56 protein-coding genes, 3 tRNA genes, 1 CRISPR repeat array and 1 riboswitch (2 of these 61 only partly in view) are annotated in these 57671 nt (G+C 38.8%); of the genes, 27 read left to right on the top strand and 32 right to left on the bottom strand.

Translation table 11 applies throughout. The features are described 5' to 3' along the window. The 5 genes in view from trpD to trpA are tightly spaced (at most 12 nt apart) and all read left to right on the top strand, a layout consistent with a single transcriptional unit that may run on beyond the window. On the top strand, positions 1-64 hold the final stretch of the coding sequence (trpD, locus tag MOO44_RS01425) for an anthranilate phosphoribosyltransferase (RefSeq protein ID WP_260115816.1). Its footprint begins 938 nt before the window's first position; the window shows 64 of its 1002 coding nt (coding positions 939-1002); the start codon falls outside the window, past its left edge; it ends in the stop codon at positions 62-64. Positions 65-76: 12 nt separating this feature from the next. Then, complete coding sequence (trpC, locus tag MOO44_RS01420; RefSeq protein WP_260115815.1) at positions 77-859, top strand: indole-3-glycerol phosphate synthase TrpC; 783 nt, start codon at positions 77-79, stop codon at positions 857-859. Continuing rightward, positions 860-1444: a phosphoribosylanthranilate isomerase gene (locus tag MOO44_RS01415; RefSeq protein ID WP_260115814.1), complete on the top strand. Its 585-nt coding sequence runs from the start codon at positions 860-862 to the stop codon at positions 1442-1444. Positions 1445-1456: 12 nt separating this feature from the next. Beyond that, positions 1457-2647 (top strand): tryptophan synthase subunit beta, encoded by a 1191-nt coding sequence (gene trpB, locus MOO44_RS01410; RefSeq protein ID WP_260115813.1) that lies wholly within the window; start codon positions 1457-1459, stop codon positions 2645-2647. Next, on the top strand, positions 2640-3422 hold the full coding sequence (gene trpA / locus MOO44_RS01405) for a tryptophan synthase subunit alpha (RefSeq protein ID WP_260115812.1): 783 nt from the start codon (positions 2640-2642) through the stop codon (positions 3420-3422). Before trpB ends, trpA begins: the two co-directional genes overlap by 8 nt. Positions 3423-3570: 148 nt before the next feature. Here trpA and MOO44_RS01400 read toward each other — a convergent pair whose 3' ends face one another. Further along, entirely contained in the window at positions 3571-4710 is a 1140-nt protein-coding gene (locus MOO44_RS01400; RefSeq protein ID WP_260115811.1) for a family 20 glycosylhydrolase, read from the bottom strand. 219 nt (positions 4711-4929) lie between these two features. Here MOO44_RS01400 and MOO44_RS01395 point away from each other — a divergent pair, with 219 nt between their 5' ends. From MOO44_RS01395 to MOO44_RS01380, 4 genes are all read left to right on the top strand, one after another. Beyond that, positions 4930-6345, top strand: coding sequence for an amino acid permease (locus MOO44_RS01395; protein WP_260115810.1), 1416 nt, complete (start codon positions 4930-4932; stop codon positions 6343-6345). A gap of 508 nt (positions 6346-6853) precedes the next feature. Next, complete coding sequence (locus tag MOO44_RS01390) at positions 6854-7681, top strand: 2-keto-4-pentenoate hydratase (protein ID WP_260115809.1); 828 nt, start codon at positions 6854-6856, stop codon at positions 7679-7681. 449 nt (positions 7682-8130) lie between these two features. Next, positions 8131-9294: an aminotransferase class I/II-fold pyridoxal phosphate-dependent enzyme gene (locus tag MOO44_RS01385; protein WP_260115808.1), complete on the top strand. Its 1164-nt coding sequence runs from the start codon at positions 8131-8133 to the stop codon at positions 9292-9294. Positions 9295-9312: 18 nt separating this feature from the next. Beyond that, a complete protein-coding gene (locus MOO44_RS01380) occupies positions 9313-10269 on the top strand; it encodes a ketopantoate reductase family protein (RefSeq protein ID WP_260115807.1) in 957 nt (318 codons plus the stop codon). A 44-nt stretch (positions 10270-10313) separates the two neighbouring features. Here the strand turns inward: MOO44_RS01380 and thiD (MOO44_RS01375) are convergent, their stop codons facing one another. Continuing rightward, entirely contained in the window at positions 10314-11123 is an 810-nt protein-coding gene (gene thiD / locus MOO44_RS01375; RefSeq protein WP_423802893.1) for a bifunctional hydroxymethylpyrimidine kinase/phosphomethylpyrimidine kinase, read from the bottom strand. A 92-nt stretch (positions 11124-11215) separates the two neighbouring features. On the opposite strand from thiD (MOO44_RS01375), the gene MOO44_RS01370 reads away from it, so the two are divergent. Beyond that, complete coding sequence (locus MOO44_RS01370) at positions 11216-12304, top strand: Ldh family oxidoreductase (RefSeq protein WP_260115805.1); 1089 nt, start codon at positions 11216-11218, stop codon at positions 12302-12304. Positions 12305-12357: 53 nt separating this feature from the next. Here MOO44_RS01370 and MOO44_RS01365 read toward each other — a convergent pair whose 3' ends face one another. Then, entirely contained in the window at positions 12358-13449 is a 1092-nt protein-coding gene (locus MOO44_RS01365; RefSeq protein ID WP_423802900.1) for a PTS sugar transporter subunit IIC, read from the bottom strand. A gap of 215 nt (positions 13450-13664) precedes the next feature. On the opposite strand from MOO44_RS01365, the gene MOO44_RS01360 reads away from it, so the two are divergent. The 3 genes from MOO44_RS01360 to MOO44_RS01350 all read left to right on the top strand — a co-directional run bounded on the left by MOO44_RS01360 (position 13665) and on the right by MOO44_RS01350 (position 16349). Continuing rightward, complete coding sequence (locus MOO44_RS01360; protein ID WP_260115804.1) at positions 13665-14621, top strand: NAD(P)-dependent oxidoreductase; 957 nt, start codon at positions 13665-13667, stop codon at positions 14619-14621. An 83-nt stretch (positions 14622-14704) separates the two neighbouring features. Further along, positions 14705-15466: a sulfite exporter TauE/SafE family protein gene (locus tag MOO44_RS01355; protein WP_260115803.1), complete on the top strand. Its 762-nt coding sequence runs from the start codon at positions 14705-14707 to the stop codon at positions 15464-15466. A gap of 121 nt (positions 15467-15587) precedes the next feature. After that, positions 15588-16349: a sulfite exporter TauE/SafE family protein gene (locus MOO44_RS01350; RefSeq protein WP_260115802.1), complete on the top strand. Its 762-nt coding sequence runs from the start codon at positions 15588-15590 to the stop codon at positions 16347-16349. Positions 16350-16401: 52 nt separating this feature from the next. Here MOO44_RS01350 and thiM read toward each other — a convergent pair whose 3' ends face one another. Genes thiM through tenA form a run of 4 tightly spaced genes read right to left on the bottom strand, consistent with a single transcriptional unit; the run spans position 16402 to position 19331 of the window. Further along, positions 16402-17184, bottom strand: coding sequence for a hydroxyethylthiazole kinase (thiM, locus tag MOO44_RS01345; protein WP_260115801.1), 783 nt, complete (start codon positions 17182-17184; stop codon positions 16402-16404). Continuing rightward, positions 17184-17828 carry a thiamine phosphate synthase gene (gene thiE / locus MOO44_RS01340; RefSeq protein WP_260115800.1) on the bottom strand — a complete coding sequence of 215 codons (645 nt, stop codon included), beginning with the start codon at positions 17826-17828 and terminating at the stop codon, positions 17184-17186. Before thiE ends, thiM begins: the two co-directional genes overlap by 1 nt. Continuing rightward, positions 17815-18627 (bottom strand): bifunctional hydroxymethylpyrimidine kinase/phosphomethylpyrimidine kinase, encoded by an 813-nt coding sequence (gene thiD, locus MOO44_RS01335; protein WP_260115799.1) that lies wholly within the window; start codon positions 18625-18627, stop codon positions 17815-17817. Before thiD (MOO44_RS01335) ends, thiE begins: the two co-directional genes overlap by 14 nt. Next, positions 18624-19331: a thiaminase II gene (gene tenA / locus MOO44_RS01330; RefSeq protein WP_260115798.1), complete on the bottom strand. Its 708-nt coding sequence runs from the start codon at positions 19329-19331 to the stop codon at positions 18624-18626. Before tenA ends, thiD (MOO44_RS01335) begins: the two co-directional genes overlap by 4 nt. Before the next feature lie 90 nt (positions 19332-19421). Further along, positions 19422-19513: riboswitch (TPP riboswitch) on the bottom strand. A 146-nt stretch (positions 19514-19659) separates the two neighbouring features. On the opposite strand from tenA, the gene MOO44_RS01325 reads away from it, so the two are divergent. Then, entirely contained in the window at positions 19660-20469 is an 810-nt protein-coding gene (locus MOO44_RS01325) for a carbon-nitrogen hydrolase family protein (RefSeq protein ID WP_260115797.1), read from the top strand. A 47-nt stretch (positions 20470-20516) separates the two neighbouring features. Here MOO44_RS01325 and MOO44_RS01320 read toward each other — a convergent pair whose 3' ends face one another. The 5 genes from MOO44_RS01320 to MOO44_RS01300 form a co-directional block, all read right to left on the bottom strand. After that, on the bottom strand, positions 20517-20702 hold the full coding sequence (locus tag MOO44_RS01320; RefSeq protein ID WP_260115796.1) for a hypothetical protein: 186 nt from the start codon (positions 20700-20702) through the stop codon (positions 20517-20519). A gap of 311 nt (positions 20703-21013) precedes the next feature. Further along, positions 21014-21880 carry an ROK family protein gene (locus MOO44_RS01315; protein ID WP_260115795.1) on the bottom strand — a complete coding sequence of 289 codons (867 nt, stop codon included), beginning with the start codon at positions 21878-21880 and terminating at the stop codon, positions 21014-21016. Between the two features lie 5 nt (positions 21881-21885). After that, a complete protein-coding gene (gene aroB / locus MOO44_RS01310) occupies positions 21886-22947 on the bottom strand; it encodes a 3-dehydroquinate synthase (protein WP_260115794.1) in 1062 nt (353 codons plus the stop codon). A gap of 2 nt (positions 22948-22949) precedes the next feature. Then, the gene (gene aroF / locus MOO44_RS01305) at positions 22950-23936 is read right to left on the bottom strand and encodes a 3-deoxy-7-phosphoheptulonate synthase (protein WP_260115793.1); all 987 of its coding nucleotides are present in this window, start codon (positions 23934-23936) and stop codon (positions 22950-22952) included. Positions 23937-24348: 412 nt separating this feature from the next. Then, entirely contained in the window at positions 24349-24603 is a 255-nt protein-coding gene (locus MOO44_RS01300) for a hypothetical protein (protein ID WP_260115792.1), read from the bottom strand. Between the two features lie 153 nt (positions 24604-24756). On the opposite strand from MOO44_RS01300, the gene MOO44_RS01295 reads away from it, so the two are divergent. Both MOO44_RS01295 and MOO44_RS01290 read left to right on the top strand, forming a co-directional pair. Then, on the top strand, positions 24757-25797 hold the full coding sequence (locus MOO44_RS01295) for a PTS sugar transporter subunit IIC (RefSeq protein ID WP_260115791.1): 1041 nt from the start codon (positions 24757-24759) through the stop codon (positions 25795-25797). 614 nt (positions 25798-26411) lie between these two features. Then, on the top strand, positions 26412-27026 hold the full coding sequence (locus MOO44_RS01290) for a helix-turn-helix domain-containing protein (protein WP_260115790.1): 615 nt from the start codon (positions 26412-26414) through the stop codon (positions 27024-27026). A gap of 211 nt (positions 27027-27237) precedes the next feature. Here the strand turns inward: MOO44_RS01290 and MOO44_RS08710 are convergent, their stop codons facing one another. Continuing rightward, positions 27238-27336, bottom strand: a complete 99-nt coding sequence (locus MOO44_RS08710) for a hypothetical protein (protein WP_423802899.1) — start codon at positions 27334-27336, stop codon at positions 27238-27240. Positions 27337-27648: 312 nt separating this feature from the next. Beyond that, positions 27649-27732: a hypothetical protein gene (locus tag MOO44_RS08705; RefSeq protein WP_423802898.1), complete on the bottom strand. Its 84-nt coding sequence runs from the start codon at positions 27730-27732 to the stop codon at positions 27649-27651. A gap of 612 nt (positions 27733-28344) precedes the next feature. On the opposite strand from MOO44_RS08705, the gene MOO44_RS01285 reads away from it, so the two are divergent. After that, positions 28345-28971, top strand: a complete 627-nt coding sequence (locus MOO44_RS01285) for an LbetaH domain-containing protein (protein WP_260115789.1) — start codon at positions 28345-28347, stop codon at positions 28969-28971. 112 nt (positions 28972-29083) lie between these two features. Then, a complete protein-coding gene (locus tag MOO44_RS01280) occupies positions 29084-30595 on the top strand; it encodes an MFS transporter (RefSeq protein ID WP_260115788.1) in 1512 nt (503 codons plus the stop codon). Positions 30596-30629: 34 nt separating this feature from the next. Here the strand turns inward: MOO44_RS01280 and MOO44_RS01275 are convergent, their stop codons facing one another. The 5 genes from MOO44_RS01275 to MOO44_RS01255 all read right to left on the bottom strand — a co-directional run bounded on the left by MOO44_RS01275 (position 30630) and on the right by MOO44_RS01255 (position 33339). Then, positions 30630-30794, bottom strand: coding sequence for a hypothetical protein (locus MOO44_RS01275; protein WP_260115787.1), 165 nt, complete (start codon positions 30792-30794; stop codon positions 30630-30632). A gap of 1 nt (position 30795) precedes the next feature. Beyond that, positions 30796-31296, bottom strand: coding sequence for a GNAT family N-acetyltransferase (locus tag MOO44_RS01270; protein WP_260115786.1), 501 nt, complete (start codon positions 31294-31296; stop codon positions 30796-30798). A 96-nt stretch (positions 31297-31392) separates the two neighbouring features. Then, the gene (locus tag MOO44_RS01265) at positions 31393-32400 is read right to left on the bottom strand and encodes a DUF4097 domain-containing protein (RefSeq protein ID WP_260115785.1); all 1008 of its coding nucleotides are present in this window, start codon (positions 32398-32400) and stop codon (positions 31393-31395) included. Next, positions 32397-33035 (bottom strand): DUF1700 domain-containing protein, encoded by a 639-nt coding sequence (locus MOO44_RS01260; RefSeq protein ID WP_260115784.1) that lies wholly within the window; start codon positions 33033-33035, stop codon positions 32397-32399. The genes MOO44_RS01265 and MOO44_RS01260 overlap by 4 nt, the downstream gene beginning before the upstream one ends. Continuing rightward, the gene (locus MOO44_RS01255; protein WP_260115783.1) at positions 33022-33339 is read right to left on the bottom strand and encodes a PadR family transcriptional regulator; all 318 of its coding nucleotides are present in this window, start codon (positions 33337-33339) and stop codon (positions 33022-33024) included. The genes MOO44_RS01260 and MOO44_RS01255 overlap by 14 nt, the downstream gene beginning before the upstream one ends. Before the next feature lie 162 nt (positions 33340-33501). Between MOO44_RS01255 and MOO44_RS01250 the strand changes: the two genes are divergently transcribed. After that, positions 33502-34863, top strand: coding sequence for a glutamate--cysteine ligase (locus MOO44_RS01250; RefSeq protein ID WP_260115782.1), 1362 nt, complete (start codon positions 33502-33504; stop codon positions 34861-34863). A 99-nt stretch (positions 34864-34962) separates the two neighbouring features. After that, a complete protein-coding gene (locus MOO44_RS01245; RefSeq protein ID WP_260115781.1) occupies positions 34963-35535 on the top strand; it encodes a hypothetical protein in 573 nt (190 codons plus the stop codon). A gap of 72 nt (positions 35536-35607) precedes the next feature. Here MOO44_RS01245 and MOO44_RS01240 read toward each other — a convergent pair whose 3' ends face one another. From MOO44_RS01240 to MOO44_RS01220, 5 genes are all read right to left on the bottom strand, one after another. Continuing rightward, positions 35608-36336, bottom strand: coding sequence for a hypothetical protein (locus MOO44_RS01240; RefSeq protein WP_260115780.1), 729 nt, complete (start codon positions 36334-36336; stop codon positions 35608-35610). Positions 36337-36419: 83 nt separating this feature from the next. Further along, positions 36420-36491, bottom strand: a tRNA-Gln gene (locus tag MOO44_RS01235). A 70-nt stretch (positions 36492-36561) separates the two neighbouring features. Further along, a tRNA-His gene (locus tag MOO44_RS01230) sits at positions 36562-36634 on the bottom strand. Between the two features lie 51 nt (positions 36635-36685). Further along, positions 36686-36768, bottom strand: a tRNA-Tyr gene (locus MOO44_RS01225). A gap of 134 nt (positions 36769-36902) precedes the next feature. Further along, positions 36903-38450, bottom strand: a complete 1548-nt coding sequence (locus tag MOO44_RS01220) for a pectate lyase-like adhesive domain-containing protein (protein WP_260115779.1) — start codon at positions 38448-38450, stop codon at positions 36903-36905. Between the two features lie 165 nt (positions 38451-38615). Here MOO44_RS01220 and MOO44_RS01215 point away from each other — a divergent pair, with 165 nt between their 5' ends. Then, positions 38616-39128: a hypothetical protein gene (locus tag MOO44_RS01215; RefSeq protein ID WP_260115778.1), complete on the top strand. Its 513-nt coding sequence runs from the start codon at positions 38616-38618 to the stop codon at positions 39126-39128. 133 nt (positions 39129-39261) lie between these two features. Beyond that, a CRISPR array of direct repeats spans positions 39262-40227; the repeat unit is 36 nt; unit sequence GCATTTCACCTTATTGATTTAACATACTTCGGAAAC. 31 nt (positions 40228-40258) lie between these two features. Here the strand turns inward: MOO44_RS01215 and csn2 are convergent. The 7 genes from csn2 to MOO44_RS01180 form a co-directional block, all read right to left on the bottom strand. Then, entirely contained in the window at positions 40259-40924 is a 666-nt protein-coding gene (gene csn2, locus MOO44_RS01210) for a type II-A CRISPR-associated protein Csn2 (protein WP_260115777.1), read from the bottom strand. After that, complete coding sequence (gene cas2 / locus MOO44_RS01205; protein ID WP_260115776.1) at positions 40921-41226, bottom strand: CRISPR-associated endonuclease Cas2; 306 nt, start codon at positions 41224-41226, stop codon at positions 40921-40923. The genes csn2 and cas2 overlap by 4 nt, the downstream gene beginning before the upstream one ends. Further along, on the bottom strand, positions 41204-42115 hold the full coding sequence (gene cas1 / locus MOO44_RS01200; protein ID WP_260115775.1) for a type II CRISPR-associated endonuclease Cas1: 912 nt from the start codon (positions 42113-42115) through the stop codon (positions 41204-41206). Before cas1 ends, cas2 begins: the two co-directional genes overlap by 23 nt. A gap of 222 nt (positions 42116-42337) precedes the next feature. Then, on the bottom strand, positions 42338-46399 hold the full coding sequence (gene cas9 / locus MOO44_RS01195) for a type II CRISPR RNA-guided endonuclease Cas9 (RefSeq protein WP_260115774.1): 4062 nt from the start codon (positions 46397-46399) through the stop codon (positions 42338-42340). Positions 46400-46634: 235 nt separating this feature from the next. Further along, positions 46635-47546, bottom strand: a complete 912-nt coding sequence (locus MOO44_RS01190) for a YdcF family protein (RefSeq protein WP_260115773.1) — start codon at positions 47544-47546, stop codon at positions 46635-46637. Positions 47547-48308: 762 nt separating this feature from the next. Continuing rightward, positions 48309-49286, bottom strand: coding sequence for a glycosyltransferase (locus MOO44_RS01185; protein ID WP_260115772.1), 978 nt, complete (start codon positions 49284-49286; stop codon positions 48309-48311). A gap of 19 nt (positions 49287-49305) precedes the next feature. Further along, the gene (locus tag MOO44_RS01180; RefSeq protein ID WP_260115771.1) at positions 49306-51588 is read right to left on the bottom strand and encodes a glycosyltransferase family 39 protein; all 2283 of its coding nucleotides are present in this window, start codon (positions 51586-51588) and stop codon (positions 49306-49308) included. Between the two features lie 133 nt (positions 51589-51721). Between MOO44_RS01180 and MOO44_RS01175 the strand changes: the two genes are divergently transcribed. From MOO44_RS01175 to MOO44_RS01160, 4 genes are all read left to right on the top strand, one after another. Then, positions 51722-52414, top strand: coding sequence for a response regulator transcription factor (locus tag MOO44_RS01175; protein WP_260115770.1), 693 nt, complete (start codon positions 51722-51724; stop codon positions 52412-52414). After that, positions 52411-53739, top strand: coding sequence for a sensor histidine kinase (locus tag MOO44_RS01170; protein WP_341482916.1), 1329 nt, complete (start codon positions 52411-52413; stop codon positions 53737-53739). The genes MOO44_RS01175 and MOO44_RS01170 overlap by 4 nt, the downstream gene beginning before the upstream one ends. Positions 53740-53924: 185 nt before the next feature. Further along, the gene (locus MOO44_RS01165) at positions 53925-54539 is read left to right on the top strand and encodes a cadmium resistance transporter (protein WP_260115769.1); all 615 of its coding nucleotides are present in this window, start codon (positions 53925-53927) and stop codon (positions 54537-54539) included. 200 nt (positions 54540-54739) lie between these two features. Next, positions 54740-55681 (top strand): phosphoglycerate dehydrogenase, encoded by a 942-nt coding sequence (locus MOO44_RS01160; RefSeq protein WP_260115768.1) that lies wholly within the window; start codon positions 54740-54742, stop codon positions 55679-55681. A 123-nt stretch (positions 55682-55804) separates the two neighbouring features. On the opposite strand, the gene MOO44_RS01155 is transcribed toward MOO44_RS01160, so the two are convergent. Further along, positions 55805-56005: a CsbD family protein gene (locus MOO44_RS01155; RefSeq protein WP_260115767.1), complete on the bottom strand. Its 201-nt coding sequence runs from the start codon at positions 56003-56005 to the stop codon at positions 55805-55807. Between the two features lie 227 nt (positions 56006-56232). Between MOO44_RS01155 and MOO44_RS01150 the strand changes: the two genes are divergently transcribed. After that, positions 56233-57174, top strand: a complete 942-nt coding sequence (locus MOO44_RS01150; RefSeq protein ID WP_260115766.1) for a phosphoglycerate dehydrogenase — start codon at positions 56233-56235, stop codon at positions 57172-57174. Between the two features lie 185 nt (positions 57175-57359). After that, positions 57360-57671, top strand: partial view of a PhzF family phenazine biosynthesis protein gene (locus MOO44_RS01145; protein ID WP_260115765.1) — the 5' end (the start) only. The gene runs 477 nt beyond the window's last position; only the first 312 of its 789 coding nucleotides appear in the window; the start codon lies at positions 57360-57362; its stop codon lies off the right edge, out of view.

The following is a 57671-nucleotide window of genomic DNA, read 5'->3' as shown; positions in this document are numbered from 1 at the left end:
AGCGGCAGAAGCAATTGATAACGGCAAACCCAAACAACTGTTGGCTGAATTATTGGAATATTAAGGAGGAAGCGGAATGATTTTAGATGACTTAGTAAGTGCAACTAGCGACCGAATTAACCTTGAAATGCAGCAAACTCCGTTGGCAACGGTTAAGCAAGCAGCGTTGAAGCAACCAAAGACCAATGCACAGGATATCTATGATCGATTCTTGAGCACTGGGGTGCATGTAATAGGGGAAGTTAAGAAGGCCTCGCCATCGAAGGGAATTATCGTAAATGACTTTCCATACTTAGAAATTGCTGAGCAGTATTCAGCTGCGGGGGTGACTGCGATTTCAGTGCTGACCGAACCTGATTACTTCAAGGGTGACTTAAAATACTTACAGACGATTACTGAACACGTAGACACACCGGTCCTACGAAAGGACTTTACCATTGATCCTTACATGATTTATCAGGCTAAGGCTTCGGGAGCCAAAATCATTTTATTAATTGTTGCTATTTTGACTCCGGAGCAACTGAGTGCATACTTAAAATTAGCGCATCAACTGGGGTTAGCTGCAATCGTTGAAGCTCATGACGAAGCTGAAATTAAAGTCGCATTGAACGCTGGGGCTAAGATGATCGGGGTTAATAATCGGAACCTGAAAAACTTCACCGTCTCATTTGAAAACAGTATTAAACTACGACCACTAGTTCCAAAGTCAGTCGCATTTATTGCTGAAAGTGGGGTTAAAACGGTTGCGGATGTTCAAAAACTTGCTGAAATCGGTGTTAATGGGGTGTTGATCGGTGAAACCTTGATGCGTTCGAACAATAAAGCTGCGTTCATCGAAGCGGCTCAGGAGATTGACTAGATGACTAAAATTAAAATCTGTGGCTTGACCAATCCAACTGAAATTGAGATTATCAACCAAGTCCACCCCGACTTAGCTGGATTTGTGTTTGCAGGCGGTAGGCATCAAGTAACTAGCAAACAGGCTCAGCAACTTCGTATCCAATTAGATTCCCAAATTAAAGCGGTCGGCGTCTTTGTTGACACCCCGATTGACGAAATCATTCAATTGGCAAATGACGGTGTCATTCAAGTGGCCCAATTACATGGTGATCAAACTGAAGATGATGTTCAAGCGTTACAAAATGCTGGGATTCCAGTGATTAGAGTCTTTAAGCCGTCCCGCCAATCAGTGACTACAACTAATGCTGATTATGTGATGGTTGATAGTGGAAATGGTTCTGGGCAACCGCTAGATTGGCAGTCGTTACAAATCCAGGTTAAACAACCCATCATCCTAGCGGGAGGGTTGAATCCTAATAATGCTCAAAGGGCAATTGACACGGTTGCACCAGATTATTTAGACGTTAGTAGTGGCGTTGAGGCCGCTGGAAAGAAAAGCTATGAGTTAGTTAATAAAATGGTTACCATTGCCCATTCAAATTAAGGAGTTAATAATATGTTAAAATCAAACGGTAAATTTGTTGAATACGGTGGACAATACGTCCCCGAAACATTAATGAATGAATTAAATAAGATGGCAAAAGTCTATGAAGAAGCTAAACAGGATCCCGAATTTCAAAGGGAACTGCATGATTTATTGGAAAATTATGCTAATCGGCCATCGTTATTGTACTATGCTAAACGGATGAGTGAATACCTCGGTGGTGCTCAAATTTACTTTAAGCGCGAAGACTTGAACCATACCGGAGCCCATAAGATTAATAACGTAATTGGACAAGCCTTACTTGCTAAGCGAATGGGAAAAAAGCGCTTAATTGCTGAAACCGGTGCTGGCCAACATGGGGTCGCAACTGCCACCATTGCCGCATTGTTTGGGATGCAATGTGAAATTTACATGGGAAAAGAAGATACAGACCGCCAAAAATTAAATGTTTACCGGATGCAATTATTGGGTGCAAAGGTGCACGCAGTTACTTCTGGATCAATGGTTCTAAAGGATGCAATTAACGCTGCCTTACAGGAATTTGCAAAGCGTAGCGATGATACCTTTTATGTAATGGGATCAGCCACCGGCCCCCATCCATACCCGACCATTGTTCGTGACTTCCAAAGCGTTATCAGTAAGGAATCCCGTCAACAGATATTAGACGCTACTGGACGCCTACCAAATAAGGTCATTGCCTGTGTTGGTGGGGGGAGTAATGCAATTGGGAGTTTTGCTAATTACATTAATGATTCAGAGGTCGAATTGATTGGGGTCGAAGCTGCTGGTAAGGGCGTTGACACCGACCTAACTGCAGCAACGATTGAAAAGGGCCGCCTGGGAGTGTTCCATGGGATGAAATCATTGTTCTTGCAAAATGATACTGGTCAAATCAAACCGGTCTATTCGATTTCTGCAGGATTGGATTATCCTGGAGTCGGGCCTGAACATGCTGAATTGGCAGCTAAAAAGCGGGCTCAATACGTTGGCATCACTGATGATGAGGCCGTAGATGCTTTCGAATACATTGCCAAAGAAGAGGGAATCACTGCTGCAATTGAAAGTTGTCATGCCGTAGCATACGTTCAAAAGATTGCCCCTAAGATGGATCGTGATCAAATTATTGTTTGTACTTTATCAGGCCGTGGCGACAAAGACGTTGCTGCCATCGCCAAATACCGAGGAGTGGATTTAAATGAGTAAATTATCAGATGCCTTTACCGGTCGCCATAAGTTAGTCGGGTTTGTGACTGCTAATGATCCAGATATGGAAACGACCGTTGCAAATGTGGTGGCCCTGGCTGAAGGTGGGGCCGATGTTGTTGAACTAGGAATTCCGTTTTCTGATCCAATTGCTGATGGTCCCGTTATTCAGCGGGCGGACTTACGGGCGCTTCGCGACTTTGATTTACCGATGAGTGCAATTTTTGACGCAGTGGTTAAGATTCGTGAACAAACGAATGTACCATTAGTGTTTCTCACCTACCTAAACATTGTTTTACAGTATGGCTATGATGCATTCTGTCGCGATTGCAAGCAATTTGGGATTAACGGGTTGATCATTCCAGACTTACCATATGAAGAAAAGGGTGAATTAAAGCCCTTTGCAGATAAATATGCAATTGATTTAATTCCACTGATTACTTTGAATTCAGGGAACCGGATTAAAGCAATTGCAAACGATGCGAGTGGCTTTGTTTACCTAGTATCTTCACTGGGGGTTACCGGTGAACGTGATCACTTCTCAGACCGATTAGCTTCGATTGTTGACCAGATTAGGGCTGATACTGACGTACCGGTCGCAATTGGGTTTGGGGTGCATGAGCCATCGCAGGCAAAAGAATTAGGCCAATTTGCAGATGGGGTCATTATTGGAAGCGCATTTGTAAAAATCGTGGAGCAGTATCAACAAGCTGCACCAAAACACCTAAAAGAATTCGCAAGTCAAGTTAAATCAGCAATGACTGCCGATGAATAATTGAAAATGAATATGAGAAGCGCCTCCGACTATTAATCGGGGGCGTTTTTAATTAAAGGTGATTAAAGTTTTTAGTCTATTGTTACTGTAACTTAAATTAAAAATAAAAACATCTAAGTAAATATCTACAAAGATGTCTTTATCATTCCTATTTAACGGTTAGTTTACCCTTTCGAACCCAGTCTAGAAAACCATCAACCCACGGCATCAATTTTTTAACGGTTTGCTTAGGGGTCATCTGCGGCTTATTATCATACCAGATACTAGAAGCAGATCCGATAATGTTTTTAGAGGTTTTAACCTTAGTATAGAAATTAGATTCGTTAAAAATATTTTCACCAAAGTAACTATTTAAATCCTTCAAGTAGTACTTATAATTCTTTTTAGTAACGAAGCTTGTTTCAGGAAGTAAGTATAAAAAGTAAGAATTAATGTTCACTAATTTATGTCCATTTTTAAGCAACTGTGATGCAGTTGCATTATTTTTAATATTATCCTTAGTGTATGCCTTAACGTCCTGATCACCAGTTTGACTCCAATATTCAATTACAATGTCCTTATTTAAGCGCTTATAGGTCTGTTTTTGTGCACTATCGTTATAGATCCACATTGGATGACTACCCAGACTGGCATCAATTTCATTATCAAATTTCAATAATGATTCTTTGTGTTGTTTACTAGCAACTGCTAACTCATCACCACCAGTCCCAACCGGGGTATTCGCAGGAATTAACGGTAAGTATTCTTGAAGCATCGTTTTAAACATATCCTTAGTCGCTTTCTTACCATAACTAAATTGTTCGTACGCAGAATCATATGTTTTTTTATCCAGCTCAGGATTAGTATACTTTAAGACATTATGAAGTCCAACTGAATGTGATGGAATATCAATTTCTGGGATTACAATAATGTGTTTTTGTAGTCCATATTGAACGACATCACTAAATTGTTGTTTGCTCATAAATAACTTCTTTGTTTGTGAATTATAGTAAAGCCCGTTTTTCATGGTGGGGTAACGTTGGGTGGTTTGACCAATTGTGTCATTTTCAATTGCAAAATCTGTATCATCAGATAAGTGTAATTTAAGGTAGTTCCCCTTATGTTTTGCAATGTCGTCAATCATGATTTTAATTTGTTTGACGTCGGTTGGATTTCTAGCATCATCATAATCCAGACCGTGCCAACGAAAGCTGGATGCTTGAACATTACTACTGAAAATGATTCCAAAAATTGTTAGTAATACAAGTAATCCACACCAAAATAATGGCTTATTTTTGATCCAATTCATATTAATCATCTCTCTTTTATAACATTATATCACTAATTAAATTATCACATATTGTAGTATAGTTACATCTTAATTAAAAACAAACTGGACTTGTAATATTTCGATTGATGTTATTTCTTATTACATTAGCCCTTGACTAGTTTCTTTTGTTAGAATATAATTAGAAATAATTTAATAATTATAATCATATTGTAATAATTCATATGATGGGGTGATGAAATGGATGTTTTTAGAAAAAAGGATTTAGCGGTCTTGACTGCTCACACATCCCCTCTAAAGCGAAGCCTAAAAACAATGGACTTAACTTTACTAGGAATTGGTGAAATTATTGGAACTGGGATTTTTGTTTTAACTGGGAAAGCAGCTTTAACTGCCGGACCATCAATTATCATTTCTTTTATTGTTGCTGCAATCTGTTGTGGCTTTGCCGGCCTTTGTTATGGTGAATTTGCTTCATTCGCACCCATTTCAGGGTCTGCTTATACTTATTCTTACTTAGCATTTGGCGAAATCATTGCGTTTGTAATCGGATGGGACCTAATTCTGGAATATGCTTTAGGGGCATCAGCAGTTGCAGTTGGTTGGTCTGGATATTTTGTCAGTCTATTGCATAGTTTTGGCATTAATATTCCAGCTTCGTTGGCTAGTGCGGCTGGAACCACTCCCGGAGTGACCTCCTACTTTAATCTTCCCGCATTTTTATTGATCATCATTCTAACGTTTGTGATTGCGCAGGGAATCAACCAGACTAAGCGGATTAATGATATTATGGTTTTTGTTAAAATTGGGGTAATCCTGTTGTTTATTGTTTCCACATTTTGGGCCATTAAGAGCTATAATTGGAAGCCATTTGCACCATATGGATGGTATTCGGTAACCCATGGTGTAAAGACCGGGATTTTACCTGGTGCATCCATTGTCTTTTTCTCATTTATTGGGTTTGATGCTGTATCATCTAGTGCTGAAGAAACGATTAATCCTTCTAAAACGCTACCACGGGGGATCATGTTTTCCTTGGTGATTGCAACTGTTCTATACGTCATTATGACCCTTATCATGACTGGAGTCGTTAAGTACACGGCATTTAAAGACTACTTAAACGATCCGGTAATTGCAGTCCTTCGGGTAACTGGTCAAACTTGGTTATCAGTAATTGTAAGTATCGGGGCCATTTTAGGAATGACGACCGTTACCTTAGTTTCATTATATGGTCAAACTAGAATTAGTTATTCAATGGGACGTGATGGGCTCTTTCCGAAGTTTTTTGGTGATGTCGATAAGAAGCGACAAGTGCCAGTAAAGGGAACTTGGTTTTTTGGCATTATTACTGCACTGGTTGCTGGGCTGATCAACTTAAACGTTCTATCAGAAATGGTTAATATTGGAACCCTAGTTGCTTTCATTTTGGTGTCAGCAGGAATCATTTGGATGCGCAAGAAACACCCAGAAATCCACCGTGGCTTTAAGGTCCCCGGGGTTCCATACGTGCCGATCGTATCAATTATCTTCTGCTTTGCATTAATTCTAGGGTTAAATTGGGAAACATGGATTCGATTTATCGTTTGGTTTGCCATTGGAATGGCGATTTACCTAGTATATGGGAAGCATCATTCTAAGATGGAAAAGCACAATTAAAAATAAATTAAAATAAAATTGCAAAAAGTGTTGACTTTATAATTTTAGGGTATATACTTGTAGTCAATCAGATAAACAAATAGCGATTATAAGAAAAAACGAATTAGTCGATCTTTCAGAAAGCATTGGGTTGATGAGACAATGTAGTGAGATTATGAGTAGTTATCATTCTTTAGTTAGTAGACTGAATCTTAAGTAAGTCCTACCGGAAGCACCCGTTATCATGCCAGCGTATCGTTGAATAAACCGTACGTCGAGGTCAAGTGCTTTTTGCTTGATAAATTAAGGTGGTAACGCGCGTGAGCGCCCTTAGGATCCCAATTTTAGTTGGGAGGCTAAGGGCGCTTTTTGTTTTCTGAAATCATAATTAAGGAAAGAAGTGGTTCGTATGAAATCAGAGATTAGTAACAACTCAGATGAAGGACAGATTCAGATTAAAAACTACATTAGGAAGATAGTACGAATCATTATTTCTGATTCGTTCTAAAATATAGAGGAGCGATTTATTATGACAAACACTAGAACTAACCAAACCAACGAAACTGTAGTAGGATTAAACGACACTGAAGAAAAATTAGCACAAGCCCTTTACCATGCTTACATGAATCGTGAAGCATTAAAGATGGATGATTGGACTAACTTAATGAATGATGAAGAAGCATCATATCGGGTTCAACGCCGATTAATGGAGCTTAAGGCACAACCATTAGGTGGGTACAAAGTAAGCCTTACTAGTAAGCAAACCCAAGACATGTTTGACTCCACCGAACCATTATATGGTGCTCAAGTACAAGATCACTTTGTAAAATCACCAGCAACATTATCATTGAGTAGTGATTTAATGGATCCATTAGCCGAAGTGGAATTAGTCTTTAAGGCTAAGGAAGATCTATCAGTTAATGATTCATTAGAAGACTTAGCTCGTAAGACGACCGTTGCTTCAGGAGTGGAAGTCCCTGATTCACGATTCTCTGATTGGTTCCCATCCCTATCCAAGTACTTAGTAATGTCCGATGCAGCTGTTGGTGGCTATGTCGTTTACGGTGAAGAACGTGACACTAGCGAATTCAGCTTAAAGGATTTAGAAAATGTTCATACCAAACTTTACCATAATGGCAAAGAAGAAGTGGATGGAGTTTCTTCAGAAGTATTAGGAAACCCACTCAATTCACTTCAATGGCTCGTGAAGAAATTACACGAACAGGGGCAATCATTTAAAGCTGGCCAACGGGTATCATCTGGAACCTTCTTATTACCACCACGTTTAACTGAGGGTGACTGGACTGCTAAATTCGACAATGGCTTTAGTGACGTTACCGTTAACGTTAAAGAATAGTTTTAGATAAATTTAAGATTAGACAACCCCCTTAGCAAAAGGAACCTGACTTACTTCAGGTTCCTTTTTTGTTTAATTATTTAAAAAAAGCGCTTTAACTATTGAATTTTATCCAAAAAGAATTATAATATGATTAGAAAATGATTAATAAATAAAACAATGTGATCAGGAAAGTACCTTATTAGCACTACTCAGAAAATTCACGGGCGATGAAAGTGAATTAGTGAAGGTGGGGGAAAATGGCCTGTGATTTGGTATCATCGATATTTAGGTGATGATGGATTGGCACTTCATTATTAGTGCACATGTTTAATTGATAAACATTATTGAGAAGGGTTCATGATCACATGGATTTAATTTAGAATGGTACCGCGGTTGCTCCGCTTCTAATTGATTTAGAAGCGGGGCTTTTTGTTTATGATCAAAAAATAGTAAAAGAGGCGTTCAATATGGATTTATCAAATCAGATTAATGATTCAGTTAAAAAAATGAAATCAAATGAGATTGTGGAATTTAACTTAAAAATTGCTGATATTCCAGGATTGATTTCATTAACGTATGGCGAACCAGATTTTCCAACCCCAAGGCACATTAAGGATGCTGCCATTAAGGCGATTAATGATGATCAAAGTCACTACACTGACCCCCGCGGGATCAAACCACTTCGTGAAAACGCAGTTAAATTTTTAAAGGATAAGTATGGACTGGATTATGATCCTGATACTCAAATCACAACTACCGTTGGGTTAGCGGAAGGAATCCACGATGTCTTTACCACGATTTTAAATCCTGGTGATGAGGTCATTATTCCCACGCCTACATATCCACTATATGCTGCCAATGTTAAATTTAATCAAGCAACCCCAGTCTTTGTGGACACTTCTGATAGTAATTTTATCTTAACTCCAGAACGCCTGGAAGCGACCTTCAAGGAACACCCAAACGCTAAGGCAATTATTATTAACTACCCTAACAACCCAGTCGGAAATACTTATACTAAGGCTGAACTGGAGGCGTTAGCAGCGGTCATTAAGCAACACCAAATTTTTCTAATTAGTGATGAAATTTATAGTGAACTAACTTATGATGAACCCCATACTTCGTTCGGGACCCTTTTACCGGATCAAACCATCGTAATGAATGGGGCTTCGAAAACGTTCGCAATGACGGGCTGGCGAATTGGGATTGTCTGTGGCCCGGCCAATATCATTAGTAAAATTAATGCGGTTCATACTTTAATTAACACTAATGCTACTGATAATGCACAGTATGCTGCAAGTGAGGCGTTTAAAAATGGCGAAAACGATGCTTTAGAAATGAAACCGACTTATTTAAAACGGCGTCAATTACTCCGGGAGGGACTAGAGAAAGCAGGCTTTACTAGTCCTGAACCTAGTGGTGGCTTTTATATTTTTGCGAAGATTCCAGCTAGATTCGAACAGGATAGCTATCAATTTGGTTATCAACTAGCAAAGGAGGCGTTAGTGGGGATTATGCCCGGGGCAATCTTTGGTCCCGGTGGTGATGGTTATATTCGCTTTAGCTATGCTGCTAGTACTGAAGAGTTAACCGAAGTGGTAAAACGGATTCAAAAGTTTGTTGATACACATTAAAAGGGAGCGTGTTAAATTATGAAATATGCAATTTTAGGCGCAGGTGGCATGGGACTTCATTTTGGCATTTTGTTACAAGAAGTGGGCTATGACGTTGACTATATTGATACCTGGAAACCACAAGTGGAAACGATTAGAAAGCAACATGGGGTCTACGTATCAAGACGTGGCCAGGGTCGGCACTTGGTCAACATTGATAATATTTATTATCCAGAGGAATATCATGGAAAGCCCGACGTTGTAATTCCATTCACTAAGCAAATTGGCTTGGCTGAGATGCTGGAACGTTGCCAACACTTCTTTAATGATGATCAATACGCACTCACGTTAATGAACGGGATGGGCCATATTGAAAAAATTGATAAGTACTTTCCAAAGGAACATGTAATTGGTGGGACCGCCTTGATTGGTAGTATTTTAACCAAGCCCGGAGAAGTCGACTTCGTTGCTGCAAAGGGGACTGGGTCATGTAATCTAGCTAACCAAAGTGAAACAATTGATGATACCACCAAGGAAATTGCAAAGGAGCTTACTGAATCCGGATTAAACGCCACGATTCATGAAAACTTCATGGGAACATTACTAGCTAAGGTCATTTTCAATTCAGTCTTAAATAGTCTTGCCACTAGTTTTCAATGTTCATACGGTGAATTTATTGCATCACCATCCGCAAAGCCGTTGGGAGTCGATTTAGTAAATGAGGCGTTCGATGTTTTTGAACGGGCGGGGATTAAGTTGCTAAGCACCCGTGAAGAAGAATGGCAAACGATTTATCACGTGGCGCATGACGTTAATCCTGAGCACTATCCATCGATGTACCAAGATTTAGTAACTAATCGCCCAACTGAAGTTGAGTATATCAACGGATACATCTATCGGTTAGGTCTCAAGTATGGTTATATTGCACATTCACATAAATTCGCAATTAACTTGGTTCACATTGCTGAAAAGTTACATGCAGTAAGGGGCAAATAGCGTCCCAATAAAATAAAAAGTTCAATTATGATTAATTGAACTTTTTATTCTTGACCGGCCCAGTTATTAATGGGTCCGTACTTATGGCCGACTATGATTTCGTTTTTAATGGTTTGATCAACGTATGTTTTTGCGGTCCGCACTGCTTGCTCAACGGAACGGCCCTTAGCTAGTTCTGCAGTAATGGCAGCTGAGAGTGCATCCCCAGTCCCATTCTTGCGATTGGTTTGGAAGTAGGGACCCGTTAGCCATACCTGCTCACCGGATTCCAAGAGCAATAGGTCGCTAACTTCATCTTGTTTTTCACCATTTTGATCATGGCGCCCCTTGATCATTACGTTCAAACAACCCAGTTGCCGCAGCTTTTGTGCAGCAACCACCATCTGATGCTGGTCATTAATTTGCATGCCCGTTAACTTTTCAGCTTCATAGTAATTCGGCGTGATAACGGTTGCGAGCGGTATTAACCGTTCCTTTAATGTATCGATTTCATCAGGTGTCAGTAATACTTCGCCGGTTTTAGCTAGGATCACTGGATCAACGACTAGATATCCCATATCATGCCGCTGATAATTCGCTACCACGGTGTTAATTAGGGCCTTACTATCCAATAACCCGGTTTTACATGCTCGAATTTGATAATCGGCAGTTAGGGCTTTAAATTCATTTTCGATAAAGGCAATGGGGAGGGCGTGGCTATCAATAATTCCATACGAATTTGCAGCAACCGTTGTGGTAATGACCGAAAGGCCATAAACGTGCATGGCCATCATGGTTTTTAAATCAATCGGCATCCCCCCACCACCATCACTATCGATTCCGGCAATGGTCAAAGCTTGAGGAAATTGGTTCATGAGCTCCATCTTCTTTCTAATTAAATGATTAATGTATTATACCAAAAATAAATTGAATCGTTAAAATGATTCACAATCTGGAGGACAATTAAATGAAAATTAAAGCTAACGATGAATTAAATTATTTAACCACGGTGTTTACCAAGAAGGGATTTTCAAAAGAAGATAGCCACCTCTTAGCAGATACCCTAGTGGATGCTGATTTACGGGGGATTTCTTCACACGGGATTCAGCGGTTAGCTTGGTATTTAAAAATGGTTGATGATGGCACGATTCAACCACAAAACCCGGTTAAATTTTTAAAGGAAAGTGCCACTAGTTTATTGGTCGATGCTAATCAAAATATGGGCCAAATTGCTTGTAATGCAGCGATGGATAAATTAATTGATAAGGCAAAGCAATCGGTAATCTCAATGGCAGTCATCCGGAACTCAAATCACTTTGGAACCGCTGGTTATTGGGCGCGAAAGGCGGTCGCACAGGGACTAATTGGAATTGCATTTACTAATACCCGCCCATTGGTCGTCCCAACCAACGCATTGGAAGCATTTTTAGGTTCGAACGCGTTTGCGTTCACGTTCCCAGCCAAGCCCCATCCATTCGTATTTGACGGAGCAACATCAGTGGTTTCAGGAGGCAAAATTCAGGTACTAGATAAGAAAAAACAACCACTACCAGGCGAGTGGGCAGTTGATAAGGATCGTAACGTTGTCTCTGATGCAAAGGAGGCGGAAGATATCTTAGCAACGGCTGCATTAACGCCCAACCAAAAGGGTGGCGGTGTATTAACGCTAGGGGGTTCGAACGAACATAACTCTAATTATAAGGGATTCGGGAACTCATTGGTGGTAGAAATCCTAACCGGAATCTTGGCCCAGGGGTCGATTTCTGCGGATACAAATGTTGGTAAACATGATTTTAGCCAATGTCTATTAGCAATCGATCCATCATTTTTTGGTAATTTAGATGCACTCCGTGATAAGGCAACTGATATGTTTAACCGCATCAGAAATTTGGACCATTTACCAGAAACAGAGATTAAAATCCCTGGTGACCGGGAGTACCGGAACTTTGCTTATAATCAAGAACACGGGGTTTCAATTGATGAAGTGACCGCTGGTCAGATTAAACAGATTGCCAGTGAACTATCAATTTCCGCACCCACTGAAATCTCATTCTAAAATAAAAACGCTAATCACTTGATTAGCGTTTTTATTTTAGAATGAGAATTTAATTAAACTAGTTCGATGGTCATATCGCCAGGCTTGATGCGGTTGGTAGCTCTTAGGAACTTACCAAGAACATATGAAATCACTGCTGGAACAACAACCCCTAGAACCAGGTAAAGTACGAAGGTCCCCATGTTTTGTGAAGCTAGGGTAATTGGTGCGATAAGGGAGTTTAGTCCTAATCCAGCCAATTTAAATGAAGTACTAAAGTGAAATACTAAGGTGCCGATAGGGGCAACCACTGCAGCGGAAAGTAAACCAGGAAGTGCAATGTAGAAGTTTTCGGTAATGTTTCCGAATTGCACCTTCGGGGTGATAACCCCTTGTGCAATATTAGCACCAGGCTTGTTTTCCTTAAATGACATTACGGTATAACTCACAAATTGAGCGGTGGTTCCAAGTAGTGCAGCCCCTGATGATAATGGATCAAGCATAACCGCGATTGCAAGGGCGGCCGATGACGCTGGGGTCATCAAGAACACGGCCCAAACGACTGAGATAACTACTGAACCCAATAGTGGGTTGATGCTCATCGTCTTAGCAATTACTCCTGATAGCCAAACCAATGCAGGGGTGGTAACCGTTGCCATCCCCAATGCAGAAATCGTTCCCACTAAGGTCGCTGCAAATGGCACTAAGAACATGTCCAATGGGGTTTTCCCGGTAAGGTATTTCCCAACTAAAGTGGCAACCACTGCACCACCAAGGGCACTAACTGGTTGACCAATCATAAAGACTGCTGATCCAGCTGGTTGGGGTAACATATGGCCAGTCGCCGTAGTGGCGTTCATTGCCCCACTCGTGAAGAAGACATTATTAGCACCAACGGTTGCTGCAACCATTGAACTAAAGAGTACTAACGTATTCGTTTTTAATTGTGATGCTACCGCAGCACCAATTGCCGGAGCCATTAAGTATTGACAAATTAAACCAATTTGCGCAAGGGCTTGCCAATGGACAAAGTTAGAAATTGCACCAGTCAGTAGTCCAACTCCAAGGGTAACTAAAATCGCATTCGACACCCCGTTAAAAACTAAGTAAACACTTTCCTTAAAACTTGATTTCGGTTCTACGTCTGCCATGTTCGCGGCATTCATATTTGGTGAACCTTTTTCTGTTGAATTCATCATTTCAAATCACTCCTTTAATTAAAGAATTATATTATGTACCAATTAGAAGATTAAAAAATAATTAATTTCTAGCTGATGTTTATAATTAAAACATAATCATTTTGTTACGTCAAGCTAAATTTTAGATTTATCGAAAGCGGGAGTGTATAATACCATAGTTTAGTAAAAAAGGAGGATGCATTTTGAATATTTTAGTTGGGGCGCCAAACGCAAATTTTGATATTGAGAAAATGGAGCAAAAGATGGTTACCCATCCCGGGCTAACGAAGGAAAAGTTATTCTTCGCAAATCAATCCATATCGAAAGCGGATTTAAAATCAATTGATATCTTAATTGGTTATGACCAAAAGTTACTTAGTGCAATGCTAAGTGACCCTGATAGTAATCTAAAATGGATTCAGTCGTTATCGGTGGGGATTGACTACTATCCATTAGCTGAAATTAAAAACCGGGGCGTTCGCTTGGCGACCGTCAAGGGCATTCACTCTGAACCCATCGCTGAAACAGTTACCGGCATGATTTTAAATCAGTTCCGTAATTTAAGCATGATCACTAATTTGAACCGGTGGGAAAAACCAACCAATCCATTTAAAATTTTGCCTAATAAGACGGCGGTAATATATGGGACCGGTGCAATTGGATCACGAGTGGCTGAAATTCTCAAGGTCCTAAACGTTAATACGATTGGGATTAATCATAGCGGCCACCAAGCGAAGTTCTTTGACCAAACCTTTACTATGGATGCGGTTAACGATCAAATTAAAAACGCTGAAATTATCATTAATTCACTCCCGTTAATGCCGGCCACTAATAAATTCTTCAATCAACCATATTTCGAACAGTTTACTCGGCAACCACTATTCATTAATGTGGGCAGGGGAGGCAGCGTAGTTACTGAGGATTTAATTAATGCATTAAATCAACACCAATTAGGTGGCGCATCATTAGATGTGATTGATCCCGAACCATTTCCAAGTGATAGTCCGTTATGGAAAATGGATAATGTCTTTATCTCACCACACATTGCTAGCTTGTTCGACCAGTATGGTGACCAAGCCCTCGATATTTTTTCCAAAAACCTTCGCGAATATGAATATGACGGAGCATTATTAGTGAACGAAGTTAATTTAAACCGGTAGTGAATGGGGTAGCTTTTAATTGGCCAATCAAGTGCTTTTAGGTCTATAATAGTATGTATTACATACAAAAAGGTAGTGAAGAAATGCATTTTGATATTAGTCAATTACTACTACTATTCCCATTTGGCTTTTTAGCTGGAATTGTTAGTAGTACGGTGGGAATGGCTTCACTGGTGTCCTATCCGGCGCTGTTGTATGTCGCTGGACTACCACCAGTTTATGCCAATGTGACCAACACATCATCGGTGATTTTTAATGGCATTGGCTCTGGACTATCTTCAATCCCAGAGTTAAAGGGCCATGTAAAACAATTGATCACCACTTCTATTTTTATTTTAATTGGAAGTGTTTCTGGAACTTACTTCCTGTTACACTTTTCTAGTGGCTCATTCACTAAGTTAGTGCCATTTTTCATCTTATTTGCTGCTCTTACCATGGTCTGGCCTAGTAAAAAGAACGGCCCTAAAAAACAAGTGGATAGTAAATTAGGCCAGTGGCTTTATTCGATCGCCATTTTACTTGCTGGAATTTACGTTGGGTACTTTGGGGCAGCTTCTGGAATTATTGTCAATGCCATTCTTTCAAAAATCACCCACGAAAAGTATGCGGTTTACAACGCAATTCGAAATGTTTCATCGTTTTGTGGAAATTTAGTTGCGATGATTATTTATTCATTTCAATCCCATGTTTACTGGATTTTAGTGTTACCATTAGGTTCCGGATTATTAATTGGAGCTTACATTGGTCCCAAAATCGTGCGGGTCGTTCCCGAAGCAGTGATTAAATGGATCGTTGCAATTCTCGCGTTTGGATTAGCAATTGAATTATTTATTCAAGCATATTAGAATTAAAAGCGTTCTATCAATTGGTAGAACGCTTTTTTGGATGGAATTAAAAATCTATTTTGGTTTTAATTGGATTTAGGTTTATAATGATGGTTATTACATAGTAAGGGATCGTGAAGAGATGCACTTTGATATTGGACAATTAATTTTATTATTTCCATTTGGTTTTTTAGCTGGAATCGTAGGTAGTACGGTCGGGATGTCATCATTAGTATCCTATCCAGCATTATTATATGTAACGGGGTTGCCACCAGTCTACGCTAGTGTAACGAATACGTCTGCCGTTAGCTTCAATGGAATTGGGTCCGGTCTATCATCCATTCCGGAGCTCAAGGGCCACGTGAAACAATTGATCACTACTGCCATTTTTATTCTAATCGGGAGTGCTTCTGGAACCTACTTATTACTCCATTTCTCTAGTGGTTCATTTACCAAGGTCGTTCCATTTTTCATTTTGTTTGCTGCACTCACCATGGTCTGGCCTAGTAAAAAGTCAACCGCTAGAAAGCAAGTTACCAGTAAACTAGGGCACCTGCTTTATTCAGTTGCAATTTTGCTAACGGGTGTTTATGTCGGCTACTTTGGGGCAGCCTCCGGAATTATTTTCAATGCAATTTTATCCAAAATCACGGATGAAAAGTATGCAGTTTATAACGCTATTAGAAATGTTTCATCATTTTGTGGTAACCTAGTTGCAATGGTTATTTACTCATTCCAATCCCACGTGTACTGGATTCTAGTATTACCGTTAGGTTCCGGATTACTAATCGGTGCTTATATCGGGCCCAAAATTGTTCGGGTGATTCCTGAAAAAATCATTAAACTGATTGTTGCGGTCCTAGCGTTTGGACTAGCAATCGAACTATTCATTCAAGCATATTAAAAAGCGTCCTGCCAATGGCGGGGCGCTTTTTGAGTGTCGTGAAAAAGATGGTTTATAATTGATGGATTTTCATTTTAGTATCAATTTCATCATCACTGATGGTGGCTAATTGATTAAATAACTCAACAAAAAATGATGCGGGTTGGTGTGGATATTCTTCACCCGCTAACTCACCTGCGATACTAAAGGTAGCAGTGGCTCTTACTAATGCTTTTAAATTATTTTCAACTGAAATGGCGGTGGCCAAGATGCCATCTAGCATATCTCCAGAACCAACATTCGTTTGAAAATATGGATGGCCATTATCAACTGAATAGGTGATGTTTCCATCGGTTACGATATCTCGCGGTCCCGATAAAACGACCCAACAATCATACTTTTGGGCAACTTGTTTAGCAATTGCAACTACATCGCCACTTCCATTCCCAGCATCAATGCCATTGACTTGCCAATTGACGTTGGCTAGGTATGCGATTTCACCAGCATTACCACGGATGACATCGAAATGAACTTCATCGGCAGTTCGTTTAAAATTAGCTTGCCTTAATTCCGTTACACCAACAGCCACTGGATCGATTACGACGGGGATGCCTCGTTTGTTAGCAACCTTTCCGCTAGCTAAGACGTTACGAAGCGTTGATTCATTCGTAGAGCCCATATTAAAAACGACTCCCGAAGCAATATTGGTTAATTCCTTAGCTTCTCGTTCATCAGTAAACATGATCGGTGAACCGCCATAGAAATTAATGGCATCTGCGACGTGTTGGGGGGTGACCATGTTAGCAACGTTTAAAATTACTGGATTGGTTTTGCGAATTGAATCAATAGTTAACATTATGCTTCTCCCTTCAAGTGCCTGACCGTCAATGGAATGTCGTCACTCTCCATGATATCTGAAATCACCGCAACTCCACTAACAGAGTGTTTTAAGACCTCACCTACATTATCCTCATGAATGCCACCAATTGCAACAATTGGTTTTAAGGTGGCTTGGTTCATTTGAAAGAGTCCATCTAATCCAATCGGCTGTTTCGCATTCTCCTTACTGTTCGTGGCAAAGATGGGCCCGACCCCAAGGTAATCGACGCCCGTTAAATCGCCACTTGCAATTAACTCATCCCGATTATGAACAGATAAGCCCACAATCATCCCGCTAGCTTTTTTAACCACTTCCTGAACCGGGGTGTCACTTTGGCCAACGTGAATTCCGTCAGCATCGATGGCCTGGGCTAATTTTAGATCATCATCAACGATTAATGGGATTGCAGCCTTGCGAGTAATTTCACGCACTTGCTTTCCTAACGCTAATCGCTCCGTCCCGCTCAGGGCGCTATGATCTTTTTCCCGATATTGAAACATCGTAATGCCGCTTTGGCAGGCAATCGTTAGTTGTTGAATGAACCGTTTTCGATCACCATGAATGTTTTGGGTCCCACCGATAAAATAAACTTTCAACATTTCCGGATTAAATTTTAACATTTGAATTTTCAGCTCCCCAGTGATTTAAAGGTCCGTGACCCTGTCCAACGTGAATTTCGTGTTGTAAAATTTCATTCATAAATTGCTTAGCAGTTTGAATTGCCATTTTAACCGAGTGCCCCTTAGCTAATTCTGCCACCATGACCGATGATAGGGTGTCGCCAGTCCCGTGTTTCCGCTTGGAATCAACGTGTTGACCACTCATCCAAAAATCACTTCCATCAGCTAATAGGACATAGTCATCATTCTTAGGTCCATTACTATGGCCACCCTTCAAAACAACGTTCTTAGCTCCCAATTGTTGAATTTCTTTTGCGGCGCGTTTGGTCGATTCACGGTCCGTAATCGAATGTTTAACGATGGTTTCTGCTTCTGGTAAGTTTGGGGTGATAATATCAGCAAGGGGGATTAACTCTGTGATCACGGTATCAATTGCATCATCGGTCAATAACTTAGCACCCCCCTTAGCAACCATCACTGGATCAACCACTAAGTTCTCTAGTGAATACCGTTGAATATTTTGTGCTACATTGTGAACGTGTTCAGCATCGAATAGGGCGCCAGTTTTGGCTGCTTTGATCACAAAGTCATCTGCAATTGATTTAAATTGGGCATCGACCATCTCAAGGGGCAGTGGCAAGACCCGTTGAACATCAATTGTGTTTTGGGCGGTCACGCCCACCACCACACTGGTGCTAAAAACATGACAGGCCTGCATGGTCTTAATATCTGCCATCATTCCAGCCCCACCACCGGAGTCAGTGCCCGCAATCGTCAATGCTTCTGGATATTCATTCATGATTTAAAATCCTCCTTCGCATGGTCCAACGTTGCTTTAAATTGCCAATCCTGTTGATAAAATGCATGTTCCCAAAACTGCCATTCTAATTCGCAGCTTTTTAAGAAGTATTGACTAGCCGTTGCTAGTTCTTCGTTCGAGGCCTGCTTTGCAAAACGATCCACAAAGGCAAACACAGTATCGCTCATTGATTTATCATTATCATCACTAGCGTAGAACATGATCCAATCATAGAATGGATTATCTTTAGTTGCGGCCCCCTGCGCCACTAGATGATCAGCAATTTCTGTGTATGTCCACGGACATGGTTGGAAAGCTGCTAAAATATTTAATAGTGATCCGGTCTCGCCTGCTCGATGCATGTGTGACTCATACAAATACGCCTTTGGAGCAGGGGTGGCGTGTTGTTGATCTTCATAGTTAATTCTCGCAATGTTACAAAAAATGTGGTGCGGATGAATTTCACTATTTAAAATAAAACTAATTTGATCATTAAAGAAGCCCATTAATTCACGATCATTCGATTTGGCAATTGCATTCCCATAAATTTTGATAAATTCATTCAAGTATTGGAAATCTTGTTGAACGTAAAATTGTAACGCTGCTGGTGCAACGTTCCCGTTTGCAATTCCTTGAATGAAGGGATGTTCTAAAATCCCGCTTAAAATTGGTTGGGCCTGTTGCTTTAATTGATCTGAAAACATTGATAAATTCCTCCAAATTAATAACCACCACGGGAAATAAAATAAGGGCGCTTTCTAAATTGTTATAGAAAGCGCCCATTTCGTCGATTTTATTTCGAATCAGCCACGTTCCTACGCTAGAATTATCTAGATTCAGGTTCAATGGGTATTTTCTCAGCCAGATGGCACCCCAGTGGACAGTTAGATTATTTAATTACAAAGCTAATATACCATATCTATTATTCAGTGTCCATGCACAAATTGCATCCTTAACTAATGATTCAGAATTGACATTCAAATTAGATTAGATTAGAATTCAATTAAAATAATTTATAGATTGGGTGATGGGATGACTTACAAAATTGCATTAGCGCAAGCTTATTCAGATGTAGAACAAACGGTAAACCAAAAGAAGCTGACCGAGGTTGTTAAAGAGGCTGCGGCCCACGGGGCAGCATTGGTGGTATTTCCAGAAATGTTTATGAGTACCACTGCAATCGATGCGACCCTAGCTGAAATCAATCAACATGCTGAATCCCTTTCCGGCCCCTTCGTTGATAATGCGAAGCAGGCCGCAGCTGATAATCAGGTCTGGATCATCTTTGGAATGCGTGAACAAAATGATGACCCTAATGATCAACGGGTCTATAACACCATCGTGATTATTAATGACCAGGGGGATGTGGTCACGACCTATCATAAAACCCATTTATACGATGCGTTCGGGACTAAGGAATCCGATCAAATCAAGCCTGGCGATAAACTATTTGAACCGATTCAAACGCCATTTGGTAAAATTGGGTTATTTGTATGCTATGAACTTCGTTTCCCAGAGGTGGCTAGGTATCAAGCAGTCCACGGTGCCGATGTAATTATCATCCCAACCTCTTGGTACCGGGGCCCACTAAAGGAATATCACTGGACATCATTATTAAAGGCCCGCGCAATTGAAAATACGACTTTCATCGTGGGGTGTGATAAGCCTACTTCTGACGCTCGCGTCGGTTTAAGTCAGGTCGTCGACCCGATGGGGGTGGTTACTAACCAAGCAGGGAGTGACGAATGCATCCTATATGCTGATATTGATTTAGACCAAGTTGCTAAGGTGCGTGCAAAATTACCCTCAGCAGCACAACGGATGCCAGAATTATATGACTAATTAAAGCTAAACAGCAGTTTCGCACAAATATGCGGAACTGCTGTTTTTTATTGCTGGTTATTATTATAAAATGCACCCAGTAATCCCAGAAGGACTAAAATGATGGCACCCCAGAAAAAGACCCGCAACATAAAAATAATCGCTGCGATTAATAAAAGCCACCAAAGCCAACTGCTGAAGAATTTCCAAACTAGCCACAACATTAAAATCATGATCAATAGTAAAATAATCATTTCATCACCATTCCTTTTAATCAATTCATTTTAGCATAATTAGAGTCATGATGAGTAATTATTGAACCGTTGTGAATTATTTCACTAATTCTATGATTAATGTCCATTTATTGTTTTAAATTGATTTCTATATCACTATTAGTAAATAACCGTGACATAGAAACTAAATCAATCTGAAGCAAAGTATTTTACTGAGGCGCGCTCAGCCATCGACTTCGCCTAAACAGCTGGAGGATTAATCGTACTAATGAATGCAGCAAGCCTAAATAAAAAAGCATGCTAGCATGCCTTTTTTAAGATTACTTATCCGATTAATTATCTGTTGCTAAAATCAAATTACCAATCGTAGCAGAATTATTATCATGAGCACAACTAACTGATAAGTAATCTACTAGCGATTTTGCTTCAACATAGCCATTCATTAATGTCTGGTATTCACGTCTAATCATTTGGATCAAATCATCGTTAATGACGCTGCCACCAAAAACAATTTTATCCGGATGAATCATTAGGGTCGTTGTGACCGCCGCTTGCGCTAAGTAAAAAGCAATTCGTTGCCAAATCGGATCGGTATGTGGAATTCGTTCTCCCGGGGTATTAGTGCGCGCCTTAAAGGATGGTCCAGCGGCTAAGCCTTCCAGACAATCATCATGAAAGGGGCAGGTGCCATGAAAATCGCCATCCCCACTGTGGCGAACCACCTTAATGTGGCCTAGTTCGGGATGCCCATTCAATCCGAAGATGTGATCATTAATTACGATTCCGGCACCAATGCCAGTGCCGACCGTAATGTATACTAACGATTGATGTTCAATTCCGTTTTGGTGCAACAGGTATGATTCACCAAGTGCAGAACCATTTACGTCCGAAGTGATCGAAACGGGAACGGCCAACGCATCCCTAATCAACTTGAACATATTAACCCCTTGCCAACCTAGCTTCGGGGTATTCGTAATTGCTCCAAATTGATCCGAATGATGATCCAAATTAAGCGGACCGAAACTGGCAATGCTGACGGATGCTAATTCCGGAAACTGGCTGAAGTAGTTAATGACCTGACTAAGTGTAACTTCAGGAGTTGTGGTTTCAATTCTGGTTTGGTTAATAATCTTTAAACGTTCATCACCAACGGAGCAAATGAACTTAGTTCCACCGGCTTCAATGCTTCCTAGTAGCATTATCATCAACTCTTTTCATTTAATAAGCGCTGTAAATCAGCAATCGATACCCGTTTAATGACCGGTTCACCAATTTGCTTTAGGTAAATAATGTTTAGGTATCCGTTATGGTTCTTTTTATCATTTTTAATTTTTTCGATTAACTCTGGTGAATCAAGGAGTGTTGAATCAACTGGCAGACCAACTGCACCCAACCGATCGATCAATTGCTCAACCACATGGCTATCTTTGGGAGCAAATAGTTGATTCATTTTCACTAGTCCAATGCTGACCGCCTCACCATGACGGAGCTTCCCGTTACTAAGGGCTTCGACCCCGTGACCAATCGTATGCCCTAGGTTAAGGAGTTGGCGATTGCCAGCTTCTTTTTCATCTTCCATGACTACCTGGGCCTTAAAAGCCACCGAGTAGCGAATTAAGTCTTCTGCGTGTTCTAATATATCGGCAACTGAATTTAACTGCGTGATCAATTGCCAAAACTGGCCCCCAACTAGTGCTGAACACTTTAAAACTTCACCATACCCCTCGACGACATCCCTAACCTCCAAGGTATTCAGGGTATCAGGGTCGATAATCACTAAGTTCGGTTGATGAAAACTACCCACAATGTTTTTAATATCAGCCAAGTCAACGGCCGTTTTGCCACCAACGGAACTATCAACTTGAGCTAGAAATGAAGTGGGAATTTGAATCAAATCAATTCCGCGCATGTAAGTGGCAGCAACAAAGCCAGCTAAGTCACCCACGACACCTCCACCGAGCGCGATTACTGCATCGCTACGGTTAAAGTGTTCATGGGCCATCTTGGTCTCAATTTGCGCTAAGTTGGTTAATGACTTTGATTGTTCACCGTGGGGGACCGTGACTGTATGCACCTGAAAGCCATTTTGCTTCAATTGATCCTCCACCAATGATAGGTAGATGGGTCCGACATTATCATCAGTGACAACTTCGATTTTCCGTGGTTGCCAGACTGATTTGACTAGGGTGCCCACCTTTTCAAGATTGCCTCGTTCGATTTCAATTTGATATTGATCATTGGTCGTCTTCATATTAATGTTAGTCATTATTATTCCCCCAAAAGGTGATGAATTTGTTGAGCTTTCGCAAAGGTGGTCTTTAGTTCAGCAGGCGATAGTGCTTGTGGACCATCTGAAAGGGCGTGTGCAGGATCGTCATGGATTTCAATAATTAACCCATCTGCGCCAGCGGCCGTTCCGGCTAATGCTTCCGGAGTCACAAAATCAACATGCCCAGCTGCATGGCTAGGATCAACAATGACTGGGTAGGGGGTTAGTTTATGGAGCACTGGGACCGCTCCTACGTCTAACGTGTTACGGGTGTATTTATTATCAAAAGTCCGAATGCCCCGTTCAGTCAAAATAATATTATGATTACCGCCAGCAGCGATGTATTCAGCAGCGTTTAAAACATCATCAATCGTAGCTGATAACCCTCGTTTTAACATGACCGGTTTATTAGTCTTCCCAACGGCCTTGAGCAGCGAGAAGTTTTGCATGTTCCGAGCACCAATTTGGAAAATATCGGTGTATTGTTCGATCATTGCCAAGTGTTCCTCATCCATGATTTCAGTCACTACATCCATTTCGAACTGATCAGCAGCTGCGCGCAAAAATTTCAAGCCGTCCTCGCCCAGTCCTTGGAATGAGTAGGGGGATGTCCGGGGTTTAAATGCACCACCACGTAGGACAGTTGCACCAGCAGCCTTAGCTGCCGCTGCCATTTTTAAAACATGCTCCTTTGATTCGACCGAGCATGGGCCCGCCATTAGCGAAAATGAATGGTCGCTAATTGTCGTATGCGGCGTTTGAATGGTAATGGTTTCTGGATGAAAGAGCCGACTGCTCTGAATTGCCTTGGGATGGTCGGTAATGATTTCAACGGCAGCAGCTTGTTCATCATCAGTTAAGTCATCGATGGTAATGCCAGTAATTGCAACTCGTTCATTATGGGTAAAGACATCCGTTTTACCTGCGAATCGATCTACAACTTGTTGAAGCATGGGGTCTTGGTTTGAATTAAATACAATAATCATAGTTATTATCTCCATTTCTAAAATAAAAAATCAATGCAATTAAAAAAGCTCCTGTAATGGGAATACCACTACAGGAGCTTCCGATATAAACCGGTCCGCAATGGTATAACCATGTGCGTGACCGAAGTGACATGCTCGCTATTGGCCCACACAAAATGGAGTCATTCTCCATCCTGTGTGGACGAAGAATCACTTACCAATAGCTATAAAAGAGAACCGTCATTCTATCTTTTAACATGTCAATTACCTCCGTAAAATTAATTTATGGTTAGAATGATAAACTAATTTATTATAAATGTCAATTATTTTTTAATCTTATTTTGATAAATGACTTTCATTGATCATTTTAAGCACTTTATAACAATTCCTTATCCCTAATCCCTAGCCGATACTTAACATTTCAAAAGGGGGCTCATTGATTATTTAGTAAACGGATAACATTTAATACATCCTGTCGATTAACTAAGCGATGGAATTGATAATTATAAAACATTGGTTGGTATTGATTGATTAGATCAATATCGTTTTGGTTCGCTGTTGACTGTACAATGTCACAAGCATCTCCGATTCCCTGGATGTCAGGGAATTGAGCTGCACTCATAATGCTTCCTAGCACTGCATCGGGCGTTTCATGCTGCAGGGCTTCAATGTATTTATCATAATCCATAATAATTTGCTTCCCTTCATTTACTAGTAATAGTTCATTCTAACATATTTGATAATATTAAAATAATTATTAATTAAATTAATATTAGATTTGAATTAAATCTTAAGTATGGTATGATTTAAAAATCACTAATATTTTGAGGAGCTACTTACTATGAAAAAACAAGCATCCCCCATTACATCAGGTATTTTAAACGTTTTGAACGGTGTTAGCATTGGAGTGATCGTAACTTTAATGCCCGCCGCATTGTTAAATGAATTGATTGGGTATCTTAAACCATCATTTCCACAGATAGCGTTCATTGGAACGATCGTTAACTTTGTAATGATCTTATTACCGGTCATTTCAGGGTTGTGTGTTGCACATTACTTTAAGATGAAGCCACTAGAAAGTGCAACGCTAGCATTAGTCGCATCAGTGGGTGCCGGCAATTGGATGGTTAATCCTACCGGTGGTTTTATGGTCAAGGGGACCGGAGATGTCATCAATATCATGGTCACGATCGGCTTTGGAGTAATCGTAATTAATCTGTTAGGTGATCGCCTTGGTAGCTACAACGTATTATTACTGCCAGTGTTATCGTTAATTATTGCAGGAGGGTTAGGGATGCTGACCCTAACTCCCGTTCGAATGATTACCAAATACATTGGTGACTTAGCACTCTTGGCTACTGATTTACAACCCATCTTGATGGGAATCATTCTTGGAATTTTATTTGCAGTCCTCATTTTGAGTCCGATTTCATCAGTAGGGGTGGCCACTGCCATTTCATTAACTGGGATTGCCTCCGGATCTGCTAATTTAGGAATCACTGCAGCTGCATTTGCACTTGCTATTTACGGTAGCAAAGTCAATTCATTAGGGACTTGTATTGCGCATTTCCTAGGGACACCTAAAATTCAAATGGCCAATATGCTTAAAAAGCCTAAGCTATTTATTCCGGTAGCAATTAATGCTGGAATTGCTGGTGGCATTGGCGCTTTCTTAGAAATTAAAGGAACACCACTCAGTGCTGGATTTGGTTCCGCTGGATTAGTTGGGCCAATTAATGCCCTTAAAGGTGGCGCATCGATTATTACGATCATCATTGCGTTCCTAGTGGTTCCAGTCCTGCTCGGTTTAATTAGCAAATATTTGTTCATGCAAACTAACTCATACATGGAATCTAAGGATTTTTACCTGGATTATCAATAATTAATTGGGCATCGCGATTGAATCGCGATGCTTTTTTAGTTGCTCGATCAATTGGGAGAGGGTATTCGGTTATCCTGCTATTACTTTACATAACATTTATTATACGAAGTTTGTTTTATGATTTGAGAGGATTTTTTAAACATGATATAATTAGGTTGCGAAGATATAGTGCATGTTATAAATGCCAAAAGACCAACAGCTGGCGGGCTGCTGGTCTTTTTTTACGTTCTTATTTGATTAACGGGCAGGTTTGCTGTCATTATTATCATTTTGATCAAACCATTTGCAAATGTAATGTGCGGTTACCATTTGCCAAAATCGAAATGATGAGCTCTAAGAGATAATGCATGCTATAGCCTCCTTTCTTGCTGAGAATTTCAGCTAGAAGGTTACAGCTATATGATTATATCATACGATGGATAATAAAAATGATAACTAAAATATGTATGGATGTACTGCTCCAAGCTACTAACTCAATGATGAGAGGTTGAAAAGTAGCTTTAAAATATGCATGACAGGTTACTGTCGTTAACCTGTCACGTTGTTGACGTGTTAATCAAAAACGGATTGAGATAAATTTAATTCACAAATTAAAGAAGTAAAGGATGATTGTTATGACTAATAAAACGTTAATTTCAGAACTCAGAAAATCAAAAGGATGGACTCAGGAATATCTTGCAGAAAAAAGTGGTTTAAGTGTTCGAACTATTCAAAGGTTAGAAGCAGGGTATGACGCTAGTTTAGATACATTACGTTTAGTTTCAGAAGCTTTGGATGTTTCTATTAATGAGCTGTTTGAAAAAGTTGAGAATAAGAATAAAGAAAAAGAGATTGATATCTTTTCTGAAGAGCAAAATAGTCAAATAAACAAACGTCAATCAGAAGAAAGTTTATTCCGCATCATCAATCTGTTGTTTTTGGGTTTAATGCTGGTTATTGCTTCGTTTATTGATAAAGTACCTGAAAATAAGCAGACTATTTTGGGATCAATATGGGTAGCTGTATTTCTGTTAGGGTTCGCTATCATAAAATATATTAAAAATTCGTGGTGGAGAACAAAACTAGATACAAAGTATCCGCTAACCAAATCACTACTTCGTCAAAAAAAATCGAATCGTGATGACTTTTTTTGGTGGAAACACAAAACTGTTAGGAACGTCATGATGATTTTTTGGGGAGCAATTATACCGTTACTATTTATTTTGAAATATGCGCTGCATTTATTTTAATTTTATATGAACCATAAAGAAAGTCCCTCAGAAGTAATTTTGAGGGATTTAGTATATTTTCGGTGCTGTTTAAAAGTTGCTTTAATTAACATAAATCCTAATTCTTTAATGATTAAATCATGAACAAAACCACCCTGTTTTCTAGTGGCCTGATAAGGAACTTCCTTGCCAATTATACTTTTAACCTTGTTAAAAATAGCGTCTATTGACATTAAAGTTGATTCAGTTGGATAACTTCCATGGAATGCATTAGCTTCCACACCGTTCTAGAACTAACTTTGATGCCCTGATTCAAAAGGACCTGGTGAATTCCTGGATACCCATAGACATACCGGCTTTGCTTCCAAGCGACTAAAATAGCTCGCTTTAAAATAATATTTCGCTTATCTCGAGATGTTGGTTAATGTTTGAGCCAGTAATAATAGGTGTTTTTTGGCATCTTAAAAGCATGTAGAGTGGTAGCTAAGCGGTGTCCATCTTGATGAAGCCTAAGACTTTTTTAACGGTTAACACTTCCCAAGTAACACCGCAGCTCGTTAAATCTCCATTTCCTTCTGAACTTTTCCATTTGAACGTATTTTTCATATGAAATCTGCTTTCCATCAACGTTAATAGAAGAACTCTACTTCAACCAACGATTGATTGTGTTAGCTGAAACATCGTAGTCCTTAGCTAAAGATTTAACGCTGTGATCTTGTTTAGACAATGAAATATTGGAATTCTTGAATTCCTTTGAATATGATTTTGGGATTTTGGGATAATAAAAACTCCTTTAATAATAATTATACCCGAAAGGACACACCATAAAAATGGTCTATATTATTATCATAGGAGCAGATAATAAAAAATAAACCCACTCAATCAAGAGCGGGTTTATTGTAATTACCATAAAAGTAAGATACAATAAGTTTGTTGTTGAGTAACTAACACTAAAAGAGTTGCTAAAGTTGGTAAGTGCTAATTAGCACCTGTAACTCTAGCTATTGGAGTAGCTACCAACACGGTGTGTAACCAAAAATTTGGTTAATTTAAACACCACCTTTGTATTTTATTTTTGGGTAGTGGAGCTTAATAACTCCACATACATATTATATCACAGGCGTTATGTATAAGAGACTACCATTAGTTTGGTAGTCTTTTTTCATTATCCGAAGAAAGCGTCTTCAAATTTCTCATCACTCTACACAAGATTTATTATCTGAAGCCTATAAATTAAACCAAAAACAAATCGCAATTACGCAATTGATTTTATTCTAGTCTAAAGTAATAATCACGAGTATAATTTACGTAGAATTAATTTTAAGAAGGTGTCTAAAATATGCATATTAATTTCCCGAAATTATCTCAAGATACACCCACGATTGGTAAAGGAAGCCAAATTAAGGATACTAAGTTTGGTAAATGGATCGAACTGGGTGAAAGTAACATGATTGATAACTGTACATTTGGCGATTATGACTATACTGGCCAATATTGTTTTATGCAAAATACTGATTTGCAAAAATTTGATAGTATTGCTGCCATGGTTAGAATTGGCCCTACGAACCATCCATACGATCGAGCAGCTCAACACATCTTTGCTTACAACGGTGCTGCATACGGATTTGGTCCCAAGGACGAAGAATATTTAAAACACCGCAAACAGATCCGGACCAAGATCGGCAACGATGTTTGGATTGGCCACGGCGTATTAATTCTGACTGGATTGACCGTTGGTGACGGTGCTGTAATTGGTGCTGGTGCAGTCGTTACCCATGATGTTGAACCCTACACCATTATTGGTGGCGTCCCTGGTAAAAAGATTAAGGATCGCTTTCCAGATGAAGTGAAAACCGACTTAACTAAAATTGCTTGGTGGGATTGGTCCCGTGAAAAGTTGGAAAAATACTACCTTGATTTTAGATTACCAATTGATGAATTTATTCAAAAACACATTCATGATTAATCCTAATCGACTCTGATTGATATTCCTTGGTGGGTAAACGCCAATTAATTTGGCAGGTGGGCTTTGTGTTGATAGGCACAAATGGAAATATTTTAATGAGGAGTCTTTTATGATGCAAAGTCGTAAGAAATGGTACGCATTAGTAGCGGTTTGTTTAGGCTTTTTTATGGGATTATTAGACGTAACGGTCGTTAACGTCGCCCTCCCAACAATTCAAACTAGCTTTAACAGTACCTTCAGTCAGCTACAGTGGATTATTAATGCATACACATTAATTTTTGCCGCCATTTTGTTTTTAATTTCTAAGTTAGGTGATCTAATCGGTAGAAAGGTGGTATTTATTGCTTCATTAACCATTTTTTCGATTTTCTCACTTGCTTGTAGCCTCGCACCTAATATTTGGCTGTTGATCATCTTTAGGGGCTGCCAAGGAATTGGTGGTGCCGGAATGTTAAGCCTCTCAATGAGTATTATTGCAGATACTTTCGATGGCAAGACCAGAGGGTTAGCAATTGGAATTTGGGGCAGTGTTGCGGGACTGTCGACCGCCCTCGGTCCGTTGATAGGTGGCATTTTACTAAGCTTTTTTAGTTGGGAATCGATTTTCCTAGTGAACCTCCCAATCGGTGTGATTGCATTAGTGATGAGTGCAATGTTTATCCCTAAGTCGAAGACGTTCAACCAGGGTAAGGTGGATTTTTTGGGGATGATACTATCCTTTGCATTTATGTTCTGCATCATCTTGGGGTTAATTCAAAAGGAAACCCATTATAACTACGGCTGGCTTGATTGGCATGTGGCGACCCTATTAATTAGTGGTGTGATTTTAATTATTATCTTCATCTGGTTAGAAAATAAGGTCGCTTCCCCCATGCTTAACCTAGCGTTATTTAAAAATCGCCAGGTAGTGGGCAGTGCGATTTCGAACTTAACCCTGGGAATGGCAATTTACGCCCTATTTAGTTATATCATTGTGTTATCCCAAGACTATATGGGATATTCAGCCCTACAAAGTGGCGCCCAATTAATGATCATTAGTGCCTTTTCACTCTTTTTAGGTCCGGTTTCTGGTAAAATTGCCAGTCGAATCAATCCAGGGTACATCATTAGTGGCGTCTTAGTGTTGGCAGGATTTGGAATGTTCGTCCTGCCCGCTTTTTTAGGTAATCACAATCAATGGTTCGTGTTAATTCCCACCTTCATTACGTTAGGATTAGCTAACTCAATGGTTAATCCGCTCTCATCAAACATCGCGGTCAGTGCTGTTGATGCTCCAGAAATTGGGATGACTTCTGGATTATTAAACGTCGGTAAGCAGTTCGGGGCTAGCCTTGGTTTGGTGATTTTAGGAATTGCAATGACCAGTAGCTATAATTATCATTTAGCCCATTCATTCCTTCCAGCTAAGTTGACGCAGGTAATGCAAAATGCAGGCCCATTTTCCGGAAGTGCAATTGCTAGTAAAATTAAGCATTTTAATATCGAAGCAATCACGCACAATGCGTTTTTCCGGGGGATGGATAACGTCGCAATTACCTCTGGAATTATCTTCATGATTGCTGGCGTGCTTTGTTACTTCTTACTATGCAAAGGGCAACGACTATTTCAAAAATCTGAATATTAAACAAAAGCAGGTCTCAATTTTGAGCACCTGCTTTTTATATGAAAACAATTAATCCAAAAATAATTACAGCAATCGACATTGCGACGGCCATTAAAATGTGATCGTGGCTATCACTACCATCATGTTTTAGTAAAATTAAACCCCAGAACAAAATCGTAATGGATAATAAAATTAAAAATGCACCCGTTTGACTACTCATCCTAATCAACAATCCGCTTTCCTAAGATATTAAGGCTACGTTGTTTACCATCCATTAGTGCCACGTTTGGCATGTGACCCCAATCCTCGTAGTTATTCTTATGGAATAAATGCAGACTGGGTGCATTGTGGGCAAAAATAAATGCCACGATTGTTTTAATCCCTAGCCGTGCAGCTAGCTTTTCAGCATGATTAACCGCCGCATTTCCAATCCCCTTATGTTGAAAATGGTTGTCAATATAGATACTAATTTCAACGGTTTCCTCATAAGCTGGTCTGCCATAAAAACTGCTTAAACTTAACCACCCTGCGCGATCATCATCATAGTTAATCACTAACAGGGGGCGGTGCCCAGGTTCATGTTGTTTGAACCAATCGATACGATCACCCACAGAAATTGGTTCTAAATCAGCAGTGGCCATTCGACCCGGAATTGATTCATTATAAACGTCAACGATATACGGTAAATCAGACCTAGTCGCAGTCTTAAATTCAATGTCCATCCTCTCATTATCCAAGCCCATGTTATAAAACCTCCAATCATTTCATATTCCCATTATAATCAAAATAAATTGGATTTGCATGGTTCAGCTTCATAATTATTGCGTTTTATGAATTGAAATGTCACCATCGGTCGTTTGGAATTGATATGGTTTATGTCCATTAAGCGATTTAAGATCACTACTAATGGATTCACCGCCATCACTAGTCTTAATGCTAATCAATGCATTATCACGAATACTTACAGCCCCGCTGATATCACCATCGTTGGTCTTCATAGATAACGACTGATTGATTAATTGATGGCCAAATGAAATGTCCCCATCAGAATTCGTCACCATCAGTTGGTGCCAATCATTATTCCCCATTGAAATATCACCATCAGTATTTGTAATCTTACTCTGGCCGCTCATTACCGCATTCTTCCTTAGGGTGATATCCCCATCGATCGAATTAACATCCAACGCCTTAAAAGTACTCTCAGCCAGGTATGAGTCCCCTTCTTGACAGTCGATTTTGCTCCCGTCTTGTTTGAACTTACTACCAACTACTGAGACATCGCCGTCATTTGAGGAAATAAAAACGCTATTAGCACGGACCTGATTTAAATTAATATCGTTGATTCCCCTTAAGTTCAATTGGCTATTGAGCTTAATGCCGTCCATTTTCAAATTGGAGTTGGAGTTATCTTGTTGATAGTTATCCAGTGCTTTGCCATTTGGGATGGTAATGGTCAACTTGGTACTATGTTCCTCATTGCTCCAACCAAATAATGTAAAGTGAAAAGAATAATTTGATTTATGGTCATTAGTAATCGTAAGAATGCCATTTTTTAATTCATAGCTAGTATGTGTTCGCTTAGCATCGTTGGCAACGACTTGATAATGTTTTCCATATTTTACGGTAACGTCCGCATCCGCATTCACCCTCACTCGATGGAATGGTTTAAAATTTTTAGTATATGATTTCCCATAGTGGGCGTTAGTAGTTGAAATCAATCCGTTAGCCACCGCCCCCAAATTAAAATTAAAGCGTGCTAATCCAACCAGTGAAATGATGAACCCGAGCCCCAGGATAATCAGTCCGAACATGGTTACTTTCTTCATTCTTTATTCCCCCTATCAGAACGATGCCTATTAGCCATTTGCATCCGTACCCATAAACTAATGTTTTTAATTGACCGTCCTAACCCAATAAATGATTTATTCATGAATGGAATTAATAGCAACGAAAGCCCCAAAGCCATTAGGCTAAAACCAATAATCGTAATACTGATTGAAAAGTTAGTAAATAAATGGGTGATTGCCCATATTAGTGACACTAGGCCCGCAAAAATCCCGGAGAACACTAAGATTGCTAATCCAAATAATAGGACGTATAACGCAAAAGTAAAGCTAAGCGCAATTGCCCCTAGAAAAAGCAATAAGGGCAACCAGATGGGGGCCCCAATTATTGCAAGCACCACAATTAGTACTACCAATGATGTGTTTTTAGTTGCTTGTTTTTGCACCCTCGTTCTGTGGTGAGCATTTGCCTTGTGATCTGATTTAATTGAATCATCATTTAAAATTTGAGCCGCCAATGAACCGGGCCGCCCTAGCTCAGCTACACAGTCAGCATAATTAACGAAGCCCCCGTCAATTAAATAGTTTTGATAGTAAGTCACGCTATCATTTAAATCCGATGAATTTAAACCACTCAAGTGGGTTTTTAACTCCTCAATGTACCTATTCAACTTCATCACTCCCCATTAATTGATTAATTCCCAATTGAAAACGCTGCCAGTCCGAACGAATTAACGCTAATTGCTTTGCTCCTGTTTCGGTAATCTGATAATAACGCCGATTGCGCCCCTTATATGGTTGATCATATGTAGTCACAAGCCCATTTTCCTTCAACCTCCTCATTACTGGATACATGGTGGAATTAGAAACAGCAATTGATTTTTGAACTAACTTGGTTAATTCGTAACCATATAGGTCGTTTTGATTAAGTAATCCCAACACACAACCATCTAGCAGCTCAGTGCTAATCTTGATTGCCATATTACCACTCCTTTAATATTATACGTTGTATAGTATATACAATATAATATTACTTTGCAAAAGATAATTATAATAAAATTTCTTTTTAGCCTTAGTTATGGTATGGTTATTTACAACTTAAAGCACTAATAATTAAATAGTAAATTTTAGGGATGTGAGAATGTGATTAATCAATTTGGTAATAAAATAGTCCAAAACCATTTAGTAGGGAAGCTATTAAACATTTCAATCGGCATTGAGATTGAAAGAATGCGCTCTGATTATAGTGGTAATATGAGCCTAACTAAACACCCCAATGGTGCTGGAAGTCCCTTTAAGAATCCGTGGATCACAAAAGATTATTTGGAATCAATGACTGAGGTGGTCACCCCACCAGTAAGGGCAATTGATGCACTCCACTACGACTACTCATTAACGCACGTCTTACGTCGGGTGATCAACAGGGATGAGTTATTATGGCCCCTTTCCATGCCCGCAATTCTACCGGAGCATAAGGATAAGTCATTACTAGCAATCGAGCCACCAGCAAAACAAGCCTACTTTGAAAGTATTTGTGAACGCTACGGTATTACCCAGGGGGCACCCTGCGGGATGCATATTAACTTTAGTTTTAATAGCGATGTCCTAAATTGTCTCATTAGTGAAGATAATGAAGATTTATCCAATATTGTTAAAATTAGAAATAAGATCTATACCACCGTTGCCCAGGGCTTTGTTAAGTATCGGTGGTTGTTAACCTACTTATTTGGTGCCAGTCCGGTAGCGCAGGGAAACTACTTTAAACCGGGCGATGGCCCTGAACACCCCATCAGAAGTATTCGACAGAGTCACTTTGGCTTTATCCGTTCATTTGACGTCGATTACTCCAGCGTTGATCACTATGTTGACCGAATTATGGATGCGTTCAACCGTGGTCAAATTGCCGGAGTAGCTGAATTTCATGGCTCCGTTAGATTTAGAGGTGGCAAGGACTTAGAAGCCTTAAAGACCGCTGGGATTAAATACCTAGAACTACGAATGTTTGACTTAGATCCAACTACTGACACTGCCATTAAAACCACTACTCTAGCATTGATTCGGTTAATGGCCGCCTACTTCTTAATGACCGATAGTGGTGAATTTAACGGAAACACCATTAACCAGTTAGATGCAGCTGATAGCATGAATGAAGCAGTCTCGCTCGAAGCGCCTGATCAAATTAGTGAGTATGCGGATCACGCTAAGAAATTTGTTGGTCAATTAAGGGCATTTACCGATCAACTAGGGCTAGGACCAGAATATCTAGAAGTCCTAGATACTGCAATGAGCCATGTTGACCACCCAGCAAAGACGCTTAGTGCTCGCTTAACGACCAAGATAACTAATGGTTCATTATTGGAATACGGTTTAGCGCAAGCAAGACAGTTCCAATCAGACGCACTAGCTGGACACTTTGTTTTTGATGGCTTTAAGCAACATGATGGAGCCCTTTCAGAAGGTGAATTAAGGACGGCCTTATTTGGTGGTAATTGGGATGCCCAATAATCAGTGTCAAATATTCCATTAAACTTTTTTAAATTTCGTTAACCAAACTTAATTATCATGATATCATTAAGAAAATTTAGTGAAATGGAATGATTGATTGTGAATCAAAATAATGAACCTGAAACTAGAGAAGAGCTCCATCGTAACTATCGCCGTTCAATTGAGAATGGTGATAATTACGACTCAAACGACAATTCAGAATATCGTCAGGATTATAATTCCACCCCACCCAAAAAGAAGCGTCATTACGGGCGCTGGATTGCCGGCATCATTGCGGTTCTATTAATCATCGGTATTTTCAGTGTTAGTCATCAAGTAAGTGAGCTAAGCAATAATCAACGCAAAACAGATACCACCCTTGACAAGGTCATCAAAAATCAAGGTGAACAAATTGCAAAGGAAAAAGCGCCTGCTAACGTAAAGCCACAGGTAATCAAAATCATTCAAAACACACCACTTAGTGAATTACAGCGTGCAGCGAATGACCAGGCTTTATTTAATCAAATCGCTAATCAAAACCAGGTCCCACAAAAATACATTCAAGAAGCACAGACTGCGTGGTTTAATTCTGAAAACCAAGCCCTGCGGCAAGCAATTGAAAATGGTAACTTATTAGCTGCATACAACGACTATCGAAATAGTAATAATTCTAGTTCTTCCAGCAGCAACTAACTAAAAAGCGCCCCCGTAAGTTGACAATGTTCGACTTACGGGGGCGCTTTAGTTTATCTTTAATGAATTGGTTTACTTATATGCAATCGAGTCATGACTATCTTTTAATATATCCTGAATGCTTTGGTCCAATTGATTCAAGAAGGTTTTAATATCACTTAAATCGTTAGTTAATTTGACTAGATTATCGTTCATTTTTTGAATATCGTCATCAGATTTCGCATCTTGATTAACTAATTGGTTAAAAATGCGATAGTCGGTCGATAAATTCCGATTACTACTGAATAAGTTCGTAATAATTTGGTCAACATTATCGATCTCATCTGCAGTTAAATTGAGGGATGCTAGGCGGTTCTTGGCAAAGTTATAAAAACTGGCGAATTGTTGCACGTCAAAACCATTAATAAAACTTTGGACAAATTCTGAAATGCCATCAATCGTTTGATTATTACCTAAATAGCGCTTGATTACATTGATGTTTCTCGCATAGTCTAATGACACATTTTTAATATGGTATAAGTCATTTAATAATGAATTCAACATCTGGTAATTTTCAATAAATAATGAATTATTTAAACTATCCAGTCGCTCAGTCCGAATTTGAATCCTAGTAACCACCACGGTCCCAATAACCGCAACGATTGATCCTAAGTAGCTCCCAATAAATCCAATCCAGACGTCCGGTGAACTTTCATTTGGATAGATAAAATGGAGGAACAATAATGGAGCAATAATGATGACTGCAAAGATTAGGACATAGATTAGTCCGTTCATGATGATTTTAAAAAGCTGTTTTTGCATTAGTGATCCGCCTCCCCTCTTATAACAATCTTTTATTAATAGTAACTAAAAAACGACTAACTTTTAAGTTAGTCGTCTTGCGATTGGGCTAGCTGGGTTCGAACCAGCGCATCACGGGATCAAAACCCGTTGCCTTACCACTTGGCTATAGCCCAATACTGCCTAATTATAAGGGCATGAGTTGTGATGGAAGGAACCATCATCTAATTAAAATTACAACTCGAGGGCGGTATGTGGGAATCGAACCCACGCGTGTCGGATCCACAAACCGATGTGTTAACCACTTCACCAATACCGCCAATACTTCATTATTATAGGAAATGGAATTAAATTCACTTGCCTATAACTATGGAGGGGAGTGGATTCGAACCACCGAACCCGAAGGAGCGGATTTACAGTCCGCCGCGTTTAGCCAGACTTCGCTACCCCTCCGAAATCTGATATTTATCAGAACAACAATATATATGATAGCTAATTTTTGCTTTTAAGTCAACTGTTATTTTTTATTTAGTTAAAGTAAGAACAAACAAATATGTATTCCAGATAAATTATTATCTGGACCGAGCTTATTTAAGCAGCTTTAAATTGGCTGCTGGGGTTACCAAGTACCCCTGCTTAATTTTATAAACCATTTTTCCATTTTTATTTTTAAACTGCTTTAAAATGCGATACTTTTGATTCGATTTTAACTTAACGCTTCGGTTTAACGAACTACCCTTTAGAGTCTTTTGTTTGTAGAGCTTAACTGATTTAGACTGCTTGAGCTTTAAATAATTTGCCTTTTTAGCAATCACCCGTTGTTTTTTAGAACTGGGTGATTGGTTACTAGCTTGATTACTATCTGGATGCAATGAAGTATTTACATTTGATTCATGATTTTGATTAGCAACACTACTATTAGCAACTGATCTTACAGGAGCTGAGTCCCCCTGTGAAGCTACAGAATCGCTTAACGTTGTGATAACATTATAAGATGCTTCGGAACTACTAGCAGTTGGTTTGGAATTAGCCTTAACATAACTAGTCTTCTTAGTGCTTCGGCTACTGGATGTTGAATGATCTGTGACCGCTGAGCTTAGCGGAGCTTTGGATGAGGCGATACTACTATTGGATGCAGATGAGTTAGTGCTTTTTGATGAGGAACTAGATGCGCTTGATGAATTGCTCGATTCTTTAGCAGAAGTCGATGATGCTGGTTGCACTACTGATGAAGCGACATTGCTATTGGTTTTAGATGCGCTATTGCTTTCTGATGAGGCGCTAGCTTTGCTTGATGAATTGCTTGATTCTTCAACTACACCCGATGATTCTGGTTGTGCTGCTAATGAAGTTGGTTCATTCGATTCAGCGTTCGATTTTTCAGGCGTTAACTTATTATTCTCATTAACAGTATCAGAATTAGGTGATGTTTCATTTAATTGTTCTGAAGAATTAGCTGCTTTGCCTTGGTCATCTACTTCTGATTCTAAATCAGTAGAACTAGCTTCATTAGTGGGTCTCCCTGCTAATGATTTGGTTTCTTCGTAAGTTAGCTGCTTTTCGGGATTAATTTCTTCTTGATTTTGATTGTTTTTTGAATTGGTTTCTGTTGTTTTTTTGATATTAGTTAATGTAACTATCAACTTACTATCAGAATCGTTAGAAGATGAATCAAAATTAAATCCATTTTCAGGGCTGTTCCCTGTGAGTTGACCATTCTTGACCTCAAGACTAGCAGGTTGATTTTGCAGCTCCATGTTAAATTGAACGCTCCCTAAATTTAGAACATGTCCATTTAAATCAATTGATAAATCACGGCCAGGGATATTAATCATATTATTTCGTGAAGAAACCCTACTTTGATCAATTGGCAATTCTGATAAGTTAATGCCAGTCATATTAATATCTGTTCCCAAATCAATTTGTTGCACTTGCTTATCTGCCATTGCATTAATTAGTTCATATGACTCTTTAACATTGGTCGTCATTTGGGTAATCTCTGATGCATGGGCCATATAATTATCACTAATCACGCCCCCAAATGCGGTAGCTAAAACGATTGCAGTGGAAAATATAATCCAGCGCTTCTTGACCTTTCTTAAATTCTTTTTTTCATTTGTTTTTTGATTAAACATATTGTTTAACACCTCCGTTAATATATATATTCGACAATTAACGGTTTTATTTTTATTTTTGCTAGAATTAGTGCAAATTTTTAGTGCTAAAATAAGAAAATATGATAGTATAAAGGTCATAAGAAAAGTATTTCTACATAATTTATAATAAAAGAGGTTTTTACTTTGAATCAAGATCAAGCTGCTCTGACTAAAATTAAAGAGTTAAGTAACCAAGCACAAAAAAATGATGAAACGAAAAATTATTATAGTGATGATGTTAAAATATATACTAATTTTCTAGAATTATGGTCTGATGAACAAAAGCACGATCAATTTGCTGAATCTGACCAAAAGTTAATTAGTACCTATTTAGCTGCTCTAAACGATAAGTTCATTCCTGAGTATCAAGCAGCATTAAATCATTTTGACGAGGATTTAAACCTCCAAAGTGCTGAATTGTTGCATTTAACACCTAAGGATAATAAGGCTAATTTAAAGGACTACATCGAAATTGAGCAGTTCTTTAATAACCAATTAACGCCTAATGCGGTAATTGATGATTTGAAAAATGTTGATCAACCCGTCGCAAATTTAGTTAAAAATCATGAACTTCCAGAGTACGCTAAGCAACTTGATTGGATGGCACTTTACCTACTAATTAATGCAATTGCATACCATCACTGGTTTAATAAATAATTTAAATCTGTAATATAAAATGGTCCCTAACGGAAATATTTCGTTGGGGACCATTTTATATTACACTATGATATTTAATTTCGAATGTAAATATATACCAATTATCTAATTAAATTACCACTCAGTAGTAATGATATTTCACCTTATTAATTTAACATGCTTCGAAAACTCGCATACGCGAGAGTGATCCTAACAGTTTGTAAGGCATTTCACTTTATTGATTTAACATACTTCGGAAACAGTTGATAGTTATTTGGCCAAATATCCCAAGCATTTCACCTTATTGATTTAACATACTTCGGAAACCCATTGACCGTTGTTTTGGTAACGCTAGTTGCATTTTACCTTATTGATTTAACATACTTCGGAAACCTGATTTGGTTTCAGCTGTTTTGGCCCGCTGCATTTCACCTTATTGATTTAACATACTTCGGAAACTATCAATATCGGGTGGGATGGTAGCGATATGCATTTCACCTTATTGATTTAACATACTTCGGAAACTCACTATCCCTCGCAGTCTCATCCAGTCCAGCATTTCACCTTATTGATTTAACATACTTCGGAAACGTGCTAATGCACTTTCAATCGTTGCATCGTGCATTTCACCTTATTGATTTAACATACTTCGGAAACGACCGCTGGCACTGACAAATTTACGAGTGCGCATTTCACCTTATTGATTTAACATACTTCGGAAACTGACCATCGTTAGATTAACCGCAAGCCCGTAGCATTTCACCTTATTGATTTAACATACTTCGGAAACCCAACATTCAAACTATGCGCCGGGTTCACGGCATTTCACCTTATTGATTTAACATACTTCGGAAACTGACTTCATATCCAGTCAGCTGTTGCAACGGCATTTCACCTTATTGATTTAACATACTTCGGAAACTCTGCACGTTGTGTTGAGTGCCGTAACCAGGCATTTCACCTTATTGATTTAACATACTTCGGAAACTATGATGATTCATCTTTCCCACCGTACAGAGCATTTCACCTTATTGATTTAACATACTTCGGAAACCCAGCTTTGCAAAGACTGATGCTAGCGGTCGCATTTCACCTTATTGATTTAACATACTTCGGAAACCGTTCTTAATAAATATCCTTAAGACAGTCTTCTAATTATGCCAATCAACAAAATCAGAATCGATATTATAAAAATCACAATCTGGATAATGACTAGAATCACTCAAAGAAGCAAATTCGATACATAATAATGATGTATCAGCATTTCTACATAGGGATGCTAGCTCTTGAAAATGATCACTGGTTAAATAATGAGCTACATTAGTTAAACCAATTATTTTAATATCATTTAATTCTACTTGGATGTTAATTAACGTCTCTATTATATCATAAGGATTATTTTTAATGGAAGGTTCCAATCTAATTCCACAATACTTAAATACTTTGCTAATGTCCCCATCATTGTTAACAGTTAGGGGTAGATTAGCCATAAATAAACATCCTTGAACCTCAGTAAATAATTTAGTGGTTAAGTTGTGAATCGAATTAATCTGTTGTTCATTTAAGTTTTCAGCAATATGCTTATAAACACTTTCAATTGGCTTACTGATAGAATAATTATTAATATCACCAACCCAATTAATGATTTTACTAATTTTTAATGCATCATAATGATCATCTAAAATTGTAACCTTGCCACTATCAGAATCAATTCCGGTTAACAAGTCATAATAAACAGACTGATTGTTAGTACTAATAACGGTTATCTTTCCAGGATTCAACTTAATATGTTCATGCGCATGATAAGTAAAAATCATAATATAATCATCCCCTTATCTGTATTCCTAATATCATCCTTCGGTTCACCAATTAAAAAGTGCATGTCATTATATTGTTTTTCAGTAAGCATGAAAGTTTGAATCACTCCCCTTTCAGGTGCAAAAGTTCTTATTCTGCCCTCTAACAATTTAGCTGTATTACGATTTAAACAAACTCTTGCATATACAGAGTACTGAATCATTAAAAACCCTTCATTAATTAATTCCTTTCTAAATTTACGGTAATTTCTACGTTCTTCACTCGTTTGAATTGGTAAATCAAACATTACCATTAATCGCATAATCCGATACCTCATTTATAAAGTCCACCTCAATTTTTACATTCTTTTTCCCATCCGTTAAGAACATTAAGCAATCATGAACGTAAGAATTAATTGCATTCATTAGCAACGTTCGTTTTCCATTAAAATTAATTTCTAAATTTAAAAGTGATACTAGTCCATATTTAAGTTTTGGTGTTAGATATTCAAAATTTTGGAATGAAACCCACGCATCAATAATTGGTCGAAATGGTTCCATTAAGTCAGATCCTAAATTAAAAGCATTATTATCACTATGGTGATGAATGCCAATGTAAGTAATATAACCGTCACTCACAATTTTCTTATTTACCATTGATAGTAAAATTGAATAACCGTAATTAAGTGCATCGTTAAAATGTTCATTTGGATTATGACGACTAAATTGGATTTGATCAAATAGCATTGGAAAGTACTTTCTAGCAACTACGGCTTCACGATTAGTTACATCATTTACTTCCACTTTATTCAACTCATACTCAAGTAAATTATAATCACCAGCTAATCCCTTAATAACATTAATTTGATTCTTTATTTTAGCCATTACAATCTGGGTCCATAGAAATACTTTTCTGTTTTCATCCCAATTAAACTGTTGCCTTAATAATTCTACAGAACGGTTATTTGGCATATTATTAACAGTCTCACAAATGGGCATTTTTTTATCATCTGTAAAAATGATTTTAACTTGTTGTTCATTAAGCCTACTAATTAATGCACTTGTGATCACTGCTTGAGTGGTATCAACTAAGACAATGTTAATATCACTAATTGGAATTTGATAAATTCCATTAAAAGATTGAACCACCATCATATTGGATGAATATGATAATTTAGAATGCTTAGTAATTACTACGTTTCTCCATGCCATTTAATTTCCCCCTTGATTTTCATTAAAAAATCAGTTATATTATCTGTGTTGGGTAGCTCCCGACAGTCTCAAATGTTTCACCGACATTTGACCTTATTGATTTGACATACTGAGTGGAAATCAAACAATGCTTTATGCGGAGTTTTATCTTCTGACCCATTATATGGGCTACATAATTAAAAGAACCGACTTTCAAAATTGAAAGTCGGTTCTTTTTTGATCTTATAAATCTTTCAATCTTATTTTTCGTTCAAATAATCCAGTTGGAGATTGATAACATATAATTGCATCTTCAGACAATATAACCCCACTTTGTGTTTGCATTTGTCCGAGAGGTGTTCCTAATCCAATTTCTTTCAATTTACCTGTTTTGGAATTTGCATGTAGACCATTCAATATTTCAGTTAGTATCTCAAATTTACCACTTGTAATTTTTTTTGATCCATTAAATTCATTTTTATTGGGTAATTTTTTAAATAAATCAAACCCATTTCTAATACCACTAGAATCATATAATGGCATATATTTATCCATTTTGTTAATAATTTCTTGATATACATCATCGTATGCTTTAGATAAATCAGAGTATGATAAATCATTAGCATTTGAAAGTGTTTGAATCGACTTACTAGATAATACCAATTGTTTAGCATTGTACTTATAAGCTGAAGTACCTAGCGTAAACTTATCCTGCCCATCAATTATTAATTGGTTCTTAAAAATTCTTCCAACCACTATCTCAAATTGCTTAGTTCCTTTTTTATTTGTAAATTCAGGTAGCAAGAGTTGACGAAGTGCTTTATTGTAATCTAAACCTGATAATTGTTTTAATTGATCTAGCCACCGACGCTTAACTCCAACTACTTTGTACTTATTACCCCTTTTATCCTTAATTCTAACGACTGCCATATATGAATCATTATTGTGACTATAACCTCCGTATTCATAAATTGATTTATCAGATTTAATTGGAATTAAATTTTTCTTTGAACCGTTCCTTGCAGATCTTGCAGGATAGATTCTTTGCTTAAACATTGCACCATTTTCCACTGTAACCTCATGAGTGGTCAACATAAATTGATACTCATATATTTCATTAGCCTTATGAATTAATAAATCTCGATATTGCTTAACCACACCATAGTAGTCTTGATTATCAATTTTGCTCAAATCCTGTAAATACAAATCATGCAGGAAATTGAAGCGCCTTAAGTCTAAGCGATCATTAGTATTAAATTGATTTTCACCGTAAACAAAGTAAGCTTTAAGTTTTGGATACCGTCGGTACAAATAGGTTCCAGCAAATACGGTTAAATATGCATCAAAAGCATGATGATAGTCATTGACTAATCGATTTTTAATAAAATCAAAATCCAACCTTAATTGGTGATTCATCTTAGCAGTTACCTCAATGATATGACTATCAGGGTAAATTTCATTAAGAATATTCGCCGTTAATTTAATAACTTGACTGGTTTCCACTAGTTGCCGTTGAACGAATCCACGCATTGAATACTTATCAACATTATCAGGATTCATAGTCAGATGCTTTAGCTTTCGCTTGTTAATCAACCCATTAGATTGGAGGTATCGCCAAAATGACCCCATCTTCTTTCCAAACATTTCATTTGGAACGTTATCTGATTTTTTATTATTAACTGATGTACGTACTAACACTCTGTTAGATAGAGAATCATCCTTCACAAATGACTGGGGTAAGATATGGTCAATATCATATTGCTCTAAATGATCAATATTAATTGGTTCACCAGTATACATATCCCTACCCAATTGAGTAAAGTATAAAAACAGTTTATCAGTAATTCCACGCTTTGATTTAGCTGCTGTTTCTAATTCATCCCCCAAATCACTATTGGCAATTTCATCAGCTACATTCCGATATGCAGCTCTAATTTTATTTGCACGACTTTTAGTTCGCTCAGCCTTATCTGCAGGGGAACGGGTAAACTCAATTGAAATTGAAGCCGGGTCGCTTCCCATTGCATTTTTAATATCTTCAACTACTAACATGACCTGCCGAATCGCTTTTTTATTTTGCGGCGAAGTATAGGTATCATCTAATATTTTTTCAGGGCCAATTTTACTAATTTTGCTTCCATTTGCCTCTTCAATTTGAGTTGCAAAGTCTGGTTGAGATTGAATTTGCATGAAATTACTATTCGTATTCCACAATTGATCCAACACTCTTTCGCCATCTTGATTCTTCAAACCAACCAATAACTTTTTAGATAATCTCCCCCAGCCCCGATACCGCTTATTAACTAACTTGTTAATTTGATCATCAGATAACCAACTAATTTCATTTAATTTGGCTCTGTAAATATCACGACTTTCGAACACGGTTGACCACTCAATCATGTTTTCAAAATCTGACTGTAAGTTTGGATCATCAATCTTACTTCCGAAAATCTTTTTAAAATCATTATAGGTTCCCAAGTTATTATTAAATTTCTTAGGATCAGATAATCCAGTGATTTCAACCTTTGGCAGGTTTAAATAATTTTGTAGCTTTTTAACCGTAACGGTCTTTTGAGTCTTAAATAAGTCTTCAAAAATTCGTTGCTTATCAGCAACAGAAATCCGACTACCGTTAATTTTCACCATATTCAGTTCATTTAAAACTTTGAATTTTTGATAAATCAAGCTTTCGTCTGGTAATACATCTTCACCAATTAAATAACTATCCTTAGTGGTCATTCGTTTAATAAATGCAGTTGCTGATGCCATCCGATCTACTTTTTGATCAAAGTTCCAAGGCGTGATTGCCCCATTGGATTTTCTAACCATCCAAGCAAACTGTTTTCCAGAAGTCTTTAACTGTTCTTCTTTTGTAATTAGTGGTCCCACATAATATGGAATATGAAATGCCACTAGTTCTTCAATTTTATAATGGGCGACACCATCTCGGTTATGATTTGGATTTAACTCTCCTAAGAATGGATAATATTGCTTTTGATTATCAATGATTTTTCTAAGCTCAATTTGATGGAATTGATGCGGGATAACTCCGTTGTCCGAAGTCCTTTGTTTAGGCATGAAGTTATCTTTTTCAATTAATTCACCAATCTTTTGCGCTAATTCTGAATCATCAAGATTTTTGCGAACTTCCTTGTAGAATTCTTCTCGGTTAATTTTACCCAGTCTTTTATTATGAATATACTTATCATATGCTGTCTCTAGGCCAGCTTGCTTTTTAGCATCATCTAAATTATTTATTAATTGTTTGTATAATTTTAAATGTTCAGCATGATCATGGTACTTTTTAATCATTGATTCTGACAATCCCATTCCATTTGGAATAATTTGATTTAAGGTTACCTGAGCATACCACTTTCTAATAATATCTAAGATTGCCCGTTGATTATCATCCAAATCAGGGACTAATTCCTCTAACTTAGCATCGATATCCTCACTACCAAGTTCAACCGTTAATTCTTTAATCCGATCCTTATCCTTTGGGTCAACTGGTAAGTTTAAAAGCAGATTCAATTTCGTCCCATAACCAAGAATGGCCTTGCTAATTTCCCTAATAAGATTAGTGGTTATTTTATTAAAGGCCTTATCATCCTGCTTAAGGTCCATTAATTTTACAATATCTTTTTGCTTATCATAATTTTTGATATTAGTATTTAATAATTCGCTTTCAACTTTAGTACCATTACTTTCATTAATAATTTTTTCTGAATCATCAAACAAAGTATTAAAATAAAAATTTAATTGCTCGATAAAATCATTAAAAGCTGTCTTTTGTGAATTAAATTGACTTACCGGGGTGGTATCTAAAAAATTCCCGCGATATTTTATAATATGGTGCATCGCCAAATAAATTGACCTTAAATCAAATTTTTTATGCTCATTCATTAAAGCAAAGCGCAAATGATAAATTGTTGGGTATTGCTGATTGAACTTGGAATCACCGACTTCTGGAAATAATAAAGAACCCTTAAAGTGCCTATTTTTATCACTAGGCACTAAGTTGGAATCCTTCATTCTTAAAAAGAACGTCGAATCAATTTTACTAATTTCATCATCAAAAATGGCATCCAACATATGTAAACGCCACTTACGTCTTTTTAGCCGTCTCCGAGTGGTTCTAAAAGTCCTTCGTTCAGCAGCTGTTTCGCCTTCTTTAAATAATCGAGCTCCAATTATGGTTTTCCCTTTTTTTCGAACTAATTGTCCAGTATCATCAATTGCAGCAAATCCAACAGAATTGGTCCCAATATCTAATCCAATGTGGTATTTTTTCTGATTATCGGCCATAAAAATCCTCCTATTAAGCTTTAAATAATAAGCTATTAGTACTAATTGTATTATACAAATGATTTAATATCCATATTTATAGAAAAATAATGACCATCTATTCATAATTATATTATTTTAAATCGATATAAAATAAAAACTAGCGCTTCAAATTAATTTGATAATAAAAAATCCGTTATAGCAAAGTAATTGATCATCTCACCATGCCATAACAGATTCTTCATATTCATAACCACTATCCTAAAATCGCACTTAACAACGCCACCACAATAATCATTCCAAATACCACCACATGAAACAATCGATGGTTCATCAATAGCGCAATGTACTCCCGAATCGTCGCATTAGGTACGAAAAACTTACTCGTTTTGGCACCGATGCCTTGAATGTTCAACCCTGATCGACGAGCGTAAATTCCCGCCCTAAAGACGTGGTAATCATTCGTGACGTAAACCCCTGCGGTTAGCGGTAGTTGCCGTTCTACAACCACTTGCTTCGAAAACAACATGTTTTGTAGGGTCGTTTTAGACTGCCGTTCCGCAATTACTTGCTCAGCTGGGATTCCATGGGTAATTGCATATTCACGCATTGCAACCCCCTCGGGAATCGTTTCGTCGTTCCCCTGCCCGCCAGAGCAAATCAATAATGGAGCGTGGCCCGTTTTAGATAAGACTTGATGATAAAATTGAATCCCCTTATCAATTCTAGAAGCTAGTAATGGAGAAACTTGATTTCCATTTAACAATCCTGCACCTAAAATAATGATATATTGTTTATCAGGTTTTGGTTTTTTAATTGTGAATAATAATGCTGCCAACATGAACGAAAATATACAAAATAATCCGTATAATATGGTTAATACCCAAAAGGTACTAAAGAACGTCCCAATGGCACCAAATGAATGCTTAGCAAGTAATAGATTTGCAATCGGAAAAATTAAGGTTACGATTCCTAAGAAGAGCGTTAACATATTGGCGAGCGAATGATTTTCGCGTTGCCAAACGATCCAAGCGTTCCAAAGCCAAAAGAAGCCTTGAAATAGATATACCAATAAAAATAGAAATAAGACGAATATAAATAGGATCACATAGCCGTCCACTAGGATTTGATTATTAATGCTGATCACAATTAATGAAAATGTGATCAAGATCCCACCCAACGAAATTGTGGCTAAAAAACCATTTAATAATCTAGCCGGGCTATTATGCATGCTAATTCCCAACATCCCAATAAAAAATAACGTGATACAGATCGAAATTACCGAAACTGCGATTTTAAACACTCCCATCTAATTAATTGACTTAATAATTAATTTTATCATATTTAATTTAAACTGGTCATCAATGCCGAAATAGCAATGTTTTTGCACTACAATTAAAAACAAATGAAAAATAATTAAAATATTTTAATTAAAACCCTTTACTTTCTAATCGAAATGGTATATCTTATTAACAACAAATCAAATAAGCAACAAAGAGGGTGTTACCAATGGAATTCAAACGTAAGACCGCATAGTAAATTCATTGGAGGTGTTTCCAGCAACATAGGCAAATTGATTCACACCAAATTAAATTTAGGAGGCAAACCACGCAAGTACCAAATCGTTTAGTTGTCCGTTTCCGGAGTTTAAATTTAAAGTAGGTGTTCAAAGACATTGTTTTTAGTTGATTCATCCCATTCAAAAAATAATCACTTAGAAGGTGTCACTATTTTCATTAATCAAAAGGATTTCAATCAATTTAGTTGCTTAACGTTCTCAAAATAAAAAGTGAGGTGTTTCCACCATTTCGTTAGATCAGATTCACATTAATCAAAATACCTGATAGTCATTTAATAGATGGCTATCAGGTATTTTTTTTGGTTTTAAATCCATAAAAAAGGAGCATGCCCACCGGACACGCTCCTTTAATTACATTGATTTAACCTTTTTAATGATTGGTTGGGGTTGGTGTTGACGTGGATGTTTAAAACCAGAAGTTTTCGCAACTACGTACAACGGCCGTTCCCGTGACGTTTCAAAAATGCGGTACAGATATGCGCTTACGATGCCAACCATCAATAACGAAATTCCGAATAATTCGAACATTGATACGATCGCGAATTGCAACGTTGCAAAACCGGTGAATAGGGAAATAAATCCATAAACCAATCCGATGGCAATTACAATCGCCCCGATCACGTTCACTAGCTTCAATGGTACATCTGAAAATGAAGTAATTCCATTCATCGAAAGGTGTAACATTTTGGATAGTGGGTACTTAGTCGTGCCGGCAGTTCGTTCGTCACGTTCGTACTCCACTGCGGTTTGCTTAAAGCCGACCCAGCTAACCATCCCGCGAACGAACGGATCAGGTTCGTCCATCTTAGCTAATACGTTAACGACTCTGCGATCCATTAACCGGAAGTCACCAGTATCCAATGGAATGTCAATATTGGCCAGCCGGTGTAAAATCCGGTAGAACGCTGAGGCACTGAACTTCTTGAACCAGCTTTCACCATCCCGTTGGAGCCGCTTTCCGTATACAACATCATACCCATCTTGCCACTGTTTTACCATTGCGGGAATCACGGATGGTGGATCTTGTAGATCGGCATCCATGACCACGACTGCATCCCCCGATGCATATCGAATTCCAGCCGTAATTGCAATTTGGTGACCGAAGTTCCGTGAAAATTGAACTAAGCGGATGTTGTCGTATTGTTGTTCAGCTTCCTGAATCATTGCGGCGCTCCGGTCCACACAACCATCATCCACAAAAAGGATTTCGTATTCTTCAGGTTGGCTGGCAACATAGTTTTCTAAAATTTCAATCGTGTGTTGAATCCCAGCCTCTTCATTGTAGACTGGCAGAACAATTGATATTAAAGGATTTTCATTTCTTGCCATGCCCTAACCTCCTGTAATTTTATTTGTAAATTGATGATAAGTCGTAAAGCGTGCCACTATTACCACCCATCATGCCACCACCAGTAGGCATTTGTTGGCTCTGCTTACCCTTGGTGCTAGATGGTTTCATTGATGGACGCTTACCATTGAACTTACCATTTTGTCTCATGTTTGGACCACCCTTCATTCTACCACTTTGTGAAGGCATTTGGCCCATTGTTTGTTGTCTATTTGTTGATTTTGCATTGGTTTCAGAGTTGGCATTTCCAGTCGTGGTCGTGGTCCCACCGTAATCACTGGCTTTGACCTTCTTTGCATGCTTTTTGATCCAGTTAACAATCGCACTATTTGCAGAACCAGACTTCCCGCCTGCGTAGTAGTACTTAATCTCACCATTCTTAACTAGTTGCTTGAACTTACTCAACGTAATTGCCGGGTCGGTCCCATTGAAACCACCCATTGCCATGACTGCTTTACCAGTCTTGATAATGTATGGCGCAGCAGTTCCTGAATCGTCAGTTGCAAAGAGGTATTTCGCGTTGCCCTGGCGCTTTTCAAGGTAGTTAAGTAGCTTCGTGTTCACCGTGCCGTTTCCAACGCCACCACCGGCACCGCCTTGACCATTGCTGCTCAATAGGTCGGGGCCAGCCGTTGGAATGGCAGCAGATTCACCGGCAATCGCTGGGGTCGCTGACCAAAATGCGGGTGCTAATAAAATGGCGACTAATCCACCGATCGTAAGGGAACGCAATGGTTTAGCTGGTTTGACTAATAGGATCAAGCCAAACCCAATTCCGGCAAAGATCAATAACCAACTTGCCCAAGCATAGTAACTACTTACATACCAAGCTTGGAAGAATGCGGTTGCGGTCACTGCAAGTGGCAGTAAGTAACGTTTCCAATCCTTCCAATTAGCAGCCCTTAGTTGCTTGAACATTGTCACGACCCCAATTCCGAAGAACGCGGCAATTGGTGGTGCTAACATGATCGTGTAGTATGGATGGAAGAAACTAGCAACGGAGAAGAAGCCATAAACTGGGACTAACCAACCGGCCCACATTACGACCTGCTTTTGATTGGCCGTTAGTTGATACCACTTGCGCTTGCGATCGATGAAGAATGCAAAGGCACTGATCATCCCAATGACTGAGAATGGCAATAGCCAACTAATTTGCGGCCCTAATTGATCTTGGAACAATCTCAATGGACCGGCAGTTCCGATGTTAAACGCTCCACCGGCGCCACCACCACCCATGGCACCGCCACCACGACGATTGCCACCTTGCGTACCGCCAGGAGGCGTCCCACCGGGTTGGCCATTAGTAGTTCTTCTATTCCCATTGGTTGTCCCACCAGGTTGGCCACCCTGTGGCATCCCCGTGTTGGACTTAGACTTGCTGTTACTTCCCATTCCTGGGAAGGCGCCACCGGTTCCAGTGGTTTGGCCCAAGAGCCGTTCGGTTCCGTTATAACCAAATGCTAATTCTAACACTGAGTTATGTTCAGAACCACCTTCATACGGCCGCTTGCTAGCGGAAGTCATATCCACTGAGACTGGCCAGATGAGTGTGAAAACCACCAACGCAACGGTAGCTGCAGATAAATGGGCTAACTTCTTTTTCCAATTATGGTGGGAAGCTAACCAGTAGAACAATAGCATTCCTGGTAGGATCATGAAGGCCTGTAACATTTTAACGTTAAAGGCGACTCCGATAATCCCAAAACTAGCTACTAGGTACCATAGTTTTTGCTTATCCACCGCTTTTTGTAGCATGTAGATTGCAAATAACAGGAAGTAAATTAACGTTGCATCCATGTTATTGGTTCTTGAATCCGCCACTGCAATCGGCGTCAGCGTCATTGCAAGTGCCGCTAAATTCCCGGCTACCCGGCCAAATCTAGGTCTCACTAGTCGATACATTAAATATACCGAACCGAGTCCAAACAGGACTGACGGAAGCACTACGCTCCATTGGTGTACCCCAAAGATTTTAGCACTAATGGCCATGAACCATAGGGCCACCGGTGGCTTATCGACCGTAATATAACCAGCTGGATCAAAACTAGCGTACCAAAAATTCTTAAAGTTTTGGGTCATACTAGTAATGGCAGCCGTATAGAAGTCATTAGCACTTCCGGCCTCCCAAATTTTCCATGAATATAAGACTAAGGCGAGCAACAATGTTGCTACTAAGAACCAGTCTATTCGAAACTGGCGCGGTCGAGTTCTTGCACTGAACTGCTCAGTTCGAGATGTTTCAACTTGCTTTGATTGATCTGATTGACTTGATTGATCTGGCATTGCACATCATGCTCCTTTCGAATTTGAATAACCATAGTGTAAAACGCGAACCATAAATTAACCTTAAAAACCAAAATTAAAATGATATTCATGCCGTTTCCGGTTACAATGGTTGTTATTAGGAGTGAATCAAATGCCAAACTTACAAATTTTAATTGTAGAAGATGACTTAACCCTTGCTAAGAGCATTGCTGACTTCTTAGCGCCCATCGGTGATGTCAATATCGCTACCGATGGAATTACTGGCCAACAAATGGGCCAGGATAATATTTATGATATTGCCATTTTAGATTTAATGCTGCCAGAAAAAAATGGCTATGATATTTTAAAACACTGGCGTAATGAGGACCACTTGAGTCTGCCAGTTTTAATTCTAACCGCTAAGGACACCATTGCCGATAAAGTCCAGGGCTTTTCCACCGGTGCTGATGATTATTTGACCAAACCATTTCACCGTGAGGAATTGCTCCTCCGGGTCAAGGCATTACTCAAACGTAGTGGCCACCTCGGTAATAATAATCAATTAGCGGTCGGACCCTTTCAAGTGGACCTTAGCAACCGTACGATCAAGATTAATCAACAACCGGTCCAATTAAACGGCAAGGAGTACGATTTATTAGTCTACTTCCTCCAAAATCCAGATATTATCATTACTAAAGATCAAATTTTTGACCGCTTATGGGGCTTTGATTCCGAAACGACCCTAACGGTAGTGGAGGTTTACATGAGCAACCTCCGTAAAAAAATTAAAACGGTCTTAGGTGCGCAGCCAATCAAAACGATCAGAAGCGTTGGCTACCTATTTGAAACGGAGGAAGCATCATGAACATGGCGGCTAATAATCCCCAACGAAAACAACAACGGCGCCTCTTTATTAATGAATTAGTAGCGTTTGCGATCCTTTTTTTAAGCTTAGGATTAATCATCTACCTATTCTTTAGTCAATCTGTATACCGCAACATCGACCACAGTTTAACGGTTCAAAAACAACAACTCACTAAAATGAATAACCAACAACCTAGTCATAAGATGGGGCCACCAACCATTCGTGACGGTCGTGACTTTTCCCAGCCCCCATCGGTCAATAGCCCCTTTCGAACCAATGAAATTATCTTTGATGAGCATGGGAAAATCGAAAACGCCGCGGCGCTTGGGAATCGGAACTACCAGCTCCTCAGCAAGGCCAAACTGAATAAAGCCACCTTGAATAAGATTCAAGACATGACGTTAACATATAACAGCATTACCAGTCACTTTCGTTCGTTATTGATCAAAGTGCCTAAATCAGCACCTGACAAACGCTCAGCGGGGAAATATGTATTAATCCTGGAAAATGTGGATAGCGACCTTTTGGCAATTAATAGCTTTAAAAAGGCATTGATCGTAACCCTGATTGCGTTTTGGCTATTGGCAATTGCAGTTGCCTTTCTACTTTCCCGTTCAAGTATGAAGCCGATCATTAAATCCTGGCAAAGGCAGCGTGAGTTTAGCTCTAACGCTGCCCATGAACTTAGGACGCCATTAACAGTGATTCAAAATCAGATGGAAGCCATGCTAACCAAACCCAAAGCAACGATCCTAAGTGAAATTGATGCAGTCTCAACCACTCTGGATGAGACCCGGCACCTAAAGATTTTAACTGACCGGCTATTAACGTTGGCCCGCTCAGATTCTGACATCATCCAGATTCAAAAACAACCGATTCAACTAAAGCCATGGTTCGAATCCATGTTGCCGCCATATTCAGAGATTGCCGCTAGCCAAAGCAAGGCCTTTACATCATTTATCGAAACTAACCAAACTGCTGACATCGATCCAGATTTGATCAAGCAACTAGTAACGATTATTTTTGACAATGCTTTTAAATACACCCAAGCTGGCGACAGCATCGGCATCACCATTTTAAACGATGAACGCCACTTCACGATTCGCATTAGTAACACCGGTGATCGAATCCCTGATGATGATAAGCAACACATCTTTGAACGTTTCTATCGTACTGACCCCTCCAGAACCCCCACGACCGGTGGCCACGGATTGGGCCTAGCAATTGCACAGTGGATCGTAAAAGAACACCATGGTAAGATTAGCGTTCGTGATCAACAACCAAAGGGCACCGTATTTGAAATTCAAATTCCATTGGGATTATAAAATAAGTTGAAATTTGCAATTCAACTTATTTTTTTATGCCTAATTTCCGAATTAAAGCCTAGTGGGTGCCGTTAATTAGTCCTTAAAATCAATTAATTTAATTACGTTACATATAACTTTATTGTTATATGATTATATGTTAGAATTAACATATGAAAAATATGACAGATTAAAGGAGACCAAAGATGATCAATGCAATTTTGACCGGCATCACTGCTTATCTTTCCACCGGGATCGATTACATTTTAATTTTAATGACCGTTTTGACCTTCTACCAAACTACTAAGGAACGCCTTAAAGTATATCTAGGGGACGTTTTGGGAACCATCTGCTTAGTTAGCATTAGCCTGATGTTTTCCATTAGTGCTCGCTTGATCCCGGAAAAATGGGTTCTGGGCCTTTTGGGAATCATCCCCATCATGATTGGCGCATACATCCTATTTAAGCTTAATTCAGAAGATGAACAAGAACAGGTAGTGAAGCGCCTTTCTAAGAATAACCTTATTTTAAGCGTAACGATTATCACGATTACGACTTGTGGTGCCGATAACATTGGTATTTACGTCCCCATTTTTGCACAAGTTAATCACTGGGGTGAGCTAGTAGTCATTCTGATGACCTTTTTTGCCATGTTAAACCTCTTTTTTGTGCTAGCCATCTGCTTTGTCAAAATACCGGTAATCGAAACACTACTACAAAAGTACGGCGATATTTTTACAGCAATCGTTTACATTGGTATCGGGATCTTTATCATGGTTGAATCTGACACCATCACAAAACTAATTCAATTCATTTCCTAATTTAAAAGGACCGTTGAGTAATTCAACGGTCCTTAATTATCTCAAATAACTCCCACAGCTAATGATGATCAAGCGGCTTCGTTGCCCGATCCCTATTAAGATCCCAAATAATTGATGTTGATAAGGTGGTAATTAATTGTAATTAAAAACCAGAGTAACTTATAATTGATAATAATAATGACACGGAAGGAATGATATACATGGTTAAAAAAGTACTACTAACTCCTGGCATCAACCGGTTTATCCACCAACGAATGAAGGAGCATGGAATTGAACCAGTCGTAATTGCCAGCCAAAAACCAGCTGACATTTTAAAATTTGCAACTGATGTAGATGCAATCATTTTAATGTCGGGAGCGTTTCCCAACGCCATGTTTGACCACCTCCATAACCTTAAGATCATTGCTAGGCAGGGAATTGGCTATAACAACATTGATTTAGACGTTGCTGCCGCCCATGGCGTATGGGTAACCAACGTCCCCGGGGGAAATTCTAGAGCAGTTGCTGAGGGGGTCATCAATGGCATGTTGACCCTAGCAAGGGATTCTTACAACGTTTCCAAAGAAATGCATGAGGGCAATAGTGCGTATGGTAGTGGCGAACTAGTCACTGAAGTTAGTCATAAAACGCTCGGCATCATCGGCTACGGTAGCATCGGCCAGTTGGTTGCTAAAATGGCAGCTGGTTTTGATATGGATATTTTAATTTATAACCGTACTCCCCGGGATACCCCTTACGGCAAAATGACTTCTAAGGAAGAAATCTTTAAAAGAGCTGATTTCGTATCCTTACACCTTCCAGCTACGGCCCAAACCGTTAATATGGTAGCGATGGAACAATTTAAAATGATGAAAAAATCAGCATACCTATTAAACCTTAGCAGAGGGGCACTGGTTAACCAAAATGATCTGATTACGGCCTTGCAGCACCGTGAAATTGCTGGTGCTGCGCTGGACGTTTACGAAACTGAACCGCTGCCGATGGATAGTCCCCTCCGCAACTTAAAAAATGCCTTTATCACTCCTCACTATGCTGGTCACACTGAAGAGGCTTGGTCTAAAATGGCTAACCAAGCATTCGATAATATCTTAAATGTTTTTGCTGGGAAAAAACCAATCAGTCCAGTTAACGAAGTGAAATAATCCTAAAAGACTTGGTAATTATGTAATCGGCTTCGCATCAATCCGTTCAATCTTCACCAATTAATTCATCCTTAACGATAATAAAAGATGGGCAACCCACCAGCGGCTCCCCATCCATTATCATTAATGATCTTGGTCAGAATGATCATCATCATGAGCAAACTTATCCTTGACCTTATCGACTTCTCCGTCAATTGCATCCTTAGCTTTACCTAAGAATCCTTCTGCCTTCCCCTTGGCTTCGGTCACCTTATCACCGGTCAATTTACCCTTAGCTTCATCAAACTTACCCTTTAATTTATCCTTTTCATCATCTAAACTCATGTTGATCGTCCCCCTTAAATTTGAACCTACGTTTATTTTAATCCCATTTTGCAACAATGGTTCCATTAATGCTTACTGTTTATCAACAAATTAAACAATTGTTATACTTTTTTAAACGTAATCTTTATCATCACTGGTTCAAATCCAATCAATAGGCAATCTCTTTGACTATTGATAAATTGAAGTGTAGTTTAAAAGTACAAATAATGATAAAGGGATGAATTTGTATGACCAAGAAAGTTTTATTAACCCCCGCAATTGATCAATTTATTGACCAACGAATGAAGGATAACAACATTGAACCAGTCGTCTTAGCTAGCCAAAAGCCTGATGATATTTTAAAGCAAGCTAAAGATGTTGATGGGATTATCTTAATGGAAGGCGCCTTTCCTAATTCCATGTTCGACCAATTACCTAACTTAAAAATCGTTGCAAGACAAGGAGTTGGTTACAATAATGTGGACCTAGATGTCGCTGCTCAACACGGCGTTTGGGTCACTAACACTCCTGGTGGAAACTCCGTTGCCGTTGCTGAATACGTAATGAATGACCTATTGACGCTTGCCAAGGATTCATACAATGTCTCCCATTCAATGCGTGAGGGCGATAGCGAATACGGTCAAAATAAGATGGCGATTCAAATCAGCGGTAAGACGCTTGGGATTATCGGTTATGGTCACATTGGTGAAGCTGTTGCTAAAATGGCCGCTGGATTTGGGATGAACGTTTTAATTTACAACCGTACCCCTCGTGATACCCCTTACGGTAAGATGGTTTCAAAGGATGAGATCTTTAAAACGGCTGACTTTATTACCCTCCACCTCCCAGCTGTTAAGGGGACGATCAACACGGTTGCTAAGGATGAATTTAAGTTAATGAAAAATTCTGCCTACCTATTAAACCTCGGTCGTGGCCCCTTAGTGAACGAATCCGATTTAGTCGCTGCCCTTAAGAACCATGAAATTGCTGGAGCAGCGCTGGACGTTTACGATGAAGAACCACTCCCAATGGATAGCCCGCTCCGTGACTTTAAGAATGTTTTCTTAACTCCCCATTGTGCCGGTCACTCTAAGGAAGCATGGAGTCAAATGGCCAATACCGCATTGGATAACGTGATGAACGTTTTCAATGCTCAAAAACCAGTTACCCCAGTTAATGAAGTTAAATAGTTAATGTAGTTATAAAACACCATCTTGGGTTAGATGGTGTTTTTATTATTAAGGTTCAAAGCCTGCAAATCCGGCTAAATACATTTTTGCCAATTACATTTCATTTAAATTCAAATTCTTTGTAATGGAAGCAATTGATTTACCATCATCTTATGGGTAAACTATTTAAAAGGAAGTGAATCTATATGAAAATGTACGTTGTCGATGCTTTTACCGATAAATTATTTAATGGTAACCCCGCCGCAGTTTGTCCAGTGAATGAATGGCCAACCAATCAAGTGATGCAAAATATTGCAATGGAAAACCGCTTTTCCGAAACGGCTTTTATGATCAAACGAGCGGATGCTGAATATGATTTACGATGGTTTACCCCCGGTGGTGAAATTGAGCTTTGCGGACATGCCACCCTAGCATCTGGCTATATCATTTTTCAAAATGATGCACCCAAAAGTAGTGATACGATCACTTTTAATACGCAAAGTGGCCCATTAAGAGTC

The organism is Nicoliella spurrieriana (genome assembly GCF_023380205.1).
GTDB lineage: Bacteria > Bacillota > Bacilli > Lactobacillales > Lactobacillaceae > Nicoliella > Nicoliella spurrieriana.
This window is presented reverse-complemented; position numbering and strand designations above follow the sequence as displayed.

Bases quoted from the DNA above. Each gene is read 5' to 3' on its own strand.
- MOO44_RS01380 (WP_260115807.1), top strand. From the start codon at position 9,313: ATGAAATATGCAATTTTAGGCGCAGGTGGCATGGGACTTCATTTTGGC.
- thiM (WP_260115801.1), bottom strand. From the start codon at position 17,184: ATGTTAACTATTGATTCAATTCGCAAAACCAATCCAGTAATTTTAAAC.
- MOO44_RS01160 (WP_260115768.1), top strand. From the start codon at position 54,740: ATGGTTAAAAAAGTACTACTAACTCCTGGCATCAACCGGTTTATCCAC.
- MOO44_RS01350 (WP_260115802.1), top strand. From the start codon at position 15,588: ATGCACTTTGATATTGGACAATTAATTTTATTATTTCCATTTGGTTTT.
- MOO44_RS01260 (WP_260115784.1), bottom strand. From the start codon at position 33,035: ATGAAGTTGAATAGGTACATTGAGGAGTTAAAAACCCACTTGAGTGGT.
- MOO44_RS01395 (WP_260115810.1), top strand. From the start codon at position 4,930: ATGGATGTTTTTAGAAAAAAGGATTTAGCGGTCTTGACTGCTCACACA.
- MOO44_RS01365 (WP_423802900.1), bottom strand. From the start codon at position 13,449: ATGAATGCCGCGAACATGGCAGACGTAGAACCGAAATCAAGTTTTAAG.
- cas9 (WP_260115774.1), bottom strand. From the start codon at position 46,399: ATGGCCGATAATCAGAAAAAATACCACATTGGATTAGATATTGGGACC.
- thiD (WP_423802893.1), bottom strand. From the start codon at position 11,123: ATGAACCAATTTCCTCAAGCTTTGACCATTGCCGGAATCGATAGTGAT.
- MOO44_RS01255 (WP_260115783.1), bottom strand. From the start codon at position 33,339: ATGGCAATCAAGATTAGCACTGAGCTGCTAGATGGTTGTGTGTTGGGA.
- MOO44_RS01370 (WP_260115805.1), top strand. From the start codon at position 11,216: ATGAAAATTAAAGCTAACGATGAATTAAATTATTTAACCACGGTGTTT.
- MOO44_RS01285 (WP_260115789.1), top strand. From the start codon at position 28,345: ATGCATATTAATTTCCCGAAATTATCTCAAGATACACCCACGATTGGT.
- MOO44_RS01150 (WP_260115766.1), top strand. From the start codon at position 56,233: ATGACCAAGAAAGTTTTATTAACCCCCGCAATTGATCAATTTATTGAC.
- MOO44_RS01385 (WP_260115808.1), top strand. From the start codon at position 8,131: ATGGATTTATCAAATCAGATTAATGATTCAGTTAAAAAAATGAAATCA.
- MOO44_RS01320 (WP_260115796.1), bottom strand. From the start codon at position 20,702: ATGATTATTTTACTATTGATCATGATTTTAATGTTGTGGCTAGTTTGG.
- trpA (WP_260115812.1), top strand. From the start codon at position 2,640: ATGAGTAAATTATCAGATGCCTTTACCGGTCGCCATAAGTTAGTCGGG.
- MOO44_RS01185 (WP_260115772.1), bottom strand. From the start codon at position 49,286: ATGGCAAGAAATGAAAATCCTTTAATATCAATTGTTCTGCCAGTCTAC.
- MOO44_RS01280 (WP_260115788.1), top strand. From the start codon at position 29,084: ATGCAAAGTCGTAAGAAATGGTACGCATTAGTAGCGGTTTGTTTAGGC.
- MOO44_RS01180 (WP_260115771.1), bottom strand. From the start codon at position 51,588: ATGCCAGATCAATCAAGTCAATCAGATCAATCAAAGCAAGTTGAAACA.
- MOO44_RS01400 (WP_260115811.1), bottom strand. From the start codon at position 4,710: ATGAATTGGATCAAAAATAAGCCATTATTTTGGTGTGGATTACTTGTA.
- MOO44_RS01165 (WP_260115769.1), top strand. From the start codon at position 53,925: ATGATCAATGCAATTTTGACCGGCATCACTGCTTATCTTTCCACCGGG.
- cas2 (WP_260115776.1), bottom strand. From the start codon at position 41,226: ATGCGATTAATGGTAATGTTTGATTTACCAATTCAAACGAGTGAAGAA.
- MOO44_RS01295 (WP_260115791.1), top strand. From the start codon at position 24,757: ATGAAAAAACAAGCATCCCCCATTACATCAGGTATTTTAAACGTTTTG.
- MOO44_RS01155 (WP_260115767.1), bottom strand. From the start codon at position 56,005: ATGAGTTTAGATGATGAAAAGGATAAATTAAAGGGTAAGTTTGATGAA.
- MOO44_RS01390 (WP_260115809.1), top strand. From the start codon at position 6,854: ATGACAAACACTAGAACTAACCAAACCAACGAAACTGTAGTAGGATTA.
- trpB (WP_260115813.1), top strand. From the start codon at position 1,457: ATGTTAAAATCAAACGGTAAATTTGTTGAATACGGTGGACAATACGTC.
- thiE (WP_260115800.1), bottom strand. From the start codon at position 17,828: ATGTTAAAATTTAATCCGGAAATGTTGAAAGTTTATTTTATCGGTGGG.
- MOO44_RS01175 (WP_260115770.1), top strand. From the start codon at position 51,722: ATGCCAAACTTACAAATTTTAATTGTAGAAGATGACTTAACCCTTGCT.
- MOO44_RS01325 (WP_260115797.1), top strand. From the start codon at position 19,660: ATGACTTACAAAATTGCATTAGCGCAAGCTTATTCAGATGTAGAACAA.
- MOO44_RS01170 (WP_341482916.1), top strand. From the start codon at position 52,411: ATGAACATGGCGGCTAATAATCCCCAACGAAAACAACAACGGCGCCTC.
- MOO44_RS01270 (WP_260115786.1), bottom strand. From the start codon at position 31,296: ATGGACATTGAATTTAAGACTGCGACTAGGTCTGATTTACCGTATATC.
- aroF (WP_260115793.1), bottom strand. From the start codon at position 23,936: ATGATTATTGTATTTAATTCAAACCAAGACCCCATGCTTCAACAAGTT.
- trpC (WP_260115815.1), top strand. From the start codon at position 77: ATGATTTTAGATGACTTAGTAAGTGCAACTAGCGACCGAATTAACCTT.
- MOO44_RS01300 (WP_260115792.1), bottom strand. From the start codon at position 24,603: ATGGATTATGATAAATACATTGAAGCCCTGCAGCATGAAACGCCCGAT.
- MOO44_RS01240 (WP_260115780.1), bottom strand. From the start codon at position 36,336: ATGCAAAAACAGCTTTTTAAAATCATCATGAACGGACTAATCTATGTC.
- MOO44_RS01265 (WP_260115785.1), bottom strand. From the start codon at position 32,400: ATGAAGAAAGTAACCATGTTCGGACTGATTATCCTGGGGCTCGGGTTC.
- thiD (WP_260115799.1), bottom strand. From the start codon at position 18,627: ATGAATGAATATCCAGAAGCATTGACGATTGCGGGCACTGACTCCGGT.
- MOO44_RS01275 (WP_260115787.1), bottom strand. From the start codon at position 30,794: ATGAGTAGTCAAACGGGTGCATTTTTAATTTTATTATCCATTACGATT.
- MOO44_RS01415 (WP_260115814.1), top strand. From the start codon at position 860: ATGACTAAAATTAAAATCTGTGGCTTGACCAATCCAACTGAAATTGAG.
- cas1 (WP_260115775.1), bottom strand. From the start codon at position 42,115: ATGGCATGGAGAAACGTAGTAATTACTAAGCATTCTAAATTATCATAT.
- MOO44_RS01315 (WP_260115795.1), bottom strand. From the start codon at position 21,880: ATGCTACTAGGAAGCATTGAAGCCGGTGGAACTAAGTTCATTTGCTCC.
- tenA (WP_260115798.1), bottom strand. From the start codon at position 19,331: ATGTTTTCAGATCAATTAAAGCAACAGGCCCAACCAATTTTAAGCGGG.
- csn2 (WP_260115777.1), bottom strand. From the start codon at position 40,924: ATGATTTTTACTTATCATGCGCATGAACATATTAAGTTGAATCCTGGA.
- aroB (WP_260115794.1), bottom strand. From the start codon at position 22,947: ATGACTAACATTAATATGAAGACGACCAATGATCAATATCAAATTGAA.
- MOO44_RS01220 (WP_260115779.1), bottom strand. From the start codon at position 38,450: ATGTTTAATCAAAAAACAAATGAAAAAAAGAATTTAAGAAAGGTCAAG.
- MOO44_RS01355 (WP_260115803.1), top strand. From the start codon at position 14,705: ATGCATTTTGATATTAGTCAATTACTACTACTATTCCCATTTGGCTTT.
- MOO44_RS01290 (WP_260115790.1), top strand. From the start codon at position 26,412: ATGACTAATAAAACGTTAATTTCAGAACTCAGAAAATCAAAAGGATGG.